This is a genomic window from Xanthomonas sp. NCPPB 1638 (genome assembly GCF_041475635.2).
Classification (GTDB): domain Bacteria; phylum Pseudomonadota; class Gammaproteobacteria; order Xanthomonadales; family Xanthomonadaceae; genus Xanthomonas; species Xanthomonas cucurbitae.
Map to the genome: position 1 here is coordinate 4,284,384 of NZ_CM192984.1, position 57,671 is coordinate 4,342,054.

At 65.2% G+C, this 57,671-nt stretch carries 44 protein-coding genes, 2 tRNA genes and 3 rRNA genes (1 of these 49 only partly in view); 21 read left to right on the forward strand and 28 right to left on the reverse strand.

Annotated elements, in window-relative coordinates:
• The first annotated feature begins 91 nt into the window (after positions 1 to 91).
• Both ACCQ13_RS18615 and ACCQ13_RS18620 read left to right on the forward strand, forming a co-directional pair.
• Positions 92 to 1,096, forward strand: a complete 1,005-nt coding sequence (locus ACCQ13_RS18615; RefSeq protein WP_104605194.1) for a bile acid:sodium symporter family protein — start codon at positions 92 to 94, stop codon at positions 1,094 to 1,096.
• Positions 1,097 to 1,257: 161 nt separating this feature from the next.
• Positions 1,258 to 2,841, forward strand: a complete 1,584-nt coding sequence (locus ACCQ13_RS18620) for a thioredoxin family protein (RefSeq protein WP_159407741.1) — start codon at positions 1,258 to 1,260, stop codon at positions 2,839 to 2,841.
• A 64-nt stretch (positions 2,842 to 2,905) separates the two neighbouring features.
• Here the strand turns inward: ACCQ13_RS18620 and cyoE are convergent, their stop codons facing one another.
• Genes cyoE through ACCQ13_RS18640 form a run of 4 tightly spaced genes read right to left on the reverse strand, consistent with a single transcriptional unit; the run spans position 2,906 to position 6,307 of the window.
• Positions 2,906 to 3,802 carry a heme o synthase gene (gene cyoE / locus ACCQ13_RS18625; RefSeq protein ID WP_104605168.1) on the reverse strand — a complete coding sequence of 299 codons (897 nt, stop codon included), beginning with the start codon at positions 3,800 to 3,802 and terminating at the stop codon, positions 2,906 to 2,908.
• A 2-nt stretch (positions 3,803 to 3,804) separates the two neighbouring features.
• A complete protein-coding gene (locus ACCQ13_RS18630; protein ID WP_104605170.1) occupies positions 3,805 to 4,968 on the reverse strand; it encodes a COX15/CtaA family protein in 1,164 nt (387 codons plus the stop codon).
• Between the two features lie 10 nt (positions 4,969 to 4,978).
• A complete protein-coding gene (locus ACCQ13_RS18635) occupies positions 4,979 to 5,554 on the reverse strand; it encodes a redox-active disulfide-containing membrane protein (protein ID WP_159407742.1) in 576 nt (191 codons plus the stop codon).
• A gap of 27 nt (positions 5,555 to 5,581) precedes the next feature.
• Positions 5,582 to 6,307 carry an SURF1 family protein gene (locus tag ACCQ13_RS18640; RefSeq protein ID WP_159407743.1) on the reverse strand — a complete coding sequence of 242 codons (726 nt, stop codon included), beginning with the start codon at positions 6,305 to 6,307 and terminating at the stop codon, positions 5,582 to 5,584.
• A gap of 60 nt (positions 6,308 to 6,367) precedes the next feature.
• On the opposite strand from ACCQ13_RS18640, the gene ACCQ13_RS18645 reads away from it, so the two are divergent.
• Positions 6,368 to 6,586 carry a twin transmembrane helix small protein gene (locus ACCQ13_RS18645; RefSeq protein ID WP_017157720.1) on the forward strand — a complete coding sequence of 73 codons (219 nt, stop codon included), beginning with the start codon at positions 6,368 to 6,370 and terminating at the stop codon, positions 6,584 to 6,586.
• A gap of 81 nt (positions 6,587 to 6,667) precedes the next feature.
• Here the strand turns inward: ACCQ13_RS18645 and ACCQ13_RS18650 are convergent, their stop codons facing one another.
• Genes ACCQ13_RS18650 through ACCQ13_RS18675 form a run of 6 tightly spaced genes read right to left on the reverse strand, consistent with a single transcriptional unit; the run spans position 6,668 to position 11,391 of the window.
• A complete protein-coding gene (locus ACCQ13_RS18650; protein WP_159407744.1) occupies positions 6,668 to 7,543 on the reverse strand; it encodes a cytochrome c oxidase subunit 3 in 876 nt (291 codons plus the stop codon).
• 37 nt (positions 7,544 to 7,580) lie between these two features.
• Positions 7,581 to 8,177, reverse strand: a complete 597-nt coding sequence (locus ACCQ13_RS18655; protein ID WP_159407745.1) for a cytochrome c oxidase assembly protein — start codon at positions 8,175 to 8,177, stop codon at positions 7,581 to 7,583.
• Entirely contained in the window at positions 8,174 to 8,347 is a 174-nt protein-coding gene (locus tag ACCQ13_RS18660; protein ID WP_010374673.1) for a hypothetical protein, read from the reverse strand. Before ACCQ13_RS18660 ends, ACCQ13_RS18655 begins: the two co-directional genes overlap by 4 nt.
• Complete coding sequence (gene ctaD, locus ACCQ13_RS18665) at positions 8,328 to 9,932, reverse strand: cytochrome c oxidase subunit I (RefSeq protein ID WP_104605180.1); 1,605 nt, start codon at positions 9,930 to 9,932, stop codon at positions 8,328 to 8,330. The genes ACCQ13_RS18660 and ctaD overlap by 20 nt, the downstream gene beginning before the upstream one ends.
• A gap of 39 nt (positions 9,933 to 9,971) precedes the next feature.
• The gene (gene coxB / locus ACCQ13_RS18670; protein ID WP_159407746.1) at positions 9,972 to 10,898 is read right to left on the reverse strand and encodes a cytochrome c oxidase subunit II; all 927 of its coding nucleotides are present in this window, start codon (positions 10,896 to 10,898) and stop codon (positions 9,972 to 9,974) included.
• A gap of 16 nt (positions 10,899 to 10,914) precedes the next feature.
• Positions 10,915 to 11,391: a DUF2244 domain-containing protein gene (locus tag ACCQ13_RS18675; protein WP_159408035.1), complete on the reverse strand. Its 477-nt coding sequence runs from the start codon at positions 11,389 to 11,391 to the stop codon at positions 10,915 to 10,917.
• A gap of 279 nt (positions 11,392 to 11,670) precedes the next feature.
• On the opposite strand from ACCQ13_RS18675, the gene putA reads away from it, so the two are divergent.
• Positions 11,671 to 14,871 (forward strand): bifunctional proline dehydrogenase/L-glutamate gamma-semialdehyde dehydrogenase PutA, encoded by a 3,201-nt coding sequence (putA, locus tag ACCQ13_RS18680; protein WP_159407747.1) that lies wholly within the window; start codon positions 11,671 to 11,673, stop codon positions 14,869 to 14,871.
• A gap of 67 nt (positions 14,872 to 14,938) precedes the next feature.
• Here the strand turns inward: putA and ACCQ13_RS18685 are convergent, their stop codons facing one another.
• The 10 genes from ACCQ13_RS18685 to tyrS form a co-directional block, all read right to left on the reverse strand.
• A complete protein-coding gene (locus ACCQ13_RS18685; RefSeq protein WP_159407748.1) occupies positions 14,939 to 16,210 on the reverse strand; it encodes a TIGR02679 family protein in 1,272 nt (423 codons plus the stop codon).
• Complete coding sequence (locus ACCQ13_RS18690; protein WP_208800412.1) at positions 16,207 to 20,361, reverse strand: TIGR02680 family protein; 4,155 nt, start codon at positions 20,359 to 20,361, stop codon at positions 16,207 to 16,209. The genes ACCQ13_RS18685 and ACCQ13_RS18690 overlap by 4 nt, the downstream gene beginning before the upstream one ends.
• A complete protein-coding gene (locus ACCQ13_RS18695; RefSeq protein WP_104605190.1) occupies positions 20,358 to 21,623 on the reverse strand; it encodes a TIGR02678 family protein in 1,266 nt (421 codons plus the stop codon). The genes ACCQ13_RS18690 and ACCQ13_RS18695 overlap by 4 nt, the downstream gene beginning before the upstream one ends.
• Entirely contained in the window at positions 21,620 to 23,170 is a 1,551-nt protein-coding gene (locus tag ACCQ13_RS18700) for a TIGR02677 family protein (protein WP_159407749.1), read from the reverse strand. The genes ACCQ13_RS18695 and ACCQ13_RS18700 overlap by 4 nt, the downstream gene beginning before the upstream one ends.
• 242 nt (positions 23,171 to 23,412) lie before the next feature.
• Positions 23,413 to 23,527, reverse strand: a 5S ribosomal RNA gene (gene rrf, locus ACCQ13_RS18705).
• Between the two features lie 170 nt (positions 23,528 to 23,697).
• A 23S ribosomal RNA gene (locus ACCQ13_RS18710) occupies positions 23,698 to 26,578 on the reverse strand.
• Positions 26,579 to 26,806: 228 nt separating this feature from the next.
• A tRNA-Ile gene (locus ACCQ13_RS18715) sits at positions 26,807 to 26,883 on the reverse strand.
• Positions 26,884 to 26,902: 19 nt separating this feature from the next.
• A tRNA-Ala gene (locus ACCQ13_RS18720) sits at positions 26,903 to 26,978 on the reverse strand.
• Between the two features lie 92 nt (positions 26,979 to 27,070).
• A 16S ribosomal RNA gene (locus ACCQ13_RS18725) occupies positions 27,071 to 28,617 on the reverse strand.
• The 16S, 23S and 5S rRNA genes sit together here with 2 tRNA genes alongside, the layout of an rRNA operon.
• Before the next feature lie 726 nt (positions 28,618 to 29,343).
• On the reverse strand, positions 29,344 to 30,555 hold the full coding sequence (tyrS, locus tag ACCQ13_RS18730) for a tyrosine--tRNA ligase (protein ID WP_104605539.1): 1,212 nt from the start codon (positions 30,553 to 30,555) through the stop codon (positions 29,344 to 29,346).
• Between the two features lie 171 nt (positions 30,556 to 30,726).
• On the opposite strand from tyrS, the gene ACCQ13_RS18735 reads away from it, so the two are divergent.
• The gene (locus tag ACCQ13_RS18735) at positions 30,727 to 32,145 is read left to right on the forward strand and encodes a M23 family metallopeptidase (RefSeq protein WP_159407750.1); all 1,419 of its coding nucleotides are present in this window, start codon (positions 30,727 to 30,729) and stop codon (positions 32,143 to 32,145) included.
• Between the two features lie 264 nt (positions 32,146 to 32,409).
• On the forward strand, positions 32,410 to 33,543 hold the full coding sequence (locus ACCQ13_RS18740; RefSeq protein WP_159407751.1) for an anhydro-N-acetylmuramic acid kinase: 1,134 nt from the start codon (positions 32,410 to 32,412) through the stop codon (positions 33,541 to 33,543).
• 50 nt (positions 33,544 to 33,593) lie between these two features.
• Here the strand turns inward: ACCQ13_RS18740 and ACCQ13_RS18745 are convergent, their stop codons facing one another.
• The 3 genes from ACCQ13_RS18745 to ACCQ13_RS18755 form a co-directional block, all read right to left on the reverse strand.
• The gene (locus ACCQ13_RS18745; RefSeq protein WP_104605525.1) at positions 33,594 to 33,821 is read right to left on the reverse strand and encodes a hypothetical protein; all 228 of its coding nucleotides are present in this window, start codon (positions 33,819 to 33,821) and stop codon (positions 33,594 to 33,596) included.
• Between the two features lie 58 nt (positions 33,822 to 33,879).
• A complete protein-coding gene (locus ACCQ13_RS18750) occupies positions 33,880 to 35,175 on the reverse strand; it encodes an AmpG family muropeptide MFS transporter (RefSeq protein ID WP_167526966.1) in 1,296 nt (431 codons plus the stop codon).
• Between the two features lie 241 nt (positions 35,176 to 35,416).
• Positions 35,417 to 36,217, reverse strand: coding sequence for an exodeoxyribonuclease III (locus ACCQ13_RS18755; RefSeq protein ID WP_104605527.1), 801 nt, complete (start codon positions 36,215 to 36,217; stop codon positions 35,417 to 35,419).
• A gap of 117 nt (positions 36,218 to 36,334) precedes the next feature.
• On the opposite strand from ACCQ13_RS18755, the gene pyrE reads away from it, so the two are divergent.
• From pyrE to ACCQ13_RS18805, 10 genes are all read left to right on the forward strand, one after another.
• Positions 36,335 to 36,994 carry an orotate phosphoribosyltransferase gene (gene pyrE / locus ACCQ13_RS18760; protein ID WP_159407752.1) on the forward strand — a complete coding sequence of 220 codons (660 nt, stop codon included), beginning with the start codon at positions 36,335 to 36,337 and terminating at the stop codon, positions 36,992 to 36,994.
• Positions 36,995 to 37,019: 25 nt separating this feature from the next.
• A complete protein-coding gene (locus ACCQ13_RS18765; RefSeq protein ID WP_167527025.1) occupies positions 37,020 to 37,679 on the forward strand; it encodes a hypothetical protein in 660 nt (219 codons plus the stop codon).
• 111 nt (positions 37,680 to 37,790) lie between these two features.
• Positions 37,791 to 38,588 (forward strand): ParA family protein, encoded by a 798-nt coding sequence (locus ACCQ13_RS18770; protein ID WP_104605531.1) that lies wholly within the window; start codon positions 37,791 to 37,793, stop codon positions 38,586 to 38,588.
• Positions 38,588 to 39,517, forward strand: a complete 930-nt coding sequence (locus tag ACCQ13_RS18775; RefSeq protein ID WP_104605533.1) for a ParB/RepB/Spo0J family partition protein — start codon at positions 38,588 to 38,590, stop codon at positions 39,515 to 39,517. The genes ACCQ13_RS18770 and ACCQ13_RS18775 overlap by 1 nt, the downstream gene beginning before the upstream one ends.
• 35 nt (positions 39,518 to 39,552) lie before the next feature.
• Complete coding sequence (locus tag ACCQ13_RS18780; protein ID WP_159407753.1) at positions 39,553 to 39,861, forward strand: helix-hairpin-helix domain-containing protein; 309 nt, start codon at positions 39,553 to 39,555, stop codon at positions 39,859 to 39,861.
• 47 nt (positions 39,862 to 39,908) lie between these two features.
• Positions 39,909 to 40,634, forward strand: a complete 726-nt coding sequence (locus ACCQ13_RS18785; RefSeq protein ID WP_159407754.1) for a suppressor of fused domain protein — start codon at positions 39,909 to 39,911, stop codon at positions 40,632 to 40,634.
• A gap of 49 nt (positions 40,635 to 40,683) precedes the next feature.
• Positions 40,684 to 41,649 (forward strand): SDR family NAD(P)-dependent oxidoreductase, encoded by a 966-nt coding sequence (locus ACCQ13_RS18790; protein ID WP_159407755.1) that lies wholly within the window; start codon positions 40,684 to 40,686, stop codon positions 41,647 to 41,649.
• A gap of 252 nt (positions 41,650 to 41,901) precedes the next feature.
• Positions 41,902 to 42,624 carry a glycosyltransferase family 2 protein gene (locus tag ACCQ13_RS18795; RefSeq protein WP_104601819.1) on the forward strand — a complete coding sequence of 241 codons (723 nt, stop codon included), beginning with the start codon at positions 41,902 to 41,904 and terminating at the stop codon, positions 42,622 to 42,624.
• Positions 42,624 to 42,965 (forward strand): lipid-A-disaccharide synthase N-terminal domain-containing protein, encoded by a 342-nt coding sequence (locus tag ACCQ13_RS18800; protein WP_104601820.1) that lies wholly within the window; start codon positions 42,624 to 42,626, stop codon positions 42,963 to 42,965. The genes ACCQ13_RS18795 and ACCQ13_RS18800 overlap by 1 nt, the downstream gene beginning before the upstream one ends.
• Before the next feature lie 171 nt (positions 42,966 to 43,136).
• On the forward strand, positions 43,137 to 43,727 hold the full coding sequence (locus ACCQ13_RS18805) for a hypothetical protein (RefSeq protein WP_372372431.1): 591 nt from the start codon (positions 43,137 to 43,139) through the stop codon (positions 43,725 to 43,727).
• A gap of 101 nt (positions 43,728 to 43,828) precedes the next feature.
• On the opposite strand, the gene ACCQ13_RS18810 is transcribed toward ACCQ13_RS18805, so the two are convergent.
• Genes ACCQ13_RS18810 through coaBC form a run of 3 tightly spaced genes read right to left on the reverse strand, consistent with a single transcriptional unit; the run spans position 43,829 to position 47,919 of the window.
• On the reverse strand, positions 43,829 to 46,171 hold the full coding sequence (locus ACCQ13_RS18810) for a phosphomannomutase/phosphoglucomutase (protein ID WP_372372319.1): 2,343 nt from the start codon (positions 46,169 to 46,171) through the stop codon (positions 43,829 to 43,831).
• 12 nt (positions 46,172 to 46,183) lie between these two features.
• Entirely contained in the window at positions 46,184 to 46,651 is a 468-nt protein-coding gene (dut, locus tag ACCQ13_RS18815; protein WP_159407757.1) for a dUTP diphosphatase, read from the reverse strand.
• Complete coding sequence (coaBC, locus tag ACCQ13_RS18820; protein ID WP_159407758.1) at positions 46,648 to 47,919, reverse strand: bifunctional phosphopantothenoylcysteine decarboxylase/phosphopantothenate--cysteine ligase CoaBC; 1,272 nt, start codon at positions 47,917 to 47,919, stop codon at positions 46,648 to 46,650. Before coaBC ends, dut begins: the two co-directional genes overlap by 4 nt.
• A 96-nt stretch (positions 47,920 to 48,015) precedes the next feature.
• Here coaBC and radC point away from each other — a divergent pair, with 96 nt between their 5' ends.
• The 5 genes from radC to ACCQ13_RS18845 all read left to right on the forward strand — a co-directional run bounded on the left by radC (position 48,016) and on the right by ACCQ13_RS18845 (position 52,867).
• Entirely contained in the window at positions 48,016 to 48,693 is a 678-nt protein-coding gene (gene radC / locus ACCQ13_RS18825; RefSeq protein ID WP_159408038.1) for a RadC family protein, read from the forward strand.
• A gap of 86 nt (positions 48,694 to 48,779) precedes the next feature.
• Positions 48,780 to 50,468: an arginine--tRNA ligase gene (gene argS / locus ACCQ13_RS18830; RefSeq protein WP_159407759.1), complete on the forward strand. Its 1,689-nt coding sequence runs from the start codon at positions 48,780 to 48,782 to the stop codon at positions 50,466 to 50,468.
• Between the two features lie 183 nt (positions 50,469 to 50,651).
• The gene (locus tag ACCQ13_RS18835; RefSeq protein WP_159407760.1) at positions 50,652 to 51,542 is read left to right on the forward strand and encodes an SPOR domain-containing protein; all 891 of its coding nucleotides are present in this window, start codon (positions 50,652 to 50,654) and stop codon (positions 51,540 to 51,542) included.
• A gap of 6 nt (positions 51,543 to 51,548) precedes the next feature.
• The gene (locus tag ACCQ13_RS18840) at positions 51,549 to 52,079 is read left to right on the forward strand and encodes a hypothetical protein (protein WP_104601827.1); all 531 of its coding nucleotides are present in this window, start codon (positions 51,549 to 51,551) and stop codon (positions 52,077 to 52,079) included.
• 32 nt (positions 52,080 to 52,111) lie between these two features.
• Positions 52,112 to 52,867, forward strand: a complete 756-nt coding sequence (locus ACCQ13_RS18845; protein ID WP_159407761.1) for an SDR family NAD(P)-dependent oxidoreductase — start codon at positions 52,112 to 52,114, stop codon at positions 52,865 to 52,867.
• A gap of 163 nt (positions 52,868 to 53,030) precedes the next feature.
• Here the strand turns inward: ACCQ13_RS18845 and ACCQ13_RS18850 are convergent, their stop codons facing one another.
• Together ACCQ13_RS18850 and ACCQ13_RS18855 are read right to left on the reverse strand one after the other, a co-directional pair.
• The gene (locus ACCQ13_RS18850) at positions 53,031 to 54,158 is read right to left on the reverse strand and encodes an acyltransferase family protein (RefSeq protein ID WP_159407762.1); all 1,128 of its coding nucleotides are present in this window, start codon (positions 54,156 to 54,158) and stop codon (positions 53,031 to 53,033) included.
• Positions 54,159 to 54,462: 304 nt separating this feature from the next.
• A protein-coding gene (locus ACCQ13_RS18855) for a non-ribosomal peptide synthetase (protein WP_372372432.1) crosses the window boundary here: on the reverse strand, positions 54,463 to 57,671 show its 3' portion. It continues 718 nt past the right edge of the window; only the last 3,209 of its 3,927 coding nucleotides appear in the window; its start codon lies beyond the right edge, outside the window — the gene reads right to left on this strand; its stop codon occupies positions 54,463 to 54,465.

The window sequence follows — 57,671 nt, forward strand, 5'->3', positions numbered from 1 at the left end:
TGGCAGGGCCTGCGCGGCGGCTACCATGCGCAAGCCACGGCGCGAACCTTATAATGGCTGCCCGCTGGCCTCGCCGTCCCACGTCTCCTTGATGATGAAACACTGGCTGGCGCGGTTGCGCATCGATCCCTTCACCCTCGCGCTGCTGTGCACGGTCACGCTGGCCTCGCTGCTGCCGGTGTCCGGTACCGCCGCTGTGGTCATGGACGATGTCACCGACGTGGCGATCGCCGCATTGTTCTTCCTGCATGGTGCGCGGCTCTCGCGCGAGGCAGTCAAGGCCGGCGCGCTGCACTGGCGGCTGCATCTGGTGATCCTGGCCTGCACCTTCGTGCTGTTTCCGCTGCTCGGCCTGCTGCTCAAGCCGCTGGCACATGTGGCACTGACGCCGGAGTTGTATATCGGCGTGCTGTTCCTGTGCGCGCTGCCGTCCACCGTGCAGTCCTCGATCGCGTTCACCTCGATGGCGCGCGGCAATGTCCCGGCCGCAGTCTGCGCCGCCTCGCTGTCCAGCCTGCTGGGGGTGTTCTTCACTCCGCTGCTGATGGGCGCGCTGGTGGGCAGCCAGGGCGTAATGGCGCATCCGGCCGAAGCGATCGGCAAGATCGTGCTGCAATTGCTGGTGCCGTTCCTGGCCGGCCACTTCCTGCGCCCATGGATCGGCGGCTGGGTCGAACGGCGTCGTGCGGTGCTGCGCTACACCGACCAGGCCACCATCCTGCTGGTGGTCTACACCGCCTTCAGCGCGTCAGTGAACGAAGGGCTGTGGCAGAAGACCCCGTTGCCGGCCCTGCTTTCGGTCATCGGCGTGGCAGCCTTGTTGCTGGCGTTGGCGATGGTTTCGATCACTGTTCTTGCGCGGCGCCTGCACTTCAACCGCGCCGACGAGATCGCCATCGTGTTCTGCGGCTCGAAAAAAAGCCTGGCCACCGGCGTGCCGATGGCCAAAGTGATGTTCGCTGGCGGCGGGCTGGGCGCGATCGTGCTGCCGATCATGCTGTATCACCAGGTGCAGCTGATCGTCTGCGCGTTCGTGGCGGCGCGCTACGCGCGCACCACGCCGGACGTGTCGCAAGACCGGGCCGGCCGTCATTGATGGATGTGGTGCGGGCAACAGCGCAACGGCACAGTGCATGACAGTATTTCGCCTGGCCGACCTCCACCGGTTGTCAGCACAGGTACAAAAGTTATGACGCTGACGCGCCAGCGTGCGCTAGCGTAGGCGATCAACATCTGCCAACCCCATCGGTGACCGCCATGACGTTGTCGTTCCGACGCCCGTGCCCGTGCGCGATCGCGCTGCTGGCAGCCCTGACGTCCCTGGCAGGCTGCAACAAGCCCGAGACCCCGGCGACAGCGGCAACAGCGGCCAGGGCAACTGCAACGCCGGCTCCCGCGTCCAGCATCGCCTGGCGCGAAGGCGATGTGGACGATGCCTTCGCCGAAGCCAGGGAGACCGGCAAGCCGGTCCTGCTGTACTGGGGCGCAGCCTGGTGCCCGCCCTGCAATCGACTCAAGGCCACCTTGTTCAAGGACCCGGCGTTCATCGCGCGTACCCGGCAATTCGTCGCCGTGCACCTGGATGGCGATTCGGAGGGTGCGCAGGCCTGGGGCGAACGCTTCGGCATCAAGGGTTACCCCACCATCATCGTGCTGCGTCCGGACCGCAGCGAGATCACCCGCCTGGCCGGCGACGCCGATAACGCCCGCCTGGTCGACGTGCTGCGCGTTGCCGCCAGCAGCACCAGTACCGTCAAACAGCTGCTGGACACCGCGCTGCATGCGCCACAGACCCTGACGGCGGACGACTGGTCGGTGCTCGGCAACTACGCCTGGGGCACCGACGACCGCCTGCTCAAGCGCGAGGACGCAGCGGGCGTACTGACCCGGCTTTCCACGGTGGCGCCGCAGCCCGCGCTACAGCGCAGCTTTGCCCTGGAAGCACTCACCGCGACGAAGGACCCGCCCGCCCCCACTCCGGCCTATCGCACGTTGCTTGAGTCCGTGCTGGCCGATCCGGCAGAGGTACGCGCCAATCTCGGCTCACTGAACTACATGCCGGCACGCCTGGTCGCGGCCGCCAGCGCCGATGCCGGCGAACGCGCCACGCTGTCCACCGCCGTGGTCAATGCCCTGGACAAGGTCTACGCCGACCCCACACTGCCGGTCTCCGACAGGCTCGGCACCGCGTTCGCGCGCATCCAGCTCGCCCGTCTGGCACAGGGCCAACCGACCGAGGCCGAAACGAAGGATCCCCAGCCGCGGCTTCCGCAGGAGGTCGTCGCTACCGTGCGCCAACGCGTGCAGTGGGCGAGCCAGGCCGCCAGGACCGATGAAGAACGCCAGTCCACCATCAGCACGGCAGCGGCCCTGCTGAGTGAGGTGGGTGACCGCAGTGGCGCCGAACAGCTGTTGCTGGCAGAACTCTCGCGGACCAGGACGCCGTACTACTACATGCCGGAACTGGCAGAGCTGGCCGAACACCGCGGCGACAAGAAAACCGCCCTGTCATGGCTCAAGAAGGCGTACGAAAGCGCACAGGGCCCCGCCACCCGCGTGCAATGGGGTGTGCTGTATGTCGATGGACTGATCCGGCTCAGCCCGGACGACACGACAGGCATCGAAACCGCCGCCACGCAGGTGATTGGCGAACTGGCCGGGCAACCGGACGGCTACCGCCAGCGCACCCGGCAACGTTTCGACACGCTCGCCGCAGCCCTGAAACGCTGGAGCACGCAGCATCGTCGAGACGGCAGTGCGGTCCTCGCGCGGCTACAGAAGAAGATGCAGTCCAGCTGCGGCAGCAAGAATGCCAGCGACTGCGCCAGCTGGCTGAGTTGAGACCTGGACACCTGCGGCGGCCTGCCTGCCGCCGCACGCAGCATCCCGGCCTGGCATGCGCGTTCTATCGGACCCAGGGCAACAGCAGGTGATCGACCATGAGAAATGCGAATAGCGCCATCAGATAGACAATGGAGTAGCCGAACATCTTCATCGAAAACAGCTCGTCCGGCGGATCGAGCATGCGCCAGGCGTACCAGAGGAACACCACGTTGAGCACCAGCGCGCCGCCCAGGTAGAACACCCCGCTCATGCCCACCACCACCGGCAGCAACGTCACGATCGCCAGCACGATCGTGTACACCAGGATCTGCTTGCGCGTGTGCGGCACGCCATGGGTCACCGGCAACATCGGGATCGCCGCCTTGGCGTAGTCGGCACGGCGGAAGATCGCCAGCGCCCAGAAATGCGGCGGTGTCCAGATGAAGATGATCAGCACCAGCAGCGAGGCATTGATCCAGTCCGTCGTGGTCGGCAGCCCGGTCACGGCGGCCCACCCCAGCATCGGCGGCGTGGCGCCGGCCAACCCGCCGATCACGATGTTCTGCGAGGTGGCGCGTTTCAGGTACACGGTGTAGATCACTGCATAACCGATCAACGAGGCGAAGGTCAGCACTGCGGTGATGACATTCACCCACACCACCAGGAGGGTCATGGAGACGGCGATCAGCGCGCTGGCGAACACCAATACCTGCCACGGCCGCACCTTGCCTACCACCAGCGGACGCCACGAGGTACGCGCCATTTGCGCATCGATCTTGGCGTCGAGCAATTGGTTGATCGCCGCCGCTGCCGAGGCCGCCAGCCAGATGCCCAGAAAGCCCAGCGCACCGGTGCGCACCTGCACCCACGACGGCATGCCGGGAATGGCCAGGAACATGCCCACCAGCGCTGTGAACACGATCAGTGCCACCACCTTAGGTTTGGTCAGATCCCAGTAATCGCGTGCGCTGACAGCCATGCTCACTCCGGCGCGCGCAACCGCGCCAACAGGGAGACCAGCACGAACAACAGTGCCACCGCGCCACCGTTATGCAGTACCGACACTTCCAGCGGCAGCGCCAGCTTGACGTTGAGAACGCCCAGCGTCACCTGCACGGCCACCAGCAACGCCAATGCGCCTGCCCACACCCGCATGCCTGGCGAGCGTGACAAGCGCCACGCCAACCACCACAAGTACAGCGCGGTCGCAATCGCCCACAGCCGGTGCGCCATCTGGATGGCGATACGCGCCGCGCCATCGAGCACGCCGCCTTCGTAATCCACGCCGATCCCGCGCCACAGCGTAAAGCCCTCGCGGACGTCGTGCGGCGGCCACCACTGGCTGACGCAACGCGGGAAGTTGTCGGCCGACCAGCTACCGCCGCCGCACGCCAGCGCGGCGTAGTTGGCGCTGACCCAGCCACCGAGCGCAATCTGCAGGCCGAGCACCACCACGCCCAGCCGCAGCAGCCATTTCAACCGCGAGGCGTCGGCCAGCGTGATCGGCAAGTGCGTGGCGCGCCAGGCCATCCACACCAGCAGCGAGAACATCAACATGCCGCCCAGCAGATGGCCCATCACCACGATGGGCTTGAGCAGCAGCGTCACCGTCCACATGCCCAGCAGCGCCTGGAAGATCACCACCGCCAGCGTCAGCACCGCCGCGCGCGCCAGGTCGATATTGCTCCAGCGCAGCGCGGCCAGCAGCAGGATGGCCTCGCCGGCCAGCGCCACGCCCATTGCCAATCCGTGCCAGCCAGACATGTACAAGGGAATCGACAACGCCACCAGCACCGCGGCCGAGACGACCTGGGCGATGCCCATGCGACGGCGGCGCGCAGCCAGCAGCGTCAGCACCAATACCTCCACACCCAGCGCACCGGCCAGGAAGCGGTGCACCTGCTCGCGCCAGGCCTTGTGCGACTCCAGCGGCCGGATCTTGCTGGCCACATGCGTATTGGCTTCGTCGGTGGTCTGCGGCCAGGTCACGCGACCGTAGCAGGTCGGCCAGTCCGGGCAGCTCATGCCGGCATCGGACAGCCGCACGAACGAGCCGAACAGGATCGTGCTCGCAGTGAACAACGCCGCCAGCCAGGCCATGCGGTGGAAGTGGCGGAACAGTGCCGGTGGTGCAAACAGATTCATCGAAACGGGCTCACATCAATTTCAGCAGCTTGACCAGATCGGCGCGCAGGCCAGCCGGGTCGAACCCCGGGGCATAGCGCAGGATCACGAAGCCGTTGGGGTCGATCACATACACCGGCACGCCGGCCGCATCGTCTGCATGCGGCAGCGCGCCGCGCAGCTGCAGGTCGTCGCGCAGCACGCGCAAGGCCGGCATCGGCGGCAGCCCGGCCGGCGGCGTACCGATCCACAGCACCTCCACCTTGTCGGCACGGTGTCCGAGCAGTTGCCACACTTTGTCCAGCTCGGCGGCCAATGCCAGGCACTGCTGCATGCAATCGGCCGGCGGTGCCAGCGCGATACGCCACATGCGCTCGCCCGGTGCCCACGCATATGGCTGCCCATCCGCACGCACAGGCTTCAGCGCGCGGAGGTCGGCCGGCGGGTTGAGCAATTGGCCGTTGTTGCGCATCGACGCAGGCTGCCACCCGGCAAAGCGCAGTCCGCCGGCCAGCGCCATCGAGCCGAAGAACAGCACCGCCAGGGCAATCAGCATTCTGCGGCCGCGTTTGACCGCGTGCGGGTTGGCCGATGGGGAGAGAGTCATGCCGGCGATTTTCTCATGCCGCAGGCGTCAGTGCCCGCGTCGGCGGCGACGCCGCGCACGCCAGGTCAGCAGTGCAGCGGTGCTCATCACCGCAGCCGCCAGCCCGAACCATTGCACCGCATAACCCAAGTGCCGCGCGGGCGGCAGCGTGTTCGGCAGCATCTCCAGATCGCGCACGTAGCCCACGGGCACAGCCGGATCCAGCCGCAGGACCTGCGACGAAATGTCGCGCCTGCCCAAGGCCCCACGCACTGCCTCCGGGTCCAGCCGCGTGGCCAGCCAGGTGGACGAGGTGGCAGTGGGTGCCAGTGCAGGACCGATCGCCAGCCCTGCCGACGGCGGCGCACCCAGCAAGCCCTGCACGGCGCGCACACCGTCCAGCGTCGCGAGGGTGGGCAACTGCCGATTCGCCGGCAACGGCAGCCAGCCGAGATCGACCAGTAGCGCTGCTGATGCGCCTTCCACCGCAGCGAGTTGATAGACGCGCACACCCGCACGCCCATCATGCAGTTGGTTGTCCAACAACACCTGCTGCGGCACAAAGCGCACACGCCCGCTCACCCAGCTCAGCGCCTGTGGGCTGGCCAGGGCCTGCACCAGGGTCAATGGCTGCTCCCGCACATGCGCCGCGCGTTCCAGCAATGCCTGCTTGCTGTGCATGCGCTGCAGCTGCCACTGGCCCAGCGCCGCAAATCCTCCGCTCACCAGCACCGCCAACATCCATCCCAGCACTGCCGTGTGCCTGCGCGTCATGACAAGCAACGCAAAAAAGCGTGCAATGGTCGCACCATGTCGACGACCCCCGGGGTTGCTGTGAACGATTCGCTCAAGACGCTGCTGATTGTCGCCTTCCTGATCGTGATTCTGTGGAACCTGGGTGCCGGCCTGTACTACCTGCTCACCGACCGCGGCCAGACCAAACGTACCGTCAACGCACTCACCTGGCGCATCGGCCTATCGGTGGCATTGATCGCCATCGTGATTCTCGGCATCTACACCGGCTGGATCAAGCCGCATGGCATCGGCCGCTGACGTGCCGGGAATGGGGAATCGGGAATGGGGAATCGCAAAGGCATAAGCGGGCTCGCTCTTGCGATTCCCGATTCCCGATTCTCAAAGGACATACACGAATAGGAACAGCGCCAGCCACACCACGTCGACGAAGTGCCAATACCATGCCGCCGCTTCGAAGGCGAAGTGATTGTCGCGGGTAAAGTGACCCTTGGCCACGCGCAGCCACATCACCGCCAGCATGATGGTGCCCAGCAGCACGTGCATGCCATGGAACCCGGTGAGCATGAAGAAGGTCGAGCCATAAATGCCCGAACCGAGGGTGAGATTGAGTTCGGTGTAGGCGTGGATGTACTCCTCCGCCTGCAGGAACAGGAACACACAGCCCAGCAGCACCGTCAGCCCCAGCCACACCAGCAGCGCGCCACGGCGCCCGCCCTTCAACGCATGGTGCGCGATGGTCAGCGTCACGCCCGAGGTGAGCAGGATCAAGGTATTGATGAGCGGCAGTCCCCAGGCCGGAATGGTCTGGAACTGCCCGCCGATCGTACCCGGGCCGTTGGTGGGCCAGCCGGCCGAATAGCCATTCCACAGTAATTCGTTGGTCATCACGCCATCGCCCTCGCCCCCCAGCCAGGGCAGCGTGAGCACGCGCGTGTAGAACAAAGCACCGAAAAACGCGGCGAAAAACATCACCTCGGAAAAAATGAACCACACCATCCCCATGCGGAACGACCCGTCCACCTGGCGGTTGTAGTGGCCCGCATTGGATTCGCGGATGACATCGCCAAACCACAGGAACAAGGTCGCCAGCAACATCGCCATGCCGGCGAAGAACGTCCAGCGCCCCCAGGCCGCATCGTTGAGCCAGCTGGCCACGCCGATCATCATCACGAACATCGCAATCGAGCCGACAAACGGCCATTTGCTCTGGCTCGGGACGAAATACGCATCGGCGTTGGGACTGTGATCGGCCATGGCGTTGCTTCCGTGTCGTGGTGAGTGTGGATGGACGTTAAGGTGCGGCGCGCGGCGCGCCGGAAGCGCCTGGCCCCTGCAATTCAGAGGTCAGCGCGTCGTTGCGGTAGAACGTATAGGACAAGGTGATGGTGGTGACTTCCGGCGGCAGCGCCGGATCGACGATGAAACGCAGCGGCATGTCGCGCGTCTCGCCGGCCTGCAAGGTCTGCGCGGTGAAGCAGAAGCATTCGGTCTTGTTGAAATAGCCCGATGCACGCGCTGGCGCGACCGACGGGACCGCGCTGCCGACCACCGCACGCGTACTGTCGTTACGCGCGAAGTACAGCGCTTCATTGAGTTCGCCCGGCACCACATCCATCGTCATCTGCTCGGGATGGAAGGTCCATGGCAACTTGGAATTGACCCCGGCATCGAACTCCACCCGTACCGTGCGCTTGCCCGGCACGGCGAGCGTGCCCGCGCCTGCCCGCACGTTACCGGGCGCGCGCTCCATGCGGATACCGAAGACCTTTTCGCAGGCAATGCGATACAGCGGTACAAGGGAAAACGTCAGCACGAACACGCCCAGCACCACACCGAGCAGCTTGAACAAGCCAGCCGTGGGTGCAGGCGCGCGCGCGCGGGCATTCACCGCCCGATGACTCCGGATGCGATGAACCCCGCGTAGATCAGCAACGCGATGATGCCGACCGTGATCGCCGTACGCCGCACTGCGCGGCGCTGCTGCGCCTGGCGCTCGGCCGCCGAAAGCAGGCGCGTCACCGCCGGCTCCGAGGCGGACTCAGTGACCGATGTCTTCATGGGCAAGATCTCCAGGCTTGATCACCGGCGGCACGGTAAAGGTATGCGCTGGCGCCGGCGACGGCACCGTCCACTCCAGCCCCTTGGCGCCTTCCCATGCGCGCGCATCGGCCCTGGCACCACTGCGCAACGAGGCAAGCAGGATGCCGGCCATCAGGAACGGCGTGGCGAACATGCCGAACGCACCGATCGAGCTGACCAGGTTCCAATCGGCGAACACCACGTTGTAATCGGGAATGCGCCGCGGCATGCCGGCCAGACCAAGGAAATGCTGCGGGAAGAACAGCAGGTTGACGAAGATCATCGTCCACCAGAAATGGAACTTGGCCCAGGCCTCGTTGTACATGCGCCCGGTCCATTTCGGCCACCAGTAGTACACCGCCGCGATCAGCGCGAACACCGCGCCGGTGACCAGCACGTAATGGAAATGCGCCACCACGAAGTAGGTGTCGTGGTACTGGAAGTCGGCCGGCACGATCGCCAGCATCAGGCCCGAGAAACCGCCGATGCTGAAGAGGATCACGAACGCCACCGCCCACAGCATCGGCGATTCGAAGGTCAGCGAGCCCTTCCACATCGTGCTGACCCAGTTGAACACCTTCACCCCGGTCGGGATGGAGATCAGCATGGTGGCGAACATAAAGTAGATCTCGCCACCCAGCGGCATGCCCACGGTGAACATGTGGTGGGCCCAAACGATGAAGCTCAGGAAGGCGATCGCCGCGATGGCATAGACCATCGCCTGGTAGCCGAACAGCGGCTTGCGGCTGAAGGTGGGGATGATTTCGCTGACCACGCCGAACGCCGGCAGGATCATGATGTAGACCTCCGGGTGCCCGAAGAACCAGAAGATGTGCTGGTACATCACCGGATCGCCACCGCCTGCCGCGTTGAAGAAGCTGGTGCCGAAGAACTTGTCGGTCAGCAGCATGGTCACCGCGCCGGCCAGCACCGGCATCACCGCGATCAGCAGGAAGGCGGTAATCAGCCAGGCCCAGCAGAAGATCGGCATTTTCAGCAGATCGATGCCCGGTGCACGCATGTTGAGCACGGTGGCAATGATGTTGATCGCGCCCATGATCGAGCTGACGCCGGCCACATGGATCGCAAACACGCTGAAGGCCACGTTGTAGCCGCCCTGCAAGGACAGCGGCGGATACAGCGTCCAGCCACCGGCCGGCGCACCGCCGGGCAGGAACAGCGTCAGCAGCAGCAAGGTGAAGGCAACCGGCAGCAGCCAGAACGACCAGTTGTTCATGCGTGGCAACGCCATGTCCGGCGCGCCGATCTGCAGCGGAATCATCCAGTTGGCCAGGCCCACGAAGGCCGGCATCACCCCACCGAAGATCATCACCAGCGCATGCACGGTGGTCATCTGGTTGAAGAATTCGGGTTTGACGAACTGCAGGCCGGGTTGCATCAGTTCGGCGCGGATCACCACGCTCATCGCCGCGCCGATGATGAACATCACGAAGGAGAACAGCAGGTACAGCGTGCCGATGTCCTTGTGATTGGTCGAAAAGAACCAGCGCTCGACGAAACCGGGCTGGTGGTGTCCGTGGTGATCGACTGCGGTATGCGCCATGACGGAACGACCTCTGCGAAACGATGCGGTTGCGTGCGGTTAGAGAGCGGCGGTCGGTGCGGCGGCCGGCGGTGCGGGTGCGGCGTCACCGGCCGGCGTCGGCGCGGGGGCTGCAGGTGCGGCAGCCGGCGCCGCTTGCGCAGCGTTGCGACGCGCAGCCAGCCAGCGCTGGAACTCGGCCTTGGGCAGGGCTTCGACAACGATCGGCATGAACCCGTGGTCCTTGCCGCACAGCTCGGCGCATTGCCCGCGATACACACCCGGCTGCTCGATATTGGTCCAGGCTTCGTTGACGATGCCCGGGATGGCATCCTGCTTCCAGCCCAGCGCCGGTACCCACCACGCGTGGATGACGTCGTCGGCGGTAATCACGAAGCGGATCTTGGTACCGACCGGCAATACCAGCCGGTTATCCACGTCGAGCAGGTAATGTGGCTGCGAGGCCATGGTGGGACGCTCGCCGCTCTGGCGGATGCGGTCGGACTCGCGCGCCAGCCGGCTGGTGAACTCCACGCCCTGGCCCAGGTATTCGTACTTCCACATCCACTGGTAGCCGGTGACCTTGACCGTCATTTCCGATTCGCGGGTGTCGTACATCGCAATCAGCTTGGCGGTTGCCGGCCAGGCCATGGCAATCAGCACCAGCACCGGAATCACCGTCCACAGCACTTCGGCCCGCGTGTTGTGGCTGAACTGTGCAGCCACCGCGCCCTTGGACTTGCGGAATTTGAAGATGGCATAGCCCATCGCGCCGAACACCAGCACGCCGATCACCACGCAGACCCACAGCGCCACCATGTGCGCCTCGTAGGCCATGCGCGCGGTCTGGGTCACCCCGCGGCCCATGTTGAGCTGCCACGCCGCGGGGTCGGCCGACTGCGCCAACGCCGCCGGCGCGCTCGCCAGCGCTGCCACGGCCAATCCCAACCGCATGTACATCGACTTCCAGCTGCTGCGTTGCGTCATTGCCTAGACCCTTACGTCATCGGTGACGGCCATTGGCGGCCGCGAGCAAGCGTTTCAGCGTATCTGCCAGTTCCACACGTTCAGCCGGCCCGAGAAAACTTCCGATCTCGATCTGCCTGCCGCTGCTCACCAACAGCACCCTGTCATCGCGTTCCACACATAACCGCACCCAATGCGGATGTGCCTGAAACGCTGGTGGCGCGTGCCCGGACGGAAACACCTCGACAGCGGTCTCCCCTACCTGGATCGCTTCTTCGCGCTCGCCGCTTCGCCACAACTGCCGCAGCGCCAACGCCACCACACCACTGTGCAACAAGGCGAATACCGGCGCGAATACATTGCCGGTCCACCACCCCAGGCCCGCAAACAACCACATCATTCCAGCCAGAACCGCGAACAACAGCACGAATTGCCGGAACGACAGCGCCCTTGGAGGCCGCAACCGTAACTGCGTCCCGACCCTTTCGGACATCAACGGCAGCACTTCGATCATTGATAACACGCAGTGCACTGCGGGAACAGCTCGATGGTAGACCCGCGCCGACGCATGCGGCAAGCGTTTCCGGCAATCGGAAATTTGCTGCAGTGCAGCTAAAAGTACGCAAAAAATCAACCACTTCACGGAAAGATCGGGGATGCACGCCCCGCCAGCGGACGGGTCATCGCCTGCGCAGGCGACCTGCACAAAACGGCGGGAAAGCTGCCGCATCCGCACAAGTGCGCGACCGCCATGGCTCTCTAGAATGTGCGCGGATTCCCAGGCACCTTTCGCATGCACGCTCAGCCCGACCCACTTGCCACTTCCGCTATCGCACAGCCCCTGCTGGCGCCCGAATTGCCGGCCGCGCCCGGTGCCTTGCGCGCCGCCATCACCGCTGCCTGGCTCAAGGACGAAACCGAGCACATGCGCGAGTTGCTCGACCAGGCGCGTCTGCCGGCCGCCGAGCAGGCCAAGGTGCAGGCGCTTGCCGCCGACCTGGTCAGCCGCGTGCGTGCCCGCGCGCAGGATCAGGGCGCCATCGAAGCCTTCATGCGCCAGTACGACCTGGGCAGCGAGGAAGGCGTGCTGCTGATGTGCGTGGCCGAAGCGCTGCTGCGTATTCCCGACCAGGACACCGCCGACAAGCTGATCCGCGACAAGCTGGGCGATGCGGACTGGAAGAAGCACATGGGCGGCAGCGACTCGGTGCTGGTCAACGCCTCCACCTGGGGCCTGATGCTCACCGGCAGGTTGGTGCAGCTCAACGACCTCACCCGCGCCGATGTGCCTGGTGCGTTCAAGCGCCTGATCGGCCGCGTCGGCGAGCCGGTGATCCGCCTGGCCGTGCGCCAGGCCATGAAGATCATGGGCCATCAGTTCGTCATGGGCAGGACCATCGGCGAGGCACTGGCGCGTTCGCGCAAGGGCGACAATGCCCACTACCGCTATTCGTTCGACATGCTCGGCGAAGGCGCGCTCACCATGCAGGATGCGCAGCGCTATCTGCAGGCGTATCGCGATGCGATCCATGCGATCGGCCGCAGCGGCCGCTTCGTCGGCACCGATGTGTTCGCCGCGCCCAGCATCTCGATCAAGCTCTCTGCGCTGTATCCGCGCTACGAACACGCCAAGCGCGCACGGGTGATGGCCGAACTGGTACCCGGTGTGCTGGAGCTGGCGCAGCTGGCCAAGTCCTATGGTATCGGCTACACCGTCGATGCCGAAGAAGCCGACCGTCTGGAACTGTCACTGGACATCATCCAGGCCACCTTCTCCGATCCCTCGCTGGACGGCTGGGAAGGCTATGGACTGGCCGTGCAGGCCTATCAGAAGCGCACGCCCTACACCATCGATTTCCTGGCCGACCTCGCCCGCCGCGTGGGTCGGCGTATCCCGGTGCGGCTGGTCAAGGGCGCGTACTGGGATGCGGAGATCAAACGCGCCCAGATCGAGGGGCACCCCGGCTACCCCGTGTTTACCCGCAAGCAGAACACCGATGTGTCCTACCTGGCCTGCGCGCGCCGCATCTTTGCGCACAGCGATGCGTTGTATCCGATGTTTGCCACGCACAACGCACAGACCATCGCCGCGGTGCGTGCGATTTCGGCCGGCAAGACCTACGAACATCAAAAGCTGCACGGCATGGGCGATGACCTGTATGCCGAAGTGATTCCGGCCGATCGCCTGGGCTTGCCCTGCCGCGTGTATGCGCCGGTCGGTTCGCATGAGGATCTGCTGCCCTATCTGGTGCGCCGTCTGCTCGAGAACGGCGCCAATTCCAGCTTCGTCAATCGCATCACCGATGAGGACGTCGCCATCGAAGACCTGATCCGCGATCCGGTCGAAGCGGTGTCCTCGTTCGCCTCCATCCCGCATCCCAAGATCCCGCTGCCGACCGACCTGTTGCGCAGCCAGAACCAGAACAGGAAGAACTCCATGGGCGCCAACCTCGCCAACGACAACGATCTGCGGCAGCTGGCCGAGCAACTCAACGCCGCGATCAAGCCGTGGACGGCTGCGCCGCTGGTGCCCGGCGCGGTGATTTCCACGCCCAGCCAGGCCGTGCTCAATCCGGCGGACCGCCGCCAGACCGTGGGGCATTGGCAACCTGCAGATCCTGCAACCGTACAAAAGGCACTGGCCACAGCCGCCGCCGCGCAGCCAGCATGGAATCGCACCCCGGCCGCCAGCCGGGCCACCATCCTGGAGCACGCCGCCGACCTGCTGGAAACGCGCATGCCCGAGTTCATGGCCATCTGCGTCAGGGAGGCCGGCAAGACCCTGCCCGACGCCGTCGCCGAGGTGCGCGAAGCGGTGGACTTCCTGCGCTACTACGCCGGCCAGGCGCGCGTGCAGTTCGGTGCCCCCGAGCGCCTGCCCGGCCCAACTGGCGAATCCAACGAACTGCAGCTGCATGGCCGTGGTGTGTTCGTCTGCATCAGCCCGTGGAATTTCCCGCTGGCGATCTTCCTTGGCCAGGTGGCCGCGGCGTTGGCAGCGGGCAACACCGTCATTGCCAAGCCGGCCGAGCAGACCAATCTGATCGGCTTTGCGGCAGTCAAACTGCTGCACGCAGCCGGTGTGCCGGAGGCAGCGGTGCAGTTGCTGCCCGGCGATGGCGCCACGGTGGGCGCCGCACTGACCAACGATGCGCGCGTGGCCGGTGTGGCCTTCACCGGCTCCACCGACACCGCGCGCATCATCAACCGCACCCTTGCCGCGCGCGATGCGGCCATCGGCGTGCTGATCGCCGAGACCGGTGGCCAGAACGCGTTCATCGCCGACTCGTCCTCACTGCCAGAGGCCGTGGTCAAGGATGCGATCTCCAGCGCCTTCATGTCCGCTGGCCAGCGCTGTTCTGCGGCACGTGTGCTGTTCGTCCAGGACGACATCGCCGACAAGGTCATGACCATGCTGGCCGGCGCCATGGGCCAATTGAAGATCGGCGATCCAGCTGCGTTGTCCACCGATGTGGGTCCGGTCATCGATGCAGAGGCACTCAAGATCCTGGACGATCACGCAGCACGCATGGACCGGGAGGCGCGCCTGATCGGCACGACCTCGCTCGATGCAGGCACCGCACATGGCAGCTTTTTCGCCCCGCGTGCGTATGAGCTCACCGCATTGGCACAGTTGCAGCGCGAGATCTTTGGTCCGGTGCTGCACGTCATTCGCTGGCAAGCCGACCAGCTTGATGCAGTGATCGATCAGATCAATGCCACCGGCTACGGCCTGACCCTGGGCGTGCATTCGCGCATCGACGAGACCATCGAGCGCATCACCTCGCGCGTTGCAGTGGGCAATGTCTACGTCAACCGCAATCAGATCGGTGCCGTCGTTGGCGTGCAGCCGTTCGGTGGCCAAGGCTTGTCGGGCACCGGTCCCAAGGCCGGCGGCCCCCATTACCTGCTGCGCTTTGCCACCGAGAAGGTTGTCACCGTCAACACCACTGCCGCAGGTGGCAACGCCTCGCTGCTGACCTTGGGCGACTGACCACCGCGGGCAGGGCGGGCAGCGACTGCTCGCCCTGCGCGTCGATGTATCCGGTGGCACGCGCTGTTCAGCGCGTGCCCTGCAGGTCGACAAGCAGACTGGCAACGACCGCTTCCTCCGCGATACTGACGCCGTGGGACGCCATCGCCATCGTCAACTCGGCATCCCACAAGGCCTGGACGCTATCGCCGCTCAGTTCATGCGGCCGCGTCGGTGCCTGTGCGACGGCGGCACGGTAATCGGCCGTCCCGAATCGCCAGGGCCGCGCATTCCAGGTCCGCATGACCAGATTGGCGATGCCGATGCCAGGCCAGTCGTAATCGCCGTGGTAATGCAGATGCGCGCCTGCGGCGGTTAATTGATCCAGCAGGATGCGCTGGGCGGCGGCCGGCATGCCGTCGGTACAGATCAACGGCGCGCAGGCCGCGCCCAGACGGTCGGCCGCGATGGCGACGATGTCCGGGTTCTCGCAGACATGGATGCGGCGCCCTGCCACTGGCCACGCCGGCCGGTGACGCAGCAGCTGCCGCAACGACAGATAACCCGGCTCACCGGACCTGCGGGTGAAATCGTCCTGGCCGGGCATCGGCAGATTCAAATACAACGCCGGCCGGGCCAGTGCGCTGACCAGCACGCCGGCCCGCGCCCACACATGGCGTACGCGCGCATCGTCGGGATCGCCTGCCGTGCCTGGCCTGCCGGCATCTTGCGTCCCTTCGTACCAGCGCCATGCAGTCAGTACGATCGTCGCCACCGGCCTGCCGGGGTCCAGCGCATGTGCATCGCCAAGCAGCTCGGCAGACAACTGCGAGCGCGGCACGCCACTGGCCGGGAGCCGGGCCAGCACGTTGTCGGCCGCCTGCAGCATCAGATCCGCACGATCGGGTTCGCGCGCCAGGCGCTTGAGCAGCGTCAACGCGGCAGGCGACTGGTCCAGCCAGTCACGCAGCAGCTTGGCCACCTGGATATCGATCAACAGTGCCGACCATCGGGATTGCAGCGCGTTTCGCAGTCTGGCGTGTGCAACGATCGGCCCCTCCAAACGCTCCAGTGCATCGCGTAGCGAATCGGCCAAGCCTGCCGCGCGCAGCCGCGCATCCAGTTCGACAACATCCAGGGTGATCGAGCGCGCCCTGCGCGAGGGAAGGCCGGCCAGCTGCGCCAATGCCGAATATGCAGCGGCATCCAGTCCCCCCAGACGAATGATGCCTGGCACGGCCTCGGGGCCGGCCTGCTCGTAGCGGCGGCGCAGGCGCTGGCGGACCGAAGCCAGTTCGTCACCGCCCAATAACCGCTGCAGACGCGGGTCGGCCGGCGCGATCGCCGCGGCCTTGGTCATGTCGGCGGAAAGCGGCGGTCGGGATCGTCCTGGATGCGTTTGGCGCGGCCGTCCCAGGTCCAACGCGAGACGTACACCGCATCCACCCCTTCGCGCCGTTGCAGCTGGCAGATCGCCACACCGGGCAATTCGGCGTAACACGCCCATTCGCGCTCGCTGGTGATGACGAAATCCAGGTCGAACTCGCGCACCAATCCCATGCAATGCGCGCGTGCGGTGTCATCGATGCCGGCAAACGCCTCGTCGAGCAACATCAACCGGGGCGCAAGCGGGCTACCGCCATGGCCGTAGAAACTGGCGATCGCGGCAAACAGCGGCACGGTCAGACCCAGTGCGCGTTCACCGCTGGAGGCCGGACCGGACAGTTTGCGCCACTGGCCGTCCTGCTGGCGCTGGATCCGGAAGCGATGCCAATGGCGGTAATCCAGCGCGTGTGCGAGTTGGTCGATCAGGCTGCGGCCGGTGGCATCGGCGTCGGCGCGTGCACGCTCGGCGGCGATCTGCTGTTGCAGCATGCTACCGACCGTTGCACGGTCTTCGGCCGACCATAGATCGGCACTGGTATTGAGCAGGCGCTTGCGTGCAGCGTCCAACCCGACCGGAGCTCCTTCTTCGGTGGACATCGGCTCCCATTGCAGCCGATAGCGCACCCCGGTGGTGGTCGGACGCTTGTGCAATTCATCGTTGATCGCATCGACGCGATCATTGGCAGCACGCATCAATCGCTGGATTTCGGAGGCGATCTCGGCCTGCAGGTGGTTTTCCAGCACTTCACGCTCGCGCGCGGACAACAGTTCGCTGCGTTGGGCGATGTCCTCGGCCAGCAACCGCGCCAAGGTGTCCGGGCGCTCGGCGCGGCCGCGGTACTGGATGGCAACGGTAACGCCCCAATCGTTGGGTTCGGACACCGCCAGATGCCCCAGTGCGCTCAGCCCGCGCTGCAGCTCGCTGAGGTCTTCGGAGATCTGCTTCTGCACGCGGGTCCAGGCCACCTCGTTGTCCACGATCTGCGCCAACGCCTGTTCGACGCGGCGAGCCAGATGCAAGGCTGGATCGACGGTCCATTGCTCAGGTGGCTGCACGTCCGGCAATGCCGCCGCGAGCAAGCCGCTGTGCGCAAATTGCTGCAGGCGTTCCACCGCAGCCAGGCGTTCGGCGACGCGTTCGGCCAGCTGCGCTTCGGCTTGCCCGGCACGCGCGGCGGCCACGGCATGTCCCTTGGCCGCATCGCTCTGCGCGGTGCGGCACAGCTCAAGCGCGGTCTCGGCGTGATCGCGTTCGCTGCGAGCGGCAGCCAACTTGCGGCGCAGCTCCTCGACCTGTTGCCCGATGGAGTGCCGCAACGTCTCGAAGCGGATGCGCGCTTGCTCGGCCTGTTCGTCCGCAAGCAAGCAGCCCTCGTCTGCCCGCGTCAACGCCATCTGCGCCTCGTCTTCGCGCTGGCGCTGCTGTACCTGTTCCGGCCAGGCGCGCTGCCACTCGCGCACGGCCTGGACCAGCCGCCCCTGGGTCCGGTCGAAGCGCTCCAGGGCCTGCTCGACCTCCGGCAATTGCGCTGCTGCCGCCGGCAGGTGCAAATCGAGCGCCGTGCGCTGTACTTGCTCACGTGCCGCCTGCAAGGCGGCGTCGGCGTCGCGCTGCCGCGTCTGGGCCAGTTCCAGCCGCTGCCGGGCGCGCCCGGCCTCCTCACCCGCCAATAGCGCGGTCGACATCGCCGCGTGCAGCGCACGCTCGGAGGGCGCGCGTGCCCATTCTTCGTCGGCCTGGCGACGATCGGCATCGAGCGTCTCGCCATGGAGCGCGCATTCGGCCATCTCGGCCTGCAGTGCAGCCAACGCGATGGCGATCTCCTGCAAGCGCTGTTCGCGCGCGCGGGCCTGGGCGCTTCGACCGATATAACGCGCCTCGGGCTTTTGCCACGCACCAGCCAATGCACCCAGGCGGAAGCGCCCGTCGGGCGACAACCAGGTGTCTGCATCGGGCTGGTCGTGATCGCCATAGGCAACGCCGGCCAACACGTCGACCAGCAACGGTTCCGCAATCGCGCAGGCGTCAGGCAACGCCGGTATCAGTGCATGACTCAAGCGCGTGCCGGCCACTGGCGCATGACGGAGCCAGCTCGTATCCAGCAGAGGACGACCTTGTTGATCCGTCAGCGCGCCATCCGGCGACAACCAGGCATCGAGCAAACCGCTGGCTTCCAGTGCCGCTTCCAGTCCGGCGCGCTCGGATGCACTCAATTGCGGCTGGAAATCGACCAGCTGCCAGAGCGGTGCACCCTGGCGTTGCGCGCGCACGCCGGCAGCCCGTGTCACCGGCTCGGGCGGAACGGCCTCTTCGCCTGCGACCAGGCGCTCGCGCTCGTCTCTCAACGCCGTGTCCTGCAGGCGCAGGTGCTCCTGCCGTGCACGCAATTCCACCGCGCGCACGGTGTATCTCTCCAAGGCGACCTGGCGGGCGGCCGACAAGGCTGCGTGGGCCGGATTGTCGCCTTCGGGACGGGTGGTCCATTCGGCAAGCTGCTGCAACGGTACGGCCGCCTCCAGGCGCAGTTGCACCAGCGTGTCGCAATAGCCGCTCCATGCCTGCACCAATGCGTCAGCGGCCTGTTCGGTCTGACGATCCGCATGCGCGCGTCGTTCCAGCGCGTCGTTGCAGTCATCGCGCGTGGTCTGGGCATGCTCCTCCGCCGCCGCCGCCGCTGCCTGCTGGGTGTCCACCTCACCATGACGACGACGCAGCGCAGCGATATCCTGCCGCCGCTGCGACGCTAGCGCCTGCAGGCTCTCGGCGGTGGCGGTTGACTCCAGTAGGCGCTGCGCCAGCTCCTCGGCGGGCAACGCCAGCAACGGATGCACGACGACGTCCACATCCAGGCCGATGCTGCGGGCAGTGTCCAGTGTCTGGGAACGCTCGGTGTCCATTGCCGCGCGCGCGTTGTCCGCCTGCAAGGCACGCTGCCGTCCAAGCTCGGATTCGCGGCGCAGCGTCGCTGCCGCCCTCTCACCGTGCGCGCGGGCTGCCTGCGACTCGCGCGCGCGTTGTTCGGCATCCTTTTCCGCCTGGGCCAGTCGGTTGGCCTCTTTGTTGTCGGGATCGCTCTGCAGGGTTTCCAGCCGCTCGCGCGCGACCGCATACACTTGCCTGGCCGCTTCAGAGGCTTGACTGGCGTCGTCTTCGTCGCGCTTGGCCTGCTCGTAGTCGGCCTGCGCCTGGTGACGTGCTTCGCTGGCATTGTCGAAGCCGGTCTGTGCCTGCCGAAGTTCGCGCGCCTGCCGGCGCGCCAGCATGCCCGCATACACACGGTAGCGCCGGTCGAACTGCGCGATGGCTTGCTCCAGTCGGCGCGTCTGCTCCAACTGATCGCGGTCTTCCTCCAGCTGATTGAGCGCTTCGGCCACGTCGCCGAGCAATTCGCCCGGCAGCGGCGGCAGTGATTCGCTCAAGGCGTTGGACAACCCGGTCTCGTCGGGCTTTTTCGACAATTGCGGCTGGCGCAATTGAATCAGGGTGTCGATCAACGCGTCGTAGCGGCGCTGCCCCAACTGGAACAGATGCTCGTCCACCGCCCGACGGTAGCCCTGCGCGCTTTCGAACACCTGGCCACGGCCGCTCAGCGCCTCGCGCAGGCGTTCTCGCGTGAGCACCTGGCGCTGACTGGTGGTCAGCCACAGATCCTGGCCGATGCGTGGGCTCGCGTGCGTTCCATCGCCTTCGATCAGAAAGTACCAACTGTCCACCTGCGCCCTGCCCGCCACCGCCGACAATCCGACACCCAGGGTGAGGTAATGCGCACGACCGTCCCGATCACGACGGCCGAACTCGATCCAGCTGTAGCCAATACGGCGCGGATAGCTGCCAAGCAACAGGTTCCATGCCATCTTCTTGCCGCTGTCGCCATCGGGTTCGACCCTGGACGAACGCAACTGCGCGTCGAACAACAACGGTAAGGTCAACGACAGCACCTTGGACTTGCCGGTACCGTTGTTGCCGCGCAACAGCAGGTGGCCGTCCTCGAACCAGAATTCCTCGCTGTCGTAATGAAACAGCTCCACCAGACCCAGGCGCAGCGGTTGCCAGCGCTCGCGCCGGGGTTCGGGCAGCGCAGTTCTGGACTGGGTCATCGACAGGGACAGCAGGTCTTCGGTCATGATTCAGGATCGGCCAGCAAGAGATTTTCGCCTTGGGCGTCCCGCACCGTGGTCTGGCCAAGCGAGAAACGCGCGATGGCCGGCAATGGGCGCAGCCCGTCGGTCTCACGGGCCAACAGGCACAGCCGACAGAGCCGATCCACGGCGATCGCCGCCAACTCGCGCTCCGCGCCCGGCGCACGCGCCGACTTGCGCCAGTAACGGCCGTAGCGCCCGGCGGCGTCGCGCAGGAACACTTCGATCTCGGCCATTGTCAGCAGCAAGGGCGCACGCGCCTGACGCAGGCATCCAGCCAGATACTCAGCCACCAGCAAGGTGACATGCGCTTCGGTTCCTTCGGCAGGCATTGCCACGTCGGTCAACTGACCATGTTCATCGACCAGCGCAAGCCCTTCGGCGCGCTGCTCGGCCACCAACCCGGCGGCCTCGCACAACCGGCTGGCCAACACACCGCGTTGATTGGTGAAATAGCCACGCGTTTCCTCGTCCAGGGTGTCGGCATACAGCACCGGATCATCGAGCAAACGGCGCGTCAGATGATGGCGCATGGCATCGCGCCGCCCCTGTTCGCTGTCTACGGTGAACTCGCTCACCAGGGCACGTAGCCGCATCTCGATATCGGTCGGCATCTCTTCCACACGCCAGGTGGACGGCCCGCGCACCGCTGCCGGCAGGTCGGCCAGCAAGCGACGATGCACGTCATACAACGCGTCGGACTGCTGCCAGCCATTCTCCTGCACGAAATTCTCCTCCTCACCGGCCACCCGCTCGAGCACGCCCTGTTCGAGCAACGTGCGACAGACCACGACCAGTTCGCGCCGTTCGGTGGCGCTGCGCATGGTAAAGGCAAACCCTAGTGCCTCCAACGCCGGGTCGGCGGCCTGCTGCACGATCCGCTCGCCGATCAAGCGCAGGGTGATCTGCGGATCGGCGCGCTCCAGCACCGCGCAGGCAAGACATAGCAGGACGTAGCGACGGCGGTCGTAATCAGGCAGGCCCCGGGTGGGATCGGACAGATCGGCCGGACGCTTGAACAGTCGCGCCCCCTCGCGGTCCACATGCAACGGCCAACCGGCTTCGCGCGCGAACCACTCCCGCAGTCGCTCTGCCTGCCGTCGCACCGCCGGAAAATCCGCATGACCCGGCGCCATCAGCGGCTGCATCAGCAGCCCACGCAATGCGCGGCGAAACTCGTCCTGTTGCTGGGATTTCTGCAATTCGCCAACGGGCACCGCGCGGCGACGGGAGACCTGTGCGCTCATGCGCGCGCCTGTGTTGAACGGATGATCAGCAGATGATCGCGCCCACTGAAGATTCCCGCAGGTGTGTGGATCTCGGCACGGCTGCCCACGGCCAACGGCTCGAGACGGATCTGCAGCAAACCATCGCCGGTCTGGCGTTCGACCGCCTGGTCGGGGTTGGCCTGGTCTGCGAGAGCTTCACCCAGCAGACTCAGGAACAGTCCGAACGCGTGCGCATCCAGGTGGCCCAGCTCTGACAGCCTGGTGGGATGCCCGGTTGCCAGCCGACGCCGTGCAGCATCGACCTGCTGCGACTCCTCGGCCAACTGTTGCGCCATCAATGCACGCTCCCGGCTACGGTCACGCACCCGAGCCAGTGGGCCGCGCGGCGCGGCCTCCCCGTATTCGCGCAGGCGGGGGTTGATCGTCAGCGGTGGCGCGTCCAGCCAGGAGGTGCTGGCGGTGACGTCCTGATCGGACGAGGTCTCCAGTGAAAAGTGGCGGGCCGGCTGTAGCGCGAATGCCGCGCGTGCGAGGCGGTGCGCCTGCGCATCGCCGTTGCATGCGGCAAACCACTGTGCCAACACGCGGAAATCGGCCGACCGATCGCTACGACCACTGCGGCGCTCATTGACTGCGGCAATCGCGCCCAGCAACTGTGGGATGGCTGCGCGGGCGCGTGCACGCAACAGCTCGGCTTGCGGAGGTTCATTGCCACTGGCAAGAAACCAGCCACACAACCCTTTCCAGCGCTCCTGCCAAATTGCCCGTCGGCGGCTCGCCTCGTCCGCCAGCTCACCAGGATCGCCTGGCGCGATATCCCGCGCTTCTCGCTCGGCGACCTGTTGCAGCACGTTATCGATCGACAGGGAAATATGTTGCAGGGTGCGAGCGATGGTGTCGGAGCGGCGGATCAAATCACCCATGAAACGTTCCAGGTACTCGATCAGACGGCGTTTGTAGGCGACCAGCGCCGTCGCATCGGCTTGCTGTAACTCCAGGCTGCGTGCCACCCCCGCCATGAATGCCTGCGCGTTGGCGGCCAGGTCCTCGAACACCCGCACCAGGTCACGCAGGATGGCGTGCGCCTTTGCGCTATCGAGCCGTTGCGGCGTCGCGGCCACATCTGCCAGCAACTGCCGCAAGGCCTGTAGACGACTGTCGATGTCCTCCAACGCTACGGTTTGCAGCTCGGCGCGGTGACGCAGATTCCGCTCGAACGCGTCCAGTCCCACTTCTACCGCTTCACCGCCACGCGAGAGGCGATAGATGTAGCGTGCCCGGTAATAGTCGTTGAGTGTGGACACGCGGGCCATGTCCGGCTGCGACTCGAGATTTCCCCACGTCGATAACTGCGCGAGTGCCGCCGTGATGTCTTCCTGCGTGGGGACTTCACCTTCCCACAATGCTTCAGCGAACACCTCGTCCGGCCGCAACTGGAGACGATACTGACGCTTCGCGCCGGCAAACACGGCCATGATCGAGCGATACACGCTTGCCTTGTCCGCCGTCACATGACGAAACAGATCAGCTGCTGCAGCGGTTCGCGAAACGTCACGCGTCTGCATGTTGTTGCCTTCGCAAGATGGAGTCCGGCAGAGAGATCATCGGACTTGCACAAAAACTGCACTCATGCCTGAATTGTGCCCATGGTGCGGAGTAAATCCAAGCCTGTATTAAGCAAGCGCGACATAAAGCGGAGCAAACGACAGCGCTCGCCCAAGCGTAGGCCTGAGTGATGTTGTTGCTTTGGAGTGGGGCAAAAAGAACAAACCCCCAGTCCTGTTGGACTGAGGGTTTGGGGAAAAGCCCCTGGCGATGACCTACTCTCGCATGGCTTGAGCCACACTACCATCGGCGCAGCTGCGTTTCACTTCCGAGTTCGGGATGGGATCGGGTGGTTCCACAGCGCTAATTTCACCAGGGAGACGGTTGGAGCGTCGCCAGTTGCTGCTTCCTCAAACGTGAGCACGGGTGTGCAAGCGTTTGCGTATGGAAGCACCTACGGCGCTCAGCCTCGCATAGTTAACTTGTGACGTAGCTTGCATTTGATGATCTACCAACGTTCGTTGGGACCAAGGCAACTTGAGGTTATATGGTCAAGCCGCACGGATCATTAGTATCAGTTAGCTCAATACATTGCTGTACTTACACACCTGACCTATCAACCACGTAGTCTACATGGTTCCTTTAGGGGGCTTGTGCCCCGGGAAGTCTCATCTTGAGGCGCGCTTCCCGCTTAGATGCTTTCAGCGGTTATCGCTTCCGAACATAGCTACCCGGCAATGCCACTGGCGTGACAACCGGAACACCAGAGGTTCGTCCACTCCGGTCCTCTCGTACTAGGAGCAGCCCCTCTCAAACTTCCAACGCCCATGGCAGATAGGGACCGAACTGTCTCACGACGTTCTGAACCCAGCTCGCGTACCACTTTAAATGGCGAACAGCCATACCCTTGGGACCGACTACAGCCCCAGGATGTGATGAGCCGACATCGAGGTGCCAAACACCGCCGTCGATATGAACTCTTGGGCGGTATCAGCCTGTTATCCCCGGAGTACCTTTTATCCGTTGAGCGATGGCCCTTCCATACAGAACCACCGGATCACTAAGACCTACTTTCGTACCTGCTTGATCCGTCGATCTTGCAGTCAAGCACGCTTATGCCTTTGCACACAGTGCGCGATGTCCGACCGCGCTGAGCGTACCTTCGTGCTCCTCCGTTACTCTTTAGGAGGAGACCGCCCCAGTCAAACTACCCACCATACACGGTCCCTGATCCGGATAACGGATCTAGGTTAGAACGTCAAGCACGACAGGGTGGTATTTCAAGGATGGCTCCACTGCAGCTAGCGCCACAGTTTCATAGCCTCCCACCTATCCTACACAGACGAACTCAACGTTCAGTGTAAAGCTATAGTAAAGGTTCACGGGGTCTTTCCGTCTTGCCACGGGAACGCTGCATCTTCACAGCGATTTCAATTTCACTGAGTCTCGGGTGGAGACAGCGCCGCTGTCGTTACGCCATTCGTGCAGGTCGGAACTTACCCGACAAGGAATTTCGCTACCTTAGGACCGTTATAGTTACGGCCGCCGTTTACTGGGGCTTCGATCAAGAGCTTCGCCTTGCGGCTGACCCCATCAATTAACCTTCCAGCACCGGGCAGGCGTCACACCCTATACGTCCACTTTCGTGTTTGCAGAGTGCTGTGTTTTTGATAAACAGTCGCAGCGGCCTGGTTTCTGCGACCCTCTTCAGCTATAGCTCGCACGAGCCACCAAAAAGGGTGCACCTTCTCCCGAAGTTACGGTGCCATGTTGCCTAGTTCCTTCACCCGAGTTCTCTCAAGCGCCTGAGAATTCTCATCCTACCCACCTGTGTCGGTTTACGGTACGGTCTTCGTGAGCTGAAGCTTAGGAGCTTTTCCTGGAAGCGTGGTATCAGTGACTTCGCCATAAAGGCTCGTCTCGGTGCTCGGTCTTAAAGGATCCCGGATTTGCCAAAGATCCAAACCTACCGCCTTTCCCCGGGACAACCAACGCCCGGTACACCTAACCTTCTCCGTCCCTCCATCGCACTCACGCGAGGTGCAGGAATATTAACCTGCTTCCCATCGACTACGGCTTTCGCCCTCGCCTTAGGGACCGACTAACCCTGCGTCGATTAACGTTGCGCAAGGAAACCTTGGGCTTTCGGCGTGCGGGCTTTTCACCCGCATTATCGTTACTCATGTCAGCATTCGCACTTCCGATACCTCCAGCAGACTTCTCAATCCACCTTCGCAGGCTTACGGAACGCTCCTCTACCGCGCATAAAACAAGTTTTATGCACCCCAAGCTTCGGTTCACTGCTTAGCCCCGTTAAATCTTCCGCGCAGACCGACTCGACCAGTGAGCTATTACGCTTTCTTTAAAGGGTGGCTGCTTCTAAGCCAACCTCCTGGCTGTCTATGCCTTTCCACATCGTTTTCCACTTAGCAGTGAATTTGGGACCTTAGCTGTGGGTCTGGGTTGTTTCCCTTTTCACGACGGACGTTAGCACCCGCCGTGTGTCTCCCGGATAGTACGTACTGGTATTCGGAGTTTGCAATGGTTTGGTAAGTCGCGATGACCCCCTAGCCATAACAGTGCTCTACCCCCAGTAGTATTCGTCCGAGGCGCTACCTAAATAGCTTTCGAGGAGAACCAGCTATCTCCGGGTTCGATTAGCTTTTCACTCCTAATCACAGCTCATCCCCGTCTTTTGCAACAGACGTGGGTTCGGGCCTCCAGTACCTGTTACGGCACCTTCACCCTGGCCATGACTAGATCACCCGGTTTCGGGTCTACTGCCCGCGACTATGCGCCCTTATCAGACTCGGTTTCCCTTCGCCTCCCCTATACGGTTAAGCTTGCCACGAACAGTAAGTCGCTGACCCATTATACAAAAGGTACGCAGTCACTCTTGCGAGCTCCTACTGCTTGTACGCACACGGTTTCAGGATCTATTTCACTCCCCTCTCCGGGGTTCTTTTCGCCTTTCCCTCACGGTACTGGTTCACTATCGGTCGGTCAGGAGTATTTAGCCTTGGAGGATGGTCCCCCCATATTCAGACAGGGTTTCACGTGCCCCGCCCTACTCGTCTTCACTGGAGTGGCCCTTTTAAATACAGGGCTATCACCTTCTATGGCCAATCTTTCCAGATTGTTTTTCTAAAGCCATTCCAGCTTAAGGGCTGTTCCCCGTTCGCTCGTCACTACTTAGGGAATCTCGGTTGATTTCTTTTCCTCCGGTTACTTAGATATTTCAGTTCACCGGGTTCGCTTCCAGCAGCTATGAATTCACTGCAGGATACTGCCGAAGCAGTGGGTTTCCCCATTCGGACATTGCCGGATCAAAGCTTGTTGCCAGCTCCCCGACACTTTTCGCAGGCTACCACGTCCTTCATCGCCTCTGACCGCCTAGGCATCCACCGTGTGCGCTTATTCGCTTGACCATATAACCCCAAGTTGCCTCAGGGTCACATGCCGTGTTGTGTGGGGTACAAAGCCACCAACGCGAACATACGACTCAATTTACTTAGGGACTCGAAGTCCCCGCCTTAGCCTCAACGACACGTTTAGATAGATATCTCAAACGCTCGCTACGTCACAAGTTATAAAAGAACACGTACCAGCCTCAACGCTGATCCGTATAAATTCTTAAGTGTGCACTACATTCAGAGTGGTGGGTCTGGGTAGACTCGAACTACCGACCTCACCCTTATCAGGGGTGCGCTCTAACCACCTGAGCTACAGACCCGAAGTCTTTTCACTCAATATGGTGGAGCCTGTCGGGATCGAACCGACGACCCCCTGCTTGCAAAGCAGGTGCTCTCCCAGCTGAGCTAAGGCCCCAAAAGGGACTTCGCATACCGACCTGTGCCGGTATGAATCTCTGAATGCAGGTAATTTGTGAGGACGCCCGCAAGACGATGACGTCATGCTCAAAAGGAGGTGATCCAGCCGCACCTTCCGATACGGCTACCTTGTTACGACTTCACCCCAGTCATCGGCCACACCGTGGCAAGCGCCCTCCCGAAGGTTAAGCTACCTGCTTCTGGTGCAACAAACTCCCATGGTGTGACGGGCGGTGTGTACAAGGCCCGGGGACGTATTCACCGCAGCAATGCTGATCTGCGATTACTAGCGATTCCGACTTCATGGAGTCGAGTTGCAGACTCCAATCCGGACTGAGATAGGGTTTCTGGGATTGGCTTGCCCTCGCGGGTTTGCAGCCCTCTGTCCCTACCATTGTAGTACGTGTGTAGCCCTGGTCGTAAGGGCCATGATGACTTGACGTCATCCCCACCTTCCTCCGGTTTGTCACCGGCGGTCTCCTTAGAGTTCCCACCATTACGTGCTGGCAACTAAGGACAAGGGTTGCGCTCGTTGCGGGACTTAACCCAACATCTCACGACACGAGCTGACGACAGCCATGCAGCACCTGTCTCACGGTTCCCGAAGGCACCAATCCATCTCTGGAAAGTTCCGTGGATGTCAAGACCAGGTAAGGTTCTTCGCGTTGCATCGAATTAAACCACATACTCCACCGCTTGTGCGGGCCCCCGTCAATTCCTTTGAGTTTCAGTCTTGCGACCGTACTCCCCAGGCGGCGAACTTAACGCGTTAGCTTCGATACTGCGTGCCAAATTGCACCCAACATCCAGTTCGCATCGTTTAGGGCGTGGACTACCAGGGTATCTAATCCTGTTTGCTCCCCACGCTTTCGTGCCTCAGTGTCAGTGTTGGTCCAGGTAGCCGCCTTCGCCACGGATGTTCCTCCCGATCTCTACGCATTTCACTGCTACACCGGGAATTCCGCTACCCTCTACCACACTCTAGTGACCCAGTATCCACTGCAATTCCCAGGTTGAGCCCAGGGCTTTCACAACAGACTTAAACCACCACCTACGCACGCTTTACGCCCAGTAATTCCGAGTAACGCTTGCACCCTTCGTATTACCGCGGCTGCTGGCACGAAGTTAGCCGGTGCTTATTCTTTGGGTACCGTCAGAACAATCGGGTATTAACCGACTGCTTTTCTTTCCCAACAAAAGGGCTTTACAACCCGAAGGCCTTCTTCACCCACGCGGCATGGCTGGATCAGGCTTGCGCCCATTGTCCAATATTCCCCACTGCTGCCTCCCGTAGGAGTCTGGACCGTGTCTCAGTTCCAGTGTGGCTGATCATCCTCTCAGACCAGCTACGGATCGTCGCCTTGGTGGGCCTTTACCCCGCCAACTAGCTAATCCGACATCGGCTCATTCAATCGCGCGAAGCCCGAAGGTCCTCCGCTTTCACCCGTAGGTCGTATGCGGTATTAGCGTAAGTTTCCCTACGTTATCCCCCACGAAAGAGTAGATTCCGATGTATTCCTCACCCGTCCGCCACTCGCCACCCATAAGAGCAAGCTCTTACTGTGCTGCCGTTCGACTTGCATGTGTTAGGCCTGCCGCCAGCGTTCACTCTGAGCCAGGATCAAACTCTTCACTTAAAATTACAGACCCGAAGGTCAATACTCTTAGCTGCAGAAGTTCAACCACTGACAACTTATCGCTTGCAAAGCAATTAATATGTTGCTTTTTGATTAAACGTCTGCAAGATGGACAATCATCCTTCCTGCAGGCGTCCGCACAAATTACCTGCGCACACTGTCAAAGAACATTGGGAAGTGGCCTCAGCGCCGTTCCCGTCAGCTTCGTCGTTTCCGTCGAAGCGAGCCGCCCATTATAGCGGACTTTTTCTTGCCGTCAACACCTCAATCTCAGGTGGTTGACGCTGCTTCGTGTCGACCCGAAGGTTTTCTGCGAAGCGAGCCGGCCATATTAGCAGGCTTTTCATCCTCGTCAACCCCTCGTGAAGAGGAGGTTGCCGCTGCTCCACCTCAACCTGCCGAAGCAGCTTTCCGTGTAGCTAGCCGACCATCATAGCCGGGTTTTGCGTTTCGTCAACACCCTAACTTTCAGGGAATTTTCGAACCCTTCTGCGCTGTTGCCGCGTTTGCGGGTCCGTTGCGTCGGGGGAGGCGAACTATATGCCCACGAAACGGTTTTGGGAAGCCATTTGTGAAAAATATTTCACGAGCTTTCCTGAAACCTTGCGCTGCTCCGCAAACCTGCAGGCATTCGTGGTCTGAACATGCCATCGGGGCTGCGGCCTCCTCCTGATAAAGGAAGCGGCAGCCACTGGTGATTGCCGCTCTGCAGCAGCGTGGCGCGCCTTAGCTGTTGACCAGCACCACCCGGGCGAAGTTGCGCTTGCCCACCTGGATCACGCCTTCAAAACCCGGGCCGAACAGGCGCGCCGCATCTTCGATGACTTCGCCGTCGATCTTGACCGCGCGCTCCTTCAGCTTGCGCGTCGCTTCGGAATTGCTCGGCGTGAGGCCGGCTGAGGTCAGCAGACTGGCGATGCGCAGGCCCTCGGCCGGCACCGCGACTTCATGCAAGGGCAGCAGGCTGGTGTCGCCCTGCCCGGTCACCACGGCGTGCCAGCCGGCAATCGCCTGCTCGGCCGTGGCCGCGTCATGAAACCGCGTGGCCAATTCGCGCGCCAGGCGCAATTTGACATCGCGCGGGTGCAACTCACCGGTGGCGACCTGCTCTTTCAGGCGCGCCGCGTCGGCCACGCCGATCTCAAAGGAGAGCAGATCGATCCAGCGCCAGGCCAGCGCATCGCCGATCTTCATGGTCTTGGTGACGATGTCGATGGCCGGCTCATTGATGCCGATGTAGTTGCCCAGCGACTTGGACATCTTGGCCACGCCATCCAGGCCTTCCAGCAACGGCATGGTCAGCACGATCTGCGGGGCCTGGCCGTAATGCTCCTGCAGGCCACGACCCATCAATAGGTTGAACTTCTGATCGGTGCCGCCGAGCTCGACATCGGCCTTCAGCGCGACCGAGTCGTAACCCTGCACCAGGGGATAGAGGAATTCGTGGATGGCGATCGGCTGCTGGCCGGTGAAGCGCTTGGCGAAATCGTCGCGCTCCAGCATGCGGGCTACGGTGTGCTGGGCGGACAGCTTGATCATGTCCGCTGCGGTCATCTGCCCGAACCACTCGGAGTTGAAGCGCACCTCGGTGCGCTCGCGGTCCAGGATCTTGAAGACCTGCTCTTCATAGGTGCGGGCATTGGCCAGCACATCCTCGCGGCTGAGCGGTTTGCGGGTGACGTTCTTGCCGCTGGGGTCGCCGATCATGCCGGTGAAGTCGCCGATCAGGAAAATGACCTGGTGCCCGAGCTGCTGGAATTGCCGCATCTTGTTGAGCAGCACGGTGTGGCCCAGATGCAGATCCGGCGCGGTGGGATCGAAGCCGGCCTTCACCCGCAGCGGTACGCCCGATTTCAGGCGGGCTTCGAGCTGATCGAGCTTGAGGATCTCGTCGGCGCCACGGCCAATGAGGGCGAGGGATTCTTCGATAGTGGCCAACCACAGACTCCAGCGGCGCTTTGCCGTCAATAACGTGAATAATGTTAAACGCGAGTTAATTCCGCGCCAAGTGAAAATAATGAACAGGCTCAATGGTTTGACGCGCTGTTACAGCCTGTCTATGGTACCGGCGATTGGGCTCGCACTTCGAGCCATCGAGGACATTGAACGATGCAGAACTCCGAGCAGGGCCGTGCACGCAAGCGGCGCTTCCACGAACGCCTCCATGTTCTCCACGACACTGCACTGCATCGCAAGCTCAAGGCGCACCTGCCGGCCGCCTTCAACGGCCATTGGACTCGCCGTCACTGGATCCACGCCAGCCTGTTCGCCACCATCGGCGCGATGGTGGCGACCATCGTGCCCGGTTTCTCCAATGCGATCGACACCCCGCTGTCCAGCCACTCCACGCTGGCATTGCCCTTGCCGCCGCTGGTGCCCAGCCGCAAGCAGCTGGCGCCGAGTACCGAGTGGGAGATCCTGCAGGTCAAGCCGGGGCAGACGCTGAGCACCTTGTTCGGCGAATTGGGAATTCCGACCCCGGTGATGTACCAGGTGCTGTCGCATCCCGGCACCAAGGAGGCGCTGACCAAGCTGCACCCGGGCGCGGAAATCGCGTTCGACATGCCCACGCCCGGCCAGTTGCGGGCACTGCGCTTCGACCGCGACGACAGCCACCGGGTGGAACTGCGCCTGCTGGGCGACAACGTGCGCGAGAACGTAATCGAGCGGGCGACCACCAAACGCACGGTGGTGGCCAGCGGCGAGATCGCCAGCTCGCTATACGCCTCGGCCGACAAATCCGGATTGTCGCCGGCGGCGGTGGCGATCATGACCGACGAGATCTTCAAGTACGACATCGACTTCGACAAGGATCTGCAGCCGGGCGACCGCTTCAGCGTGGTGATGGATGAAACCTGGCGCGAGGGCGAGCGGATCAGTACCGGCGACATCCTGGCGGCGACGTTCACCACCGGTGGCAAGACTTACACCGGCTTCCGCTTCGAGCGCGCCGGCAAGCCGGCCGAGTATTACGACATCACCGGCCGGCCGCTGAAGAAGAGCTTCATCCGCATGCCGGTGGCGTATAGCCGCATCAGCTCCACCTTCGGCGCGCGCCGGCACCCGGTGCTGGGCACGATGCGCATGCACAAGGGTGTGGATTACGCGGCTGCTTCGGGCACGCCGATCATGGCGGCCGGCGATGCGCGGGTGGTGTTCGTCGGCACCCAGCGCGGCTACGGCAATGTGGTGATCCTGGACCACGGCAAGAACTACAGCACACTGTACGGCCACATGTCGCGCTTTGGCAAGATCAAGGCGGGCCAGCGCATCAACCAGGGCACGGTGATCGGCTATGTCGGCATGACGGGCCTTGCGACCGGCCCGCACCTGCATTATGAATTTCGCGTGGCCGGGCAGCAGCGCAACCCGATGTCGGTGACCATGCCGCCGCCGGAGCCGTTGCAGGGCACCGAACTGGCCGCCTTCCGCACGCAGACCGCACCGGCGATGGCGCGCATCGAAGGGATGGAAAAGCTGATCTACGCCGAAGCCGGCAAGCCGGCCAAGGGCAAGTCGCGCGGCTGAGCGCGGCCAGGCGCTGCGATTGCCGGCGGCAAACCGGCGGCACAGCGCCCGTAATGGAGCGGCCATCGGCGGGGAGTGAACAACGGGCGACACCGGTTGGTTGCTTCCCACGCCATCTCGCCACGACAGCAGTGCCCCGTCGCCGGTGCCAGGCGTGCCGGCAGAGGTGGACGCAGCCGATGACCACCGCTTTCGAACGCGGGAGCAGTTGACGACCCTGCTCCGGCTGCACAAGCTGGACGGCCGCGCATCTCTGGCTCCGGCATGCCTGCTTTGGAACACGTTGACTCCCCGCTTTACCTGGGCCTGATGTCGGGCACCAGCGCCGACGGCATCGACGCGGCGCTGGTGCGCTTTGCCGACGACAGCCATCGCCGCTGCGCGTTGGTGGCAGGCATCACGGTGCCGTGGGCGCCGGCGTTGCGCGAGCGGCTGGTTGCGCTGGGCCAGGGCGCGGAGACGGTCGCCATCGATGCACTTGGGCGGCTGGATGCACAGGTGGGGCTGGCGTTCGCCGACGCGGCCAACCAGCTCATCGCCGAGGCCGGGGTGGTGCACGCACGTATCCGCGCGATCGGCTCGCATGGGCAGACCATCCGCCACCGGCCAAACGGGGATCCGGCCTTTACCTGGCAGATCGGCGATGCCAGCCGGATCGCCGAGCACACCGGCCTGACCACGGTGGCCGATTTCCGCCGCCGCGATGTCGCTGCCGGTGGACAGGGCGCGCCGCTGATGCCGGCCTTTCATCTTGCCATGCTGGGGACGGGCGATGAAGACCGCGCGGTGCTCAACCTGGGCGGCATCGGTAACCTGACGCTGATCCCGCGCGAGGGCACGGTACTGGGCTTCGATACCGGGCCGGCCAACGCGCTGCTGGACAGCTGGTGCCAGCAGCATCGCGGCACCGCGTTCGACGCCGACGGTGCGTTCGCGGCCAGTGGCCAGGTGGATGCGCGCCTGCTGCAGGCGTTGCTGGCCGACCCATGGTTTGCGCTGGCGCCGCCCAAGAGCACCGGGCGCGAGCAGTTCCACCTGGCCTGGGTGATGCAGGCGATGGGCGATGCGCGCCTGCACCCGGCCGATGTGCAGGCGACCTTGCTCGAACTCACCGCAGCCACCGTGGCCGAGGCCTTGTTGCGGCTGCAGCCGCAGACCCGCCGGGTGCTGGTCTGCGGCGGCGGTGTGCGCAATCCGGTGCTGATGGCACGCCTGGCAGCGCGGCTGCCGGGGGGGGTGGTGGAATCCAGCGCGCGGCATGGGCTGGATCCGGATTATCTGGAAGCGATGGGGTTTGCCTGGCTGGCGGCCGAACTCCTGGCCGGGCGCCCGGCGAACCTGCCGTCGGTCACCGGCGCGGCGGGGCTCCGGCTACTTGGCGCAATCCATCCGGCATGAGCTGGATTGCCTGGAGGCGATGACCGGCGCTGTCTGGCCAATCCGACGCACTAGGGATTGGTGCCGGCCGGCAGCGCCTTGAGCGCGGCAATCGCTTCGGCCAGGGCATCGACTTCCGGATGCTGCAGGCCGCCGGTGACTTCGTATTCGCTGGCGAACAGCCCTTGTTCGAGCAGATGCATGACGGTCTGGTGCTGGGTCCAGCCCCGTGCGACGGAAATGCGCCGGATGCGGTCTACCAGCAGCGGATCGATGTCTCGCAACACCAGATCGGTCATGCCCTTCCTCGTGCGATGCAGTGCCCCGTCGGCATCATCGACAACCTTGAGGGCGGTTTCAATCCGGCGGCCTGTCGTGTGCCAGCAGGCGTGGCCAGAGCCAGGCCAATAGCAGCAGGGTCGGGATCACCGTCAGGGCACTGAGGATGAAGAAGGTGCTGTAGGACGTGGCCTGGACCAGAAACCCGGACACGCCGCCAGCGAACTTGCCCGGCAGATTGGCCAGCGATACCAGTAATGCGTATTGCGTGGCGGTGAAGTTGCGGTCGGTCAGCGACGACATGAAGGCCACCAGCACCGTGCCGGCGAACCCCTGAAACAGGTTGTCGGCGCTGAGCGCGGCATAGAACGCCCACAGCTTGCCGGGGTTGTGCGCCATCAGCAGGAACGCCAGGTTGGACAACGCCACCCCCAGCGCAGCCACCAGCAACATGCGACGGAAGCCGAATGCTGCCACTGCCGCACCGCCGGCAAACGCGCCCACGATTCCCATCCAGACACCGAACAGTTTGGAGACGGTAGCGATGTCGGCCTTGGTGTAGCCAGAATCCAGATAGAACGGCCCGGCCATGACGCCGATCACCTGGTCCGGGAACTTGTACAAACCCACGAACAGCAGCAGCACGACCCCCAACGCCACGCCATTGCCGGAAAAGAAGCTGGAGATGGGTTGCCAGAATGCTCCTGCCACATCCACGCGGCGGACCACCGTGGCGTCGGGTCGGTCGGGCTCGCGGCACACCAGCGTGGTGACGATCGGCAGCAGCATCAGCGCCGACATGCCCAGGTACGCCCAGGTCCAGCCGAGGTATTCGGCCATGTACAGCGCACCGGCGCCGCCCAGGATCAGGCCGATGCGGTACCCCAGGGTATAGGTCGCAGCCAGCGCTGCCTGCGCGGTTTCCGGCGCGATCTCGATGCGGTAGGCATCCACCACCGAATCCTGGGTGGCGCCCCAGAACGAGGCGAACAACACCCAACCGACCAAACCGGTGACGCTCAGATCCGGGCGCGAAAATGCCAGGGCGAACAGGCCAATGGTGACGCCGAGTTGCGCGACCAGCAGCCAGGAGCGGCGGCGGCCGAGAAAGGCCGTGAGCGGAAACGCGTAGCGGTCGATCAGCGGCGCCCACAGGAACTTGAGCTGATAACAAAAGCTGGCCAGGCTGATCAGGCCGATGCTACCCAGGTCCAGCCCGACGTCACGCAACCGTGTGGACAGCGTTTGCGAGGCGATCAGCAGGAACGGCAGGCCGCTACCGAAACCCAGCAATGCCATGGTCGCCGCCGATGGCGTGGCGAAGGCGTACCGGATGCCGCGCAGGCCTTTGTACTTGGGTGCGGGCTCGGTCATGCGTGCGACCGGTGGGATCGGATGCGGGTCGATACAGTACGGGCATTGTCAGCGACCGCAGCGCGGGCCGGGCTGACGCAAACGCACCATCGGCTCCCTGAAGGATCTGCAGCCATTACGCTGCGGCGGGCGATCACCCGCATGCGCGTGATGCCTGACTGCGCCACGCCACCGGACGCGCGCCAATTCCGAGTAGCGACACTCCCGCCCAGTCTCGCGCCGACCAGCTGTGCGGCCTCGCTCACAGCGCGTAATCCACGACATACGGTGCATGGTCGGAGAAGCGCTGCTCGCGGTAGATCGCGCAGGCCTGCAATGCCTCGCGCAAGCCGGGGGTGACCAATTGATAGTCGATGCGCCACCCCACGTCATTGGCGCGCGCGGCGCCGCGGTTGCTCCACCAGGTGTAGTCCTGGCCCTGCGGATGCAACACGCGGTAACTGTCGACCCAGCCGCGGCCGTCGGCGGCGCTGGCATCGCTTGGCGCATCAGCGCACAGGCCGTTGAGCCAGTCGCGCTCGGGCGGCAGGCAGCCGGAATTCTTCTGGTTGGACTTCCAGTTCTTGATGTCCAGCGCGGTGCGCACGATGTTCCAGTCGCCGCACAGCACGTACTGGCGGCCGCTGGCCAGCCATTCTTCCAGGATCGGCCGCAGCCACCGCATCACCTGGAACTTGTAGTCCTGGCGCAATTCGCCCGACGAGCCGGACGGGATATAGAAGGACACCACGCTGAGGTTGCCGAAACGCGCTTCGATGTAGCGCCCTTCTTCGTCGAACTCGGGCCAGCCCAGCGCGGTGCGCACCTCGTCGGGTTCGCGCCGGGCGTAGATCGCCACGCCGCTGTAGCCCTTCTTGGTGCTGGCATCGCGAAACCAGGCCTTGTAGCCGGCCGGCAGGAATTGGGGCCCGGCCAGCTGGTGCTCCTGGGCCTTGGTCTCCTGGATGCACAGCACATCCGCGTCCTGGGCGACAAACCAGTCGAAAAAGCCCTTGCTGGCGGCCGATCGCAGGCCATTGGCGTTGAAACTGATGATGCGCATGGGCGGGAATGGGGAATCGGGAATGGAGAATCGTAAAGCCTACCCCACGGACGTCTGGAAGGCTGCTGGCGCGCGATGCGTTTACCATTCCCGATTCCCCATTCCCCATTCCCCCCCATGACCGACCACCGCACCCGTTTCCTGCAGCTGGCCCTGGATGCCGATGCCTTGCGCTTTGGCGAGTTCACGCTCAAGTCCGGGCGGCTCAGTCCGTATTTCTTCAACGCCGGGCGCTTCGATTCCGGGGCCAAGACGGCGCAGCTGGCGCAGTGCTACGCCGATGCGATCGACGCGGCCGGGGTGGAGTTCGACCTGGTGTTCGGGCCGGCCTACAAGGGCATCCCGTTGGCGACGGCGCTGGCCTGTGCCTACGCCGGACGCGGCCGCGATCTGCCGCTGGCGTTCAATCGCAAGGAGGCCAAGGACCATGGCGAGGGCGGCAGCCTGATCGGGGCGCCGCTGGCCGGACGCAAAGTGTTGATCGTGGACGACGTGATTACCGCCGGCACCGCGATCCGCGAGGCGCTGGCCATCATCCGCGCGGCCGGTGGTACCCCGGCCGGCATCGTGGTGGCGTTGGACCGGCAGGAGATCGCTTCCGAGCAGGACCGCCGCTCGGCGGCGCAGGCGGTGGCGGCCGAGGCCGGTATTGCGGTGATTGCGGTGGCCAACCTCGCCGATCTGCTTGCTTTTGCGGCAGGAAACGCCGACCTTGTCGGCTACCGGGAACCGCTGCTGGCCTATCGTGGCCGCTATGGAACCGACACCACGGGCTGACGGCAGGCGACAGGGGGCTGCGATGATGCCGAAATACATATCTTTGGCCATGCTCGCCGCCGTCATGGCGGCCCTCGCCGCCGCGCCTGCCACCGCGCAGGACAAGGCGGCAAAGAAACTGTATTGCTGGAATCAGAACGGCGCCCGGGTGTGCAGCGATACGCTGCCGCCGGAGGCGGTGAACCAGGCGCGCGACGAGTTCAACGCCAAGAGCGGGCTGCGCAGCGCCGAGGTGCAGCGGGCCATGAACAGCGACGAGCGCGCCGCCGCTGCGGCCAGCGAACAGCAGCGCCAGGCCGACCTGGCCGCCGACCAGATGCGCAAGCGCACCGACCAGGCGATGCTGATGTCGTATCAAAGCGAGGACGACCTGCGCCGGGTGTTCAACGAGCGCATCGCCATCGTGGACAACAATATCCACACCGCACGCTTCAACGTGACCAGCCTGCGCGAGGGACTGGCCAGCCTGCTGCGCGCCGCCGGCGACCGTGAGCTGGCCGGCCAGGCGGTGGCCGACAAGCTGGCCGGCGACATCCAGCAACGCCATCGCGAACTGCTGGCGCAGTTGCGCCTGCAAACCAGCTTCGAGCAGCAACGGGTGGCGCTGGACGGGGAGATCACCGACATCCTGCAACGCTACCGCGCCATGCAGGCCCCGGCCGGCACCGCCGCGCCTGCCGGCTGACCCGCAGCGGTCATTCCCGCGCGCGCGCCGCCGCTGCGGGCGGCATTTCCCGATCCGACGCCCTGCCCGCATAATGGCTGGTCTTACTCCTTGCCCACGAGGCTCTCCCGCATGGCCCGGATCATCGCCATTGCCAACCAGAAAGGCGGCGTCGGCAAGACCACGACGGCAGTCAATCTGGCGGCCGGCCTGGCGCGCGCGCCCAAGCGTGTGTTGCTGGTGGATCTGGACTCGCAGGGCAACGCCACCATGGGCAGCGGCATCGACAAGCGCGATGTGGCCGCCTCCACCTGCGACCTGCTGCTGGGCGAAAACACTGCCGCCGAGATCCGGGTGACCGCGCCGGAAGGCTTCGACCTGCTGCCGGGCAACATCGACCTGACCGCTGCCGAAATCCAGCTGATGGACCAGGGCGAGCGCGAGCAGCGGCTCAAGCGCGCGCTGGCACCGATCCGCGACGACTACGACTTCATCCTGATCGACTGCCCGCCGGCGCTGTCGCTGCTGACGCTCAACGCGCTGACCGCCGCCGATTCGATCATCGTGCCGATGCAGTGCGAGTACTACGCGCTGGAAGGGTTGACTGCGCTGCTGGAAACCATCGAAGCGCTGCGCGCCAACCTCAACCCGGCGCTGGAGATCGAAGGCGTGCTGCGCACCATGTTCGACATCCGCAACAACCTGGCCAACGCGGTGTCGGCCGAGCTGACCGAGCATTTCGGCGACAAGGTGTTCCGCACCATCGTGCCGCGCAACGTGCGCTTGGCCGAGGCGCCCAGCCATGGCCAGAGCATCGTGGGCTATGACCGCACCTCGCGTGGCGGGGTGGCCTACCTGGGCCTGGCCGGCGAGATCGTGCGCCGCCAGAACGACCGCAACAAGGCCGTCCGGCCCGTGGAGACCGTCTGATGAGCAAGCCGCCGCTGGCAAAGAAGCGCGGCCTGGGCCGCGGCCTGGAAGCGCTGCTGGGGCCCAAGGGTGCGGCCGCCGCGTCGGCACCGGCCGGTGCCGACGCACAGGCCTTGCAGCCCGGCGACACCCTGCGCACCTTGGCGGTGACCCAGCTGCAGCCGGGCAAGTACCAGCCGCGCCGGGAGATGGACGAGGTCAAGCTGGCCGAGCTGGCGGAGTCGATCAAGGCGCAGGGCGTGATCCAGCCGATCGTGGCGCGCGCGCTGGCGCCGGGGCAGTTCGAGATCGTGGCCGGCGAACGCCGCTGGCGCGCCTCGCAGCTGGCCGGGCTGAGCGAGGTACCGGTGGTGGTGCGCGAGCTGGACGACCGCACCGTCATCGCGATGGCGCTGATCGAGAACATCCAGCGCGAAGACCTCAATCCGCTGGAAGAAGCGCAGGCGCTGCAGCGGCTGATCGACGAATTTTCGCTGACCCATGCCGAAGCCGCCGGCGCGGTGGGACGTTCGCGTGCATCGGTCTCCAACCTGCTGCGACTACTGGAATTGCCGGTGGCGATCCGGGTGCTGCTGGAAACCCGCCGCCTGGAAATGGGCCATGCGCGTGCGCTGCTCACCCTGGCGCCGGAACTGGCCAGCAAGCTGGCGCAGGAAGCGGCCGACCAGGGCTGGTCGGTGCGCGAAGTCGAACATCGCGCGCAGCAGTTTGCCGCCGGCAAGGTGCCCGGCGCGCTGCGCCGTGGCAAGCCGGCGCCAGTGGCGCCGCAGGCGGATATCGCCTCGCTGGAAACCGAACTGTCCGAATCCCTGGGCACCAAGGTGGTGTTCAATCACGGCCGCGGCGGCAAGGGCAAGCTGGTGATTCATTACACCGATCTGGACACGCTGGACGGTGTGCTCGAACGCCTGCGCATGCAGCGCAGCTGAGCGCTGTTGCGCCTCCAACAGGATCCTCGCCGGCAATGAATCCCGCCAAGGTGGACCGCCAGCATCTGCTGCAACTGACCGACCTACCCAACGTCGGGCCGGCCTGCGAAAAGGATCTGCGCCTGATCGGCATCCGCGTGCCTGCGCAGCTGCGCGGTCGTGATGCCTACGACATGCATGCGCAGCTGTGCCTGCGCACCGGCGTGCTGCACGACCCCTGCGTGATCGATGTGTTCCTGTCGATCGTGCGCTTCATGGAAGGCGGCGCGGCGCAGCCGTGGTGGGCGTTCAGCGCCGAACGCAAGGCCAAGCTCGCCAGCGAAGCACCGCTCAGCATAAGGTGAATCGCGTCACTGACGTGTTGCAGCCATCACCAGGAGCACTAAACCGCATGAGCAAAGAATATGACCAGATCAGCCGGGGCGGCAGCGCGATGCTGCTGCACGCGCAGGAAAAGGATTTTGCACCGGCACGTGGCCAGGCATGCATCGAGCAGATCAGCGCGCATATCGAACAGCATCTGGGGCCGATCTCAAGCGTATTGCACGAGATCATCTCCGACGCCGTGCACCTGGATGTGCATGTGGTGCCCGCCAGCGAGGACACCCCTTACCTGCGACTGGTGACCTCGGGCATGAGCGACTTGCCGATGCCCTTGCCAGACGGCGTGGAGGCACCGCAGTACGTGGAGCTGATGCTGAGTCTTCCGGCCGATTGGCCGATGCAGCAAAGCAACCTTGAAGACCCACGCCACTACTGGCCGATTCGCCTGCTCAAGAGCCTGGCACGGCTGCCGCACAAGTTCGACACCTGGCTGGGTTTTGGCCACACCATTCCCAATGGCCATCCGGCCGAACCGTATGCGCCGGGCGTGCGCTTCGACGGCGCGATCGTGCTGCCGCCGGTCAGCACACCCGAAGAGTTCGGCCACTTGGTCATCGATACCGAAAAGACCATCGTGTTCATGACGATCGTGCCGCTGTATCCGGAAGAAATGGCGCTGAAGCTGGAGGAAGGCAGCGACGCGTTGCTGGATCGCTTCGATGCCAGAGGAATTCAAGACATCATTACGCTCAATCGCGTCAACGTCGCCAAGAAGCGTTTCGGGTTGTTCTGATGCGCCCGCTTTTTTGCCCGACCGCTGCAAGCTTTACGGGACAACTCGTATGACCATTCTCGTCACCGGCGCTGCCGGCTTCATCGGTGCCTACACCTGTCGCGCGCTGGCTGCACGCGGTGAGGCGGTGGTGGGACTGGATAACTACAATAGCTACTACGACCCGCAACTCAAGCGCGACCGGGTCGCGGCGCTGTGCCCGGAGATCGACATCCGCACGCTGGATCTGACCGACCGCGATGGCCTGGCCGCGCTGTTCGAACAGATCCAGCCAACCCGCGTGATGCACCTGGCCGCGCAGGCCGGGGTGCGCTATTCGCTGGAAAACCCGCATGCCTATGTCGACAGCAACCTGGTCGGCTTCGTCAACATGCTCGAGCTGTGCCGGCACCGTGGCGTGCAGCATCTGGTGTATGCCTCCAGCAGCTCGGTGTACGGCGATTCGGCCACCCCGCCATTCTCCGAAGACCAGCGCGTGGACCAGCCGCGCTCGTTGTATGCCGCGACCAAGGCCGCCAACGAACTGATGGGCTACATCTATGCGCAGTTGTACGGCCTGCGCGCGACCGGGCTGCGCTTTTTCACCGTGTACGGCCCGTGGGGCCGGCCGGACATGGCGCCGCTGATCTTCAGCCGCGCGGTGCTGGCCGGGCGCCCGATCGAGGTGTTCAACCACGGCAGGATGCAGCGCGATTTCACCTTCGTGGACGACATCGTGGCCGGCGTGCTTGGCGCGCTGGACACGCCCAGCGACGCGCCGGTGCCGCACCGGGTGTTCAACCTGGGCAACCACACGCCAGTGGAGCTGGAGACCTTCATCGAGGTGATCGCCCAGGCCGCCGGTCGCCCCGCCGAGAAGGTCTACAAGCCGATGCAACCGGGCGACATGATCCGCACCATGGCCGACACGCGGCGCGCGCAGGCAGCCTTCGGCTTCGATCCGGCCACGCCGGTCGAGCACGGGCTGCCGCAGGTGGTGGAGTGGTGCCGGCACTACTTCGGCGAGCGCGCCTGAGCGTTTCGCGGCGCAGGTAACGCATCGGGCCAGGAGCGCCCGATCGCGCCCTTGCAGCCCGTACACTGGAGCAGATGGCACCTCCCTGGCTGCCGTCTGCGTGCCGCGGCAAGCGCGGCAGCCCTGCATGCGCAAGGCTACTGGTGCGCCTGCCGGTGCGACTGATGCGCACAGGCTTCATGCCTGGCTCAGACGCTCAGGGCACAATGCGCGATCTTTTTTGCTCTGCCCTCCTCCGGCCACCACGAATCCATGAGCCAACCTCAGCTTTCCGTCGTCGTCCCGGTGTTCAACGAGCGCGACAACGTCGCGACCCTGGTCGGCGAAATCGTCGCGGCGTTGCGCGGCCTGGTGGCCTTTGAAATCGTCTATGTCGATGACCATTCGCGCGACGACACGCTGGCTGTCCTGCAAGGCCTGAAGAGCACCACGCCAGAACTGCGCGTGCTGCATCACGTCACCCAGAGCGGCCAGAGCACGGCGGTACGCAGCGGGGTCAAGGCCGCGCGTGCCAGCTGGATCGCCACCCTGGATGGCGATGGCCAGAACGACCCGGCCGACATTCCCAAGTTGCTGGTGGCACGCAGCCAGGCGCAGCCGCAGGTCAAGCTGTTCGCCGGCTGGCGGGTCAACCGCCAGGATTCGGGCTCCAAGCGCTGGGCCAGCAAGTGGGCCAACGCGATCCGCTCGCGCATGCTGCAGGACAACACCCCCGATACCGGGTGCGGTATCAAGTTGTTCGAGCGCGACGCGTTCCTGGACCTGCCCTATTTCGACCATATGCATCGCTACCTGCCGGCGCTGATGCAGCGCGCCGGCTGGCGCACGGTGAGCGTGCCGGTGAACCACCGCCATCGCACCGCCGGCGTGTCCAAGTACACCAATCTCAATCGCGCACTGGTAGGCATCCGCGACCTGCGCGGGGTGGCGTGGCTGATTACCCGCAGCAAGCGCACCGCGGTGGAGGAGCGTTGATGGACACCAGCTTGCTGGACCAGCCGCTGACCTGGCTGTACTGGACCGGTATCCATGTCACTGGCTGGAAGTTGATCGGCTATGTGGGCGCGCTGATGTTCGGCGGCCGCTGGCTGGTGCAGTTCGTGGCCTCCAAGCGCGCTGGCAAGCCGGTGATCCCGCGGCTGTTCTGGTACATGAGCGTGGTGGGCAGCCTGATGACGCTGAGCTACTTCGTGTTCTCGGCCAAGCAGGATTCGGTGGGTGTGTTGCAGAACCTGTTTCCGGCGTTCACTGCGTTCTACAGCCTGTATCTGGATGTGAAGCATCGCGGCTGGAAGCGCGATCGGGCTGGGCATTGAGGGGCTGGGAATGGGGAATGGGGAATGGCGGTAAGCGGTAAGCGGTAAGCGGTAAGCGGTAAGCGGAATGTTGGTGCTGGCCGGCAGGTATGGCTGATCCGCAGTGGAGCGCGGCGCTTATTCGTACACGGCGTTGCGCAAACGGCCGACGCCTCGGTGCGCGGTTGGATGATGTTGCTGCCCTGGCGGCATGGGCAGGCTGTGGGCATGCCCAGTGCGCCCCTCCTTCGCTCCGTTTTCATGCCGATTCCCACTGCGGTGTATTGGCATCTATGCCTGCCCACCCACCAAGGCGTGCCGTTGTTTGCGGACTGGCGCTGCGCGCGCGCGGCTGCGGCCACGTTGGCGATGGCGCGCCATTGGCACGGTGCGCAGTTGCTGTGCTGGGTGCTGCTGCCACAACGCTGGTGCGGCTTGCTGCAGGCACCAGGCAAGGCCGGCTTGTTGCAACTGGCGGGCGCCGCACGGGTGGCAGCCGGCGACGCGGTCAATCGTGCGCGCGGGCGCGGCGGCACGGTCTGGCAACCGGCCATGCAGGCGGCAGCGCTTCCGGCCGAGATTGATCGCCGGCAGTTCGCGCGCAGCCTGGTGGCGTTGCCGTTGCGCGCCGGGCTGGTCGACCGGATCGGTGCGTATCCGTATTGGGATGCGGTATGGCTGCAGCGCGACGGCCTGCAGGCCAAAGCGCCACCGGTTGCGGCCAATGGCCTGCACCTGCATGCAGTGGCCGGCAGTGCCGGTAGCGGCCGTAGCGAGTGCTGAGCATGCCGATGCGATGCGCCCGCTTCGCCGCTGCTCTGTCAAGCCGCGTGCAACGGCGCTGCCGCCGGAGGGGCAACGCCGCCAGCGACCTCACCCCTCGCTCAGAACGCCAGCGGATGCTCGGGCAGCAGCGCCTGCAATTGACTGCGAAACAGCGCGCGGATGCGTTCCAGCGCCGCCTCGCTGTCGGCCTCGAACCGCAGCACCAGGATCGGCGTGGTGTTGGAGGCGCGCACCAGGCCCCAGCCATCGACAAAGTCCGCCCGCAGGCCGTCGATGGTGAACAGCCGCGCCGATTCGAACGGCGATTCTTCGCCCGCCTGCGCACGCGCGACGAAGCGTGCCACCAGCGCATGCGCATCGCCGTCCACCGGCACCTTGATCTCCGGCGTGGAGACGCTCTCGGGCAGGGCGTTCAGCACCTCGGACGGGGTTTCGTCGCGCTGGGCCAGGATTTCCAGCAGGCGCGCGGCGGCATAGATGCCGTCATCGAACCCGTACCAGCGCTCCTTGAAGAAGAAGTGGCCGCTCATCTCGCCGGCCAGCTCGGCATCGGTTTCGCGCATCTTGGACTTAATCAGCGAATGCCCGGTCTTCCACATCAGCGGGCTGCCGCCATTGCGCAGCACGTAATCGGACAGCTTGCCGGTGCATTTCACGTCGTAGATGACCAGCGCGCCGGGATTGCGCTGCAGCACATCGGCGGCGAACAGCATCAGCAGGCGGTCGGGGAACACCACCGCGCCGTCCTTGGTTACTACACCCAGGCGATCGGCGTCGCCGTCGAAGGCCACGCCGATATCCGCATCGAAACGCTGCACCATCTTGACCAGATCGTCCAGATTGTGCGGCTCGCTCGGGTCGGGGTGGTGGTTGGGGAACCTGCCGTCGATGTCGCAATACAACGGCACGACGTCGGCGCCAATCGCCTCCAGCAGGCGTGGCGCAATCTCGCCGGCCGCGCCATTGCCCGCATCCACCACGACCTTGATCGGGCGGTCGAGCTGCACGTCATCGGCGATACGCTGGATGTAGGCATCGCTCAGATCGCGCTGCTCCAGCTCGCCGGGCGTGGCGGCGGTATGCAGGCGGCCTTCGTTGATACGCTGGTGCAGTTCGGCGATGGCCGTGCCGGACAACGTTTCACCACCGATCACGATCTTGAAGCCGTTGTAGTCCGGCGGATTGTGGCTGCCGGTCACCGCCACGCAGCTGCCGGCACGCAACTCATATGCGCCGAAGTACACCACCGGGGTCGGTGCCAGACCGATGTCGGTCACGTTGCAGCCGGCGCGCCGCAGACCTTCGATCAGGCCGTTGGTCAGCTCCGGACCGGACAGGCGTCCGTCACGGCCCACCACCACATCGCGCAGGCCCTGCGCCTGCATCACGCTGCCGATGGCCTGGCCGATCAGCGCCGCCACGCCGGGATTGAGATCCTTGCCCACCACGCCACGGATGTCGTAGGCGCGGAACATGTCCGTGGTGACCTGCACCGTCGCCGCCAGCGGCGGCGGCGGTGCTGCGTCCGCTTCCACCGCAGCGGCCTGGCTGGCGAGGCTGGCGTCGTGCTGCAGGCTTTGACCGAAGGTGGGTTCGTCGAGCACCGACGCGCTGGCGACACGGCGACGGGGCAACGCCACCCGCCCACGGCTGGCCAGCACCAGCAGCCCGGCGATGACCAGCAGCAGCGCAGCCACGATCACGCAGCCAACAGCGCCCAGACCCAGCGGGCCGTTGTCGCGTTGCGGGACGGCGGCGGCCACGCGCAGGCCGCTGCTGCCCAGCGGCTTGGCCAGTGTTTCGGCCGCGTCGGCCAGTGCCAGATTGCCCTGCTGGGCCACGTTGTAGCTGCCCTGGCGCAAGGCCAGATAGGCGCTGCCGGGCACCGCAATCGCGTCCAGCGGGCCGGTCAGGCGCAGCAGCGGCAGGCGTGCGTACACCACCGCCGGCTGCCCGCCCAGGCGCACCGCGGCGGCCATGCCAAGGCGCACCTGCCTGGCATCGCGTACCACGCGTACCTGCGCCCGGTCGGCCACCTGCGCCGATTCGAGCAGGCTCAGCCGCGCATAGCCGAACTCCCTGGGGTTGGCGTAGGCTGCGGCAAGGTCGCCAGGCAACACCTGTACATCCTCGACGGCCTTGAGGCGTTCACGAATGGCCGAGGCGGCCGCCAGTGCGTCCCCATTGCCCAAGGCGGCAATCACCGGTGGCTGCTTGAGCACGGCATCGAGCTGGCTGGCCTGCGCGGCCATCGCCTGGCTGACTTGCTGCACGGCGCGGTCGCGGGCCTGCTCCAGATCCTGCGCAATGCGTTCCTCATGCCATTGCGTATAGCCGTTCCAGCCGAACCAGGCGGCCAGCAGCAGCAACACGCCCCCCAACACCGGACCGCTCGTGCGCACGCTGGACATCGATTGGCTGCGCTCGTTCGCCTTGCTCATGTGACTCCCCCGTCAGCGCACCCCGGTGTGGCCGAATCCACCCGCTCCCCGCGCGCTGTCGACGAAAGTATCCACCACTTGCAGGCCCACGCGCACGATCGGCAGGATCACCAACTGCGCGATGCGGTCGCCCGGCTCGATGGTGAAGGCCTCGCGACCGCGATTCCAGGTACTGATGAGCAGCGGGCCCTGGTAATCGGCATCGATGAGCCCGGTGCCGTTGCCGAGCACGATGCCATGGCGATGGCCCAGACCCGAGCGCGGCAGGACCACCGCACACAACTGCGGGTCGGCCAGATGGATGGCGATGCCGCTGGGGATCAACGCCGCATCGCCCGGTTGCAAGGTCATCGGCGCTTCCAGCGCGGCGCGCAGGTCCATGCCTGCGCTGGCCTCGGTGGCGTAGGCCGGCAGCGGCCACACGTCGCCGAAACGCGGGTCGAGCAACTTCAGCTGCAAGGAGTGGGTGGGGTGGCTCATGCCTGCAATCTCTCTGCGATCAGGGCCAGCAGTTGCTCGGCCAGTTGGGTCTTGCTGCTGCTGGGGAACACGCGCTCGCCATCCTGCCAATAAGCGGTAGCGGCGTTGTTGTCGCTTTCAAACCCGCCGCCCTCGATCCCGACCTGGTTGGCGATGATGAGATCCAGCCGCTTGGCCGCCAGCTTGCCACGCGCGTACTGCTCCACGTCGTGCGTTTCGGCCGCAAAACCGACCACCAGTTTGAGCGCGCCGGTCTGCGTGGCCACCTCGGACAGGATGTCCGGGGTACGCACCAGTTCCAGGGTCAGGGTTTCGCCGGTCTTCTTGATCTTCTGCGACACCACCCGCTTGGGGGTGTAGTCGGCCACTGCGGCCGCGCCGATGTAGATATCGGCCGGGAAGGCGCCCAGGACTGCGTCGCGCATCTGCGCGGCCGAGCGCACGTCGATACGCTGTACGCCGGGCGGCGTGGTCTGGTGCACCGGACCGCTGACCAGCACCACGTCGGCGCCCTGGCGGGCGGCAGCAGCAGCTAGGGCATAGCCCATCTTGCCGCTGCTGCGATTGCCGACGTAGCGCACCGGGTCCAGGTCCTCGAACGTCGGCCCGGCGCTGATGACCATGCGCAGGCCTGCCAGCTGGGCACTGCTGGGAATGCATGCTGGTGCAGCGGCAGCCGGGGATGCGTCAGCCGCCGAGGGTGCGGTCTGCGCGCCTGCCAGTGCGCCGATGATCGCCGCCGGCTCGGCCAACCGGCCGGGACCGGATTCGCCTTCGGCCAGCGGGCCATCGTCCGGGCCCACCACCGCCACGCCGCGCGCGCGCAAGGTGGCGACATTGGCCTGGGTGGCTGCATGCAGCCACATGCGGTGGTTCATCGCCGGGGCCACGGTCAGTGGCGCGGTCGTGGCCAGGCACAGGGTGGTGACCAGATCGTCGGCCAGGCCGTGCGCCAGCCGCGCCAGCAGATCGGCCGTAGCCGGGGCGACGATCACCCGATCGGCCCAGCGCGCCAGTTCGATATGCCCCATTGCCTGCTCGGCTGCGCTGTCCCACAGCGTGGTGCGGGTCGGTTGCCCGGAAAGTGCCTGGAAGCTCAGCGGGGTGACGAATTGTTGCGCACCGCTGGTCATGGCGACCTGCACCTGTGCGCCGGCGTCGCGCAGGCGACGGACCAGTTCGAGCGATTTGTAAGCGGCGATGCCTCCGCCGACGCACAGCAGCAAACGCTGTCCGTCCAGGGGGCGGGCCTGAGTGGAGCCGATCACGTCGGAGTCGTCCTACGGTTACAAGGACAACTAGATTAGCCGATGGTCCTGCCTGGCCTGATGGGCGTGGGCGATAAGCACCGGCAATCTCGCCATATGCACATACACGACTGGCCCAGCACCGAACGCCCGCGCGAAAAACTCCTGGCGCGCGGTGCCCCTACCCTCTCCGATGCCGAGCTGCTGGCGATCTTCGTCGGCTCGGGCCTGCGCGGCCAGGATGCGGTCAAGACTGCGCGCGAGCTGCTGCACCGGCATGGGCCGCTGCGCGTGCTGCTGGACCGCCCGGCCTCGGCGCTGGCGCGCCTGCCTGGCCTGGGCCCGGCCTCTGCCTGCAAGCTCAACGCGGCGCTGGAACTGGCGCACCGGCATTTGATGAGCGGGCTGGAGCGCGGCGAGGCGCTCAACGACCCGCCCAGTGTGGGCCGCTATTTCTCGCAGCGGCTGCGCGCACGCGCCTACGAAGTGTTCGCGGTGCTGTTCCTGGACAACCGCCACCGCGCGATCGCCTTCGAGGAAATGTTCACCGGCACCATAGACGGCGCCGACATCCATCCGCGCGAAGTGGTGCGCAAGGCGCTGCTGCACAATGCCGCGGCGGTCATCGTTGGGCACAATCATCCCTCCGGCAATCCGGAACCTTCCGAGGCCGACCGTGCGGTCACCCAACGCCTGCTGCAGGGGCTGGACCTGGTGGACATCCGCTTGCTGGATCACTTCGTGATCGGCGATGGCCGGCCGGTCTCGCTGGCCGAGCGCGGTTGGCTGGAATGAGCACGCCGCTCCCACCTGAACCATCGGCCGGACCCTGCGGCGCGCGGTCGGGTAAAATCGCTGGTTTGGTTCCAAGCAGATCCCACGTGAAAGCCCAACTCCGCGCATTGATCGGCCAAGGCATCGAAGCCTTGCGCGCCAACGGCACCCTGCCTGCCGACACCCTGCCGCCGGATTTTGTGGTCGAGCGGCCCAAGACACGCGAGCACGGCGACTTCGCCACCAATGCGGCGATGCTGCTGGCCAAGGCCGCACGCAGCAATCCGCGCGCACTGGCGCAGGCGCTGGTGGCGGCATTGCCGGCCAGCGACGAGCTAACCAAGGTAGAGATCGCCGGTCCCGGCTTCATCAATTTCCATCTGGCTCCCAGCGCGTACCAACGCGAAGTGGCGCATGTCATCAAGCAAGGCCACGACTACGGTCGCGGGCTGGCCGGCAACGGCCGCTCGGTGGGCGTGGAATACGTCTCGGCCAACCCCACCGGCCCGCTGCACGTCGGCCACGGTCGCGCGGCGGCAATCGGCGACAGCCTGGCGCGCGTGCTCGATGCCAACGGCTGGAACGTCAAGCGCGAGTTCTACTACAACGATGCCGGCGTGCAGATCGAGAACCTGGCGTTGTCGGTGCAGGCGCGCGCGCGCGGGCTCACCCCCGACAGCGCCGGCTGGCCGGAGAACGGCTACCGCGGCGACTACATCGCCGATGTGGCCAACGCCTATCTGGCCGGGGACCACGTCGACCTAGAAGGCCATCTGGTCACCGGCACCCAGGATCCGGCCGACATCGAGTCGATCCGCCGCTTCGCGGTGGCGTCTTTGCGCAACGAGCAGAACCACGACCTGGCCGCGTTCCGCGTCGACTTCGATATCTATTTCCTCGAAAGCTCGCTGTACAAGGACGGCAAGGTCGAAGAAGCGGTGCAAAAGCTGATCGCCTCCGGCCATACCTACGAGGAAGGCGGCGCGTTATGGCTGAAGTCCACCGACTTCGGCGATGACAAGGACCGCGTCATGCGCAAGTCCGACGGTACCTACACCTACTTCGTGCCGGACGTGGCCTACCACCTCACCAAGTGGCAGCGCGGCTACGAGCGCGCGATCACCGAACTGGGCGCCGACCACCACGGCTCGCTGACGCGCGTGCGCGCTGGCCTGCAGGCATTGGAACTGGGCATCCCGCAGGGCTGGCCGGAATACGTGCTGCACCAGATGGTGACGGTGGTGCGCGGCGGCGAGGAAGTAAAACTGTCCAAGCGCGCCGGCAGCTATGTCACCTTGCGCGACCTGATCGAGGAGACCAGCGCCGATGCCGTGCGTTGGTTCCTGATCGCGCGCAAGCCCGATTCGCAGCTCACCTTCGATATCGACCTGGCGCGCGCGCAGAGCAACGACAACCCGGTGTTCTACGTGCAGTACGCACATGCGCGCGTGTGCAGCGTGCTGCGCCAGGCACAGGAAAAGGGCCTCAAGTACGAGCAGGCCAACGGCCTGGCCCAACTGGCACGCCTGGACGATGAGCACTCGCTCGCGGTGATGCTGGAGCTGTCGCGTTACCCGGAAGTGGTGGAAATCGCAGGCCAGACGCTGGAGCCGTACCAGATCGCGCAGTACCTGCGTGAATTGGCGCACGCCTTCCACACGTGGTATCACAACAGCAAGGTGCTGGTGGACGATGCCGCCGAGCGCGATGCCAGACTCACCCTGGCAGTGGCGACCCAGCAAGTGCTTGCCAACGGCCTGGAACTGCTCGGCGTCAGCGCGCCGGAAAAGATGTAGCCACACCCCATGGCAGCCGGGCGTGGGCGGCATGCCCGCCTTGGCTGCGCAGTGGGCAGAGCGGTCGCGACCGCACAGCGCTGTGTCTGCCTTACCAGGGCGGTGGGTGCAGCGACAGCGACAGCGACAGCCGCAGCAAGCCGGGCACACCGCCCGCAACGACACGATTCGGAGAAGTGGTAGATGGCAGCACGACGCGGTAAGAGCCAGGCACGACGCAACACCAGCAATGGCACACCCGGTTGGGTGTGGTTGGTGGCGGGCGCCGCGATTGCGGCGGTGATCTTCCTGGCCGCGCCCAACCTGTTCAAGAAAGACGGAGACGGCTTCCTGCGCGTGGGTCCGCGGGCCAACCCCGACGCGCAGCCCGAGCCTGTGGCCGATGCCGACACCGATACGCCGGCCGAGCTGCCAAAGCCCAGCACGCCGCCGCCCAAGCCGCAGGCCAAGCCCGGCGATGCGCAGACCCAGTACGACTTCTATACCTTGCTGCCCGGCAAGGAAGTCCAGATGTCCGATGCGGAACTGGCCGCCAGCGCACGCGCCGAGGAAGCTGCGCGCGCGCGCGCAGCGCTGGAAGGCAAGCCGGTGCCACAGGCACCGGGCGCCGCTGCCAGTGTCGTCGCGGCCACGCCTGCCGCCAGCGTGCCGGTGCCCTTGAACGAAACCGCCGCCCGCGTCCCCAAGCCGTTGCCGGAGGCCGGCCAGACCCGTCCGGCTGCCACGCCTGCGCCAGTCAGCACCGCCGCGCTCACCACGCCAGCGGCCGCAGCGCCCAAACCGGCCGTTGCCGCCACCACGACGGCAGCCAGCCCCACCGCGGCGCCTGCGGTGACCGACACCACCCGTTACATCCTGCAGGCCGGCTCGTTCGGCGCCTCCGGCGATGCCGAATCGACCAAGGCCAAGCTGGCGATGATGGGCCTGGCCGCACGCGTGGAATCGGCCGAGATCAGCGGCAAGACGGTATATCGCGTACGCATGGGGCCCTATGGCAGCGCCGGCGAACTGGCCGAAGCCAAGCAGAAACTCACCGGCAGCGGCTTGCCTGCCATCGCGATCAAGGCGCAGTAAGCGCAGGTGGTGCGCGGTCTCGCCGGCTCGGTACTGGGACTGCTTGCGGTGACCGGCAGCGCGCAGGCCACCGAGCAGATTCCCGATCGCATCCGGATCGACGGCCGGCAGGCACACCTGCTGGCGGAGCCGTTGTCCGGGCCGCTGGACGACCCCGCCACCTGGAAGCGCTTCGTCGCCAAGGCCGGCACCACCCTGGGCAGCTGCACGGCCAATTGGCGCGGTTACCAGGCGTTCTGGCGCCTGGACGCACGGCAGCTGGTGCTCGATCGCGTGGTGCTGGGCGCCTGCAACGACACACCGCCGGAATTGCCGCTGGAGGTGTTGTTTCCCGGCCAGCACGCGCCGGTACCGGCAGTGTGGGTCGATGGTGAGTTGATCGTCGCGATGCCGCCCGCCGCAGATGCATCATCGGCGGCGGCCAGCCATCTGCTCCTGCGGCTGCGGCGCGGCCAGGTGATCGCGCAAGACATCCTGACCGAGCAGATGCTGCGCGCCCGACGCGCTGCCGCTGCCAGCGGCCCTGCTGTTCCCTGAAACCCCCTCGTTCCCATCCCCTGGAGTTCCCCATGTCCAAGACCGTGCTCATCACCGGCGCCACCTCCGGATTCGGCAGCGCCGCCGTGCGCCGCTTTACCGCCGCCGGCTGGAAGGTCATCGCCACCGGCCGACGCGCCGAACGCCTGGATGCGCTGGCTGCGGAACTGCCCGCCGGCCAGGTGCACACCGCCGCCTTCGACATGCGCGATGCGCAGGCACTGGCGGCGGCCATCGACGCAGTGCCGGCGGCCTTCGCCGACATCGACGTGCTGGTCAACAACGCGGGGCTGGCACTGGGCACGGCGCCGGCACAGCAAGCCGACCTGCAGCAGTGGCAGCAGATGATCGACACCAACGTCACCGCGCTGGTCACCCTCACCCACCGGCTGCTGCCGGCGTTGATCGCGCGCCGTGGCGCCATCATCAACATCGCCTCGGTAGCGGCCACGTATCCGTACACCGGCGGCAACGTCTATGGCGGCACCAAGGCCTTCGTGCAGCAGTTTTCGCTGGGCCTGCGCTCGGACCTGCATGGCACCGGCGTGCGCGTGACCTCGATCGAACCGGGCATGGCCGAAACCGAATTCACCCTGGTGCGCACCGGCGGCAACCAGGCCGCTTCCGACACGCTGTATCGCGGCGCCACCCCGATGACGGCCGAGGACATCGCCGAGCAGATCTTCTACGTGGCCAGCCTGCCTGCACACTTGAACATCAACCGGCTGGAAATCATGCCGGTGACGCAATCGTTCGCCGGTTTCCAGGTGGCACGCGACGCGCAGTAAAGCGGCGGCAGGTGGGGGGCTGCATGCTCAAGGCGAGCAGCTCACGCACACCGCGCACTGCGGTTGCCTCCGCCTGGGGACATTGTCGCGTCGGGCGCGGCAAATCGCCTGTCTTTGGCGCCACCGTGCTGACCCCGTGCGGCCACTGCGGTCGGCGCCGGCGCTAAGCCGGCCCTGCCGTCTCGAACGCCCGCGCACGCCGCCGCACCAGACTGGCGCGCAGCTGCAGGAAGGGTCGCTCCACCGCGTAATGCAGCACGGCGCCCGCCAGCAGCGCCAGGACGCCATACCCCGCAAACGCCAGCATGCCCTGCCCTTCCAGCGCAGTGCCGAGCCAGTCCTGGGTGAGGTGGAAGATGGCCTTGTGGGTCAGATACAGGCTGTAGGAAATCGCCGCCAGCCAGGCCACACCGGGCACACGCAGGCGGCCAAACCTGCTGTCGGTCGCGGTGCCTGCCAGTACCAGCAAGGCCAGGCCGAAAGAGAGCACCGGCCAACCCAGCGCATTGCCGATCAGACCGGTGCGCTCGCGAAACAGCCACATTGCCAGGGCCGTTAGCGCACTGCCGGCCAGCAGCCAGCTGCTCCCGCGCTGCTGCAGCCGCTGCCAGGTCTGCGGGCGAAATACCTTGAGCACGGCGAGCACCACGCCGGCCAGCAGGCCGTCGAGACGGTTCCAGGTGGGGTAGTAGATGTCTTCGACAAACCAGTTGCGCTGCTGCCCGCTGCCGATCTGGTCCAGCGCGGTGTTGTGCAGCCACACGCTGCTGCGCAAGGCGATGCCGGCCACCACGACCGCCACGCACAGCGCGATGAAGCAGGCGGCCGATGGGCGCCGCAGCAACAGCGTGGCCAGCAGCGGAAACACCAGATAGAAATGCTCCTCCACACACAGCGACCAGGCGTGCGAAAAGGCGGCCTGCTGGCCGTAATCGACGAACAGGTTCAGGGTGAAACTGGCGAACATCCACCACGGCGCCAGCCCGGGCGCTTCGCGAAACCCCGGCCATACCATGTAGACGACCAGTACCACCGCGAACGCCGGCAGGATGCGGAAGGCACGCCGCAGGTAGAAGTCCTTGAAATCCAGACGCTGCCCGCGCGCCAGCGGCATGAGCACCTGGCTGCCGATCAGAAACCCGCTCAGTACGAAGAACAGGTCCACCCCCATCCAGCCGTAGCGCGACAGCCATGCCCAGTCCGGCCCCAGCCCGCCGACCACGAAGGAATGGAACAGCATCACCCAGACGATGGCGATGCCACGCAGCAGATCCAACGCGGGATAGCGCATGTGGGGATGGGGAGCCGGGGACGCCCGATTGTGCCGTACGCCGGAGCGCCTGTCTGTATCAGCACGCCCTGCACGCGGCCCCGGCCACCAGACGCATCACGCACACAGCTGCTGCCGGTTCGATGCACCGACGGTCCGCTGCGTCTGCTGACACAGCGTGACCGCAACGCACTGCCGCCGGCAAACGCCTGCGATGACGTACCAGCTCATCGTGCAACACACCCCGGTGCGGCCGCGTGCCCCGCCGTCGCAGCGCACTCGCCTACCTGCGGCCAATCAGCTGGCCGCAGGGCTAGATGGGATCTCACGCATATTCGGCCACCCCGTCGCTGGCGGTGTTGGCGATGCTGTCGTCGCGCCGCGCCAACGGCCCGATGGCAGCATGCAGCAATGCACAGAGCCTGGCCGAATGCGTGGCCGACAGCATCGAATGATGGTCGCTGTCCAAGCCATGCAGGTGCAGCGTGCGCACGTAGGGATGCCAGGCCTGTGGCAGGTAGTCCACCCAACGTGCATCGTCGTCGCCAGCGCTCATGCGGACCCTGGCCTCGACGAACAGCACGTCCTGGTTCAACGCCCGGGGTCGGTGCTTGCGCGCCAGGTGCAGATGATGCTGGGTCGCATCGCCGAGGTCGTCCAGCAGCGTGGGGCGCTGTTGCAGCAGTTGGCGCACCGCCGGCAGTTCCGTCAGGCCGTAGTGGGCGCACAACAAGCCCGCCAGCTCGGCCATGGTGGTCGGCACCGGTTGATCTGGCGGCAGGTCCAAATCCAATGCCTGCACCGACGCGCGCACGCTCTCGGCCTCTGGCAGCATGGCGGCGTGTTCTTGATGCGGATAGCTATCGAGCATTGCCAGCAGCTCGACCTGCTCGCCAAGATCCTGCAATTGAGCCGCAATGGCATGCGCGATCAGACCACCCAGCGACCACCCGAGCAATCGATAGGGGCCGTGCGGCTGTACGCTGCGCAGACGCGCCAGATAGTCGCCTGCTATCGCCTCGATGCTATCCGGGCGATGCTGCGGGTCGCTCAATGCCGGCGACTGCAACGCATACACCGGCCACTGCGGGTCGAGCTGACCGAGCAGGGTGAGGTACGACCAGCCCAGGCCGATCACCGGATGGATGCAGAACAATGGCGCGACGCCCGCTGCACCTGCACGCAGCGGCAGCAACACGGCCAACGGATCGTTGGCTCCCGGCGTTCTACGTCTGATCACCTCCGCCAGGCCGGCCACGGTGGGCGAGTCGAACAGTGCACCCAACGGCAACTCCACGCCGAAGACCTGCGGGAAGCGCGCCGTCATTTCCGCCGCGCGTAGCGAGTCGCCGCCCAGCTCGAAGAAGTTGTCGTCCACGGCCACCGCCTCCACACCCAGCAACTCCTGCAACATCGTCGCCAGTTGCTGTTCGACCGCATCGCGCGGCGCCACCTGCACGCGGCTGGGCAACGCGCCCGGCATCGGCAAGGCATGACGATCCGGCTTGCCGTTGGCAGTCAGTGGCAGGGCATCCAGTGGCATCCATCGTGCCGGGATCATCGCTGTCGGCAGATGCTGTTGCAGATGCGTGCGCAGCACCTCCACTGCGGGCGCAGCGCCGTGCCGGCCTACCACGTAAGCGAGTAGTTGCACGCCGGTGTTGTCATCGTTGTGCGCCACTACCACCGCCTGAGCAACCTGTGGGTGCAGCAGCAAGGCATTTTCAATTTCACCCGGCTCCACGCGGTGGCCGCGGATCTTCAGCTGTGCGTCCGCACGGCCGACGAATTCCAACAAGCCGTCCTCACGCTGGCGCACCCGATCTCCGGTGCGGTACATGGTGCTGCCGTCTGCGGCGAAGGGGTCGGCACAGAACCGCTCGCAGGTCAGCTGGGGCTTGCCACGATAGCCCTTGGCCACGCCCGCCCCGCCGATATACAGCTCGCCCACCGCGCCGGTTGGCAGCGGTTGCCGCTGCGCATCCAGCACGTAGACCCGCGTATTGAGCAGCGGCCTGCCGATCGGCGGTGCCGCCGCATCGCTCAACTGCAACGGCATGATGGTCGACCAGATGGTGGTCTCGGTGGGTCCATACAGCTGAGTCAGGCGCCCCACCCGGGCCAGGAGCTGGCTGGCCGGTTCCGGGGCCAACGCCTCACCGCCTACCAGGGCATGCACGCGATCCAATGCCAGATCCTGGTTTGCCAGCAGGATGCGCCACAGCGACGGCGTGGCCTGCACCAGGCTGATCTGCGCCTGTGCGATCAGTCGCGCCAGGCTGCACGGATCGTGGCTGATGCCCGCCGGTGCGATGACCACGCGCGCGCCCACCAGCAACGGCAGGTACAACTCCAGCCCGGCGATGTCGAAGCCGATGGTGGTCAACGCCAGCACGCGATCGCGTGGGCGCAGCGCCAGCTCGTGTTCCATCGCGTGCAGAAGATTGAACAGGTTGCGATGGCTGATCTCCACGCCCTTGGGCGCGCCGGTCGAGCCGGAGGTGTACAACACATAGGCCGTGCCATCCGGCGTCGCCAGCGGTGCGATCGCTGCCGGCAACACCGCAGGGCGTGGGTCCAGCCAGACCATGCCGCCGATCAGGTAGCGCTCGCACAGCGCCGGCTCGCACACCAGCGCGATGGCGCCGGAATCGTTGAGCATCTGGCGGTTGCGCGCGGCCGGGCTCTCCGGATCCAGCGGCAGGTATGCCGCACCGCTCCACATGATCGCCAGCAGCGCCACCAGCAGGTGCTCGCTGCGCGGCAAGGCCACGGCCACCACATCGCCGGGGCGCACGCCATCGGCAACCCATTGCGCGGCAATGCGCGAGGCCAACTCGCACAAGGTGGTGTAATCCAGCGTGCGGTTATCGTACTGCACGACCACGGCGGCAGGCATCAGTTCGGCACGCTGCAGCATCCCGTGCAGGAGCGTGGCATCGGCCGGCAGTGGCGCGTCGGTGCGGTTCCATGTGTACAGCAGGCGCTGACGTTCTTGCTCGCCCAGTACGTCCACCTCGCCCAGTGCACAGGTGGGGTTGTCGAGCACGGCATCGGCCAGCTGGGTCAGACGCCGGCAATGCTCGGCCAGCTCGTGGCTGTCGTACAACGCCGGGTTGGCATCCAGATCGAAGCGCAGTGCCGCGCCATCGCCACGTTCGTAGCAGAAGATGGTCAGGTCGTCGGCCGGACCGTTGGAGAGGTTGTGCGGCATCGCATACGCCTCGCCGAAGCGCAGCGTGTAATCGAAGGCTTCGATGTTCACCGCCAGGCGTGCGAGCTTCTGCTCGATGCCGAACATGCCAAGGTCACGGCGCACGTCCTCGAAGCGGTATTGCTGGTGGCGCAGCGCACTCTTGACCACCGAGGCCACCTGTACGAACAAGGTGTGGACCGGCTGCTGCGGGTCCATCTTCAGACGCAGCGAGATCACGTTGGCAACCAGCCCGGCGGTGTGTCGGTAGCGCGCGTTGATCCGGCCGGTCACCGGCATGGCCAGCACCAGGTCTTCGGCGCCCGTGCAGCGGTAGTAGT

What these genes read in the sequence shown, in the direction of transcription:
- ACCQ13_RS18615 (WP_104605194.1), top strand. Translation starts at nt 92, where the DNA reads ATGATGAAACACTGGCTGGCGCGGTTGCGCATCGATCCCTTCACCCTC.
- ACCQ13_RS18620 (WP_159407741.1), top strand. Translation starts at nt 1,258, where the DNA reads ATGACGTTGTCGTTCCGACGCCCGTGCCCGTGCGCGATCGCGCTGCTG.
- cyoE (WP_104605168.1), bottom strand. Translation starts at nt 3,802, where the DNA reads ATGGCTGTCAGCGCACGCGATTACTGGGATCTGACCAAACCTAAGGTG.
- ACCQ13_RS18630 (WP_104605170.1), bottom strand. Translation starts at nt 4,968, where the DNA reads ATGAATCTGTTTGCACCACCGGCACTGTTCCGCCACTTCCACCGCATG.
- ACCQ13_RS18635 (WP_159407742.1), bottom strand. Translation starts at nt 5,554, where the DNA reads ATGACTCTCTCCCCATCGGCCAACCCGCACGCGGTCAAACGCGGCCGC.
- ACCQ13_RS18640 (WP_159407743.1), bottom strand. Translation starts at nt 6,307, where the DNA reads ATGACGCGCAGGCACACGGCAGTGCTGGGATGGATGTTGGCGGTGCTG.
- ACCQ13_RS18650 (WP_159407744.1), bottom strand. Translation starts at nt 7,543, where the DNA reads ATGGCCGATCACAGTCCCAACGCCGATGCGTATTTCGTCCCGAGCCAG.
- ACCQ13_RS18660 (WP_010374673.1), bottom strand. Translation starts at nt 8,347, where the DNA reads ATGAAGACATCGGTCACTGAGTCCGCCTCGGAGCCGGCGGTGACGCGC.
- ctaD (WP_104605180.1), bottom strand. Translation starts at nt 9,932, where the DNA reads ATGGCGCATACCGCAGTCGATCACCACGGACACCACCAGCCCGGTTTC.
- coxB (WP_159407746.1), bottom strand. Translation starts at nt 10,898, where the DNA reads ATGACGCAACGCAGCAGCTGGAAGTCGATGTACATGCGGTTGGGATTG.
- ACCQ13_RS18675 (WP_159408035.1), bottom strand. Translation starts at nt 11,391, where the DNA reads ATGATCGAAGTGCTGCCGTTGATGTCCGAAAGGGTCGGGACGCAGTTA.
- putA (WP_159407747.1), top strand. Translation starts at nt 11,671, where the DNA reads ATGCACGCTCAGCCCGACCCACTTGCCACTTCCGCTATCGCACAGCCC.
- ACCQ13_RS18685 (WP_159407748.1), bottom strand. Translation starts at nt 16,210, where the DNA reads ATGACCAAGGCCGCGGCGATCGCGCCGGCCGACCCGCGTCTGCAGCGG.
- ACCQ13_RS18690 (WP_208800412.1), bottom strand. Translation starts at nt 20,361, where the DNA reads ATGACCGAAGACCTGCTGTCCCTGTCGATGACCCAGTCCAGAACTGCG.
- ACCQ13_RS18695 (WP_104605190.1), bottom strand. Translation starts at nt 21,623, where the DNA reads ATGAGCGCACAGGTCTCCCGTCGCCGCGCGGTGCCCGTTGGCGAATTG.
- ACCQ13_RS18700 (WP_159407749.1), bottom strand. Translation starts at nt 23,170, where the DNA reads ATGCAGACGCGTGACGTTTCGCGAACCGCTGCAGCAGCTGATCTGTTT.
- ACCQ13_RS18735 (WP_159407750.1), top strand. Translation starts at nt 30,727, where the DNA reads ATGCAGAACTCCGAGCAGGGCCGTGCACGCAAGCGGCGCTTCCACGAA.
- ACCQ13_RS18740 (WP_159407751.1), top strand. Translation starts at nt 32,410, where the DNA reads ATGCCTGCTTTGGAACACGTTGACTCCCCGCTTTACCTGGGCCTGATG.
- ACCQ13_RS18745 (WP_104605525.1), bottom strand. Translation starts at nt 33,821, where the DNA reads ATGACCGATCTGGTGTTGCGAGACATCGATCCGCTGCTGGTAGACCGC.
- ACCQ13_RS18750 (WP_167526966.1), bottom strand. Translation starts at nt 35,175, where the DNA reads ATGACCGAGCCCGCACCCAAGTACAAAGGCCTGCGCGGCATCCGGTAC.
- ACCQ13_RS18755 (WP_104605527.1), bottom strand. Translation starts at nt 36,217, where the DNA reads ATGCGCATCATCAGTTTCAACGCCAATGGCCTGCGATCGGCCGCCAGC.
- pyrE (WP_159407752.1), top strand. Translation starts at nt 36,335, where the DNA reads ATGACCGACCACCGCACCCGTTTCCTGCAGCTGGCCCTGGATGCCGAT.
- ACCQ13_RS18765 (WP_167527025.1), top strand. Translation starts at nt 37,020, where the DNA reads ATGCCGAAATACATATCTTTGGCCATGCTCGCCGCCGTCATGGCGGCC.
- ACCQ13_RS18770 (WP_104605531.1), top strand. Translation starts at nt 37,791, where the DNA reads ATGGCCCGGATCATCGCCATTGCCAACCAGAAAGGCGGCGTCGGCAAG.
- ACCQ13_RS18775 (WP_104605533.1), top strand. Translation starts at nt 38,588, where the DNA reads ATGAGCAAGCCGCCGCTGGCAAAGAAGCGCGGCCTGGGCCGCGGCCTG.
- ACCQ13_RS18780 (WP_159407753.1), top strand. Translation starts at nt 39,553, where the DNA reads ATGAATCCCGCCAAGGTGGACCGCCAGCATCTGCTGCAACTGACCGAC.
- ACCQ13_RS18785 (WP_159407754.1), top strand. Translation starts at nt 39,909, where the DNA reads ATGAGCAAAGAATATGACCAGATCAGCCGGGGCGGCAGCGCGATGCTG.
- ACCQ13_RS18790 (WP_159407755.1), top strand. Translation starts at nt 40,684, where the DNA reads ATGACCATTCTCGTCACCGGCGCTGCCGGCTTCATCGGTGCCTACACC.
- ACCQ13_RS18795 (WP_104601819.1), top strand. Translation starts at nt 41,902, where the DNA reads ATGAGCCAACCTCAGCTTTCCGTCGTCGTCCCGGTGTTCAACGAGCGC.
- ACCQ13_RS18800 (WP_104601820.1), top strand. Translation starts at nt 42,624, where the DNA reads ATGGACACCAGCTTGCTGGACCAGCCGCTGACCTGGCTGTACTGGACC.
- ACCQ13_RS18805 (WP_372372431.1), top strand. Translation starts at nt 43,137, where the DNA reads ATGTTGCTGCCCTGGCGGCATGGGCAGGCTGTGGGCATGCCCAGTGCG.
- ACCQ13_RS18810 (WP_372372319.1), bottom strand. Translation starts at nt 46,171, where the DNA reads ATGAGCAAGGCGAACGAGCGCAGCCAATCGATGTCCAGCGTGCGCACG.
- dut (WP_159407757.1), bottom strand. Translation starts at nt 46,651, where the DNA reads ATGAGCCACCCCACCCACTCCTTGCAGCTGAAGTTGCTCGACCCGCGT.
- radC (WP_159408038.1), top strand. Translation starts at nt 48,016, where the DNA reads ATGCACATACACGACTGGCCCAGCACCGAACGCCCGCGCGAAAAACTC.
- ACCQ13_RS18835 (WP_159407760.1), top strand. Translation starts at nt 50,652, where the DNA reads ATGGCAGCACGACGCGGTAAGAGCCAGGCACGACGCAACACCAGCAAT.
- ACCQ13_RS18845 (WP_159407761.1), top strand. Translation starts at nt 52,112, where the DNA reads ATGTCCAAGACCGTGCTCATCACCGGCGCCACCTCCGGATTCGGCAGC.
- ACCQ13_RS18850 (WP_159407762.1), bottom strand. Translation starts at nt 54,158, where the DNA reads ATGCGCTATCCCGCGTTGGATCTGCTGCGTGGCATCGCCATCGTCTGG.